The following is a 56040-nucleotide window of genomic DNA, read 5'->3' as shown; positions in this document are numbered from 1 at the left end:
CGAGGATGCGATCGCAGCCCTTCGCGATCAGCGCATCAATCCCCGCCTTGATCGAGGGATTGCCGTAGCGCATTGCCCAGTCCACTACGACATGCGCGCGGTCCGACAGCGCGGCGGCGAGCTTGTCGGCTTGCGACCGCGTGATGGTCTTCAGCGGCGACTCGTTCCGCTCGTTGTTCCAGATCTTGCGATAGTCGAGCGCCTTGGTGCGGGGACGGCTGCGCAGGATGATGCCGTTCAGCACCAGCTGCCAGATCACGCCCTGGTCCTCGATCACGCGGGCGTCCGAGAGAAATTCCTTGAGATAGAGCCGCACGCCCGGGGCGTCGGCGGTGTCGGGCGTGCCGAGATTGACCAGCAGCACGCCGACGCGCGGCTGGGCCGGCTGCGCGGCCGGTTTCGCGGTCTGGATAGAGGCAACGGTGGTCATGGTCCCGTGGGTCGCGCGTTGCACCGAGCTTGTCAAGTTTGGGCCGGTTTCGCTAGGCTTCGTCGCGCGGGGGGAGACGAAACCATGACGATCGCCGAGTGGTGTGTGTTCGGAGCGGTGTTGCTCTATCTGTTGACTCTTGCGGGCGGCAAATTGACGGCGATCCGCCGGTTCGACAACGCCAATCCGCGCGATCCCGCCTTCTTTCAGGATCCGATCCGGGCCCGCGCGCTAGGGGCCCATCAGAACGGCATCGAGACCCTTCCGTTCTTCGCCTTTGCCGTGCTGCTCGCGGAATTCCGCGATTCACCGCAACGCCTGATCGACGAGCTCGCGGTGCTGTTCCTGATCGTCCGGATCGCCTATGTGCTGACCTATCTCGGCAATCGCCCGACGCTGCGCTCCATCCTCTGGAACATCGGTTTTGCGATCAATCTCGGGATCTTCTTCATGCCGGCGTTGAAGCGGTTGCTGCCGGTGTGAGCTGCGGTAGCCCGGATGGAGCGAAGCTCCATCCGGGCTACATCTTCTCAAAAACACGTCGTCCGCTCGGCCGCGATGTAGCCGAACAACAGCCCCGCCCCGAACAGCAGCACAAGGGCAGCGGCGCCGAATTCGATGCCGCGCATGAACAGCGCGCCGCCGCCGACGCGGGCTCCGCTCAGGCGGCCGGCGATGTCCTTGGCCGAGACGGCAATCACGGCGATGGTCGCGACCGTGATCGCGGTGCCTAGTCCCATCAGGAACGTCGCGGCGATTCCGGCCCAGAACAGGCCCTGCGCCAGCGCGAACACCAGCACCAGGATCGCACCCGAACAGGGGCGGATGCCGACGGTCAGGATCGCAGCAAGCCCGCGCCGCCAGCCACCGGGGCCGGCGAGCTCGCTCGGGGTGGGGCCATGGGAATGGCCGCAGTGCTCGTCGTCGACGTGGTCATGCCCGTGGTGATCATGGGCGTGCGAATGGTGATGACCGTGATCATGATGGTCATGCGGTAGGCCCGCGATCGCCGGCACCGGCTGCGCCGCCTGGAGCGCGCGAATGAAAGTGCGGCCCTTGACCCAGACCAGCCGCAGGCCGAACAGCGCGATCAGGCCATAGCTCGCGATCTCGATCGCGCCTTCCGCCTTGCACATGGTCTTGGCGGTGGCGTTCAGGATCCATGCCGAGATGCCGACGATCAGGATCGCGACCAGCGACTGCATCAGCGCCGAGGCAAAGGACAGCGTGATGCCACGCCGCGCTGTCTCACGATTGGCGACGAGATAGGAGGCAATCACCGCCTTGCCGTGGCCGGGCCCGGCGGCATGGAAGATGCCGTAGGCAAACGAGATAAAGAGCAGCGTCCACACCGCCGAGCCGTCGGACTTCGCAGCGCGGATGGTCGACGACATCTGGCGATAGAATTCCGACTGCTTTGCCAGCAGCCAGCCGATGAGGCCGCTGGCCTCGGGCTCGGCTGCCTGCGCCGATTTCGGCGCCCCGAACGGATTTTGCGCCAGGACATCATGGAGCGCGGCATCGACCACGCCCATGATGAGGAGAACAGCAGCGCAGGCGATGAGCCCACGCGCGAGCGGCGAAAGCTGCGGCTTCAAGGGCAATCCACCGTGATCTTGTTGGCGAACATCATGCCGAAATTGGCGTTCGGACCGTCCATGAAGGTCTGCTCGTTGAGCTTCTGCGCGGTCGCGGTGCCGTCGCTGGGACGATCGAGCTTCATCTGGCAGCTGGCGGGCGCGCCGACCAGCTTGACCGGGTTATCCTTGGCCATCTGGAAGTCGATGAAGAAGGAGCGGTCGAACACTTCGAGCACCAGTTGCTTCGGCTTGATCGGATTCTTCAGCAGTAGCGTGAAGTGCAGGGTCAACTCGGTATCCTTGTAGTCGAGGAAGTAGTCGACCGGCTCGTTAAAACGCTCCTTCTTGCCGTCGGCTCGCGCGAAGGTGAAGTAGGCATATTCCTTCAGCGACTCGACATTGGTCTGCGCCAGCGGCCCCAGCTCCTCGCGCGTATAGGCGCCTTTCTTCTTGGCCTCGAGCCCCTGCACTGCATAGGACGAGAACATGTCGTCAAAGGTCCAGGCGTGGCGCACGCCAGTGATCGAGCCGTCCTCGGCGTAGAGCAACTCGCTGGTCGCCGTGATCCAGACATGCGGATGCGCGCGCGCCGCGCCTGATGCGAGCATCATCGCGGCGGCGAGCAGCAGTCCCAACAGCGCGCGCATGCCGATCAGGCCGCCTTGGCGTCGTCGAGCAGGCCGCGACGACGCAGCAGCGCGTCGGGCTCGGGCGGGCGGCCGCGGAAGGCCTCGTAGGCGGCTTCCGGATCGACCGATCCGCCGCTCGAATAGATGTCGTCATGCAGGCGCTTGGCGACATCAGGATCGAAGATGTTGCCGGCCTCCTCGAAGGCGCCGAAGGCGTCGGCGTCCATTACCTCCGACCACATGTAGCTGTAATAGCCGGCGGCATAGTGATCGCCGGAGAAGATGTGACCGAACTGGGTCGGCCGGTGCCGCATCGCGATTTCCTCGGGCATGCCGATCTTCTCCAGCTCGCGTCTCTCGAAGGCGCGGACGTCCTGCGCGGCGGCGGCCGGCTGGGAGTGGAATTCGAGGTCGACCAGCGCCGAGGAGACGAACTCGACGGTGGCAAAGCCCTGGTTGAATTTTCGCGCGGCGAGGAAGCGCTTGAGCAGATCGTCCGGCAACGGCTCGCCGGTCTGGTAGTGGCGGGCGAACTGCTGCAGCACTTCGGGCCGCTCCTGCCAGTGCTCGTAGAGCTGCGAGGGCAGCTCGACGAAGTCGGTGAAAACCGAGGTGCCCGACAGCGACGGATAGGTCACGTTGGAGAGCATGCCGTGCAGGCCGTGGCCGAACTCGTGGAACAGTGTGCGGGCATCGTCGGGCGACAGCAGCGAGGGCTCAGCTCCGGTGCCCTTGGCAAAATTGCAGACATTGATGACGAGCGGCGCGATCTCGCCGTCGAGCTTCTGCTGGTCGCGCAACGAGGTCATCCAGGCGCCGGAGCGCTTTGACGGCCGGGCGTAGTAGTCGCCGTAGAACAGCGCCTTGTGCTTGCCGTCCGGGTCCTTCACCTCCCAGACCCGCACGTCGGGGTGCCAGACCGGCACGTCCTTGCGCTCTTCGAACGTGACGCCGAACAGGCGCGTGGCGCAGTCGAAGGCGGCGGCGATCATGTGGTCGAGCGTCAAATAGGGCTTGATCGCAGCGTCGTCGAAATTGGCGCGTTGGAGACGGAGCTTTTCGGCGTAGAAGCGCCAGTCCCAGGGCGCGAGCTTGAAATTGCCGCCCTCCTCCGTGATCAGCGTCTGCATCTCGTCGCGGTCGGCGAGCGCCCGGGCCCGCGCCGGCTTCCAGACCCGATCGAGCAGGCCGCGCACCGCATCCGGCGTCTTGGCCATGGAGTCCTCGAGCCGGTAGGCGGCGAAGGTCGGGTAGCCCAAAAGCTTGGCGCTCTCCTCGCGCAGCTTCAGGATCTCGCCGATGGTGGCGTTGTTGTCGTTGGGATTGCCGTTGTCCCCGCGCGCGGTGAAGGCCTTGTAGACCTTCTCACGCAGGTCACGCCTCGCCGAACTCTTCAGGAACGGTTCGGCGGAGGAGCGCGACAGCGTCACGATGGCCTTGCCTTCCATGCCGCGATCTTCTGCAGCAGCCTTGGCGGCGGCCACAAAACTCTCCGGCAGACCCTGGCGGTCGGCCTCACCTAGCTCCATGAACCAATCCTGCTCATCGCCGAGCAGATGATGGCTGAAGCCGGTCGCGAGCTGGGCCAGCTTCTCGTTGATCTCGGCCATGCGCGTCTTGGCCTCATCGGAGAGGCCGGCGCCGGCGCGGTGGAAGCGGGTGTAGGTGCGCTCCAGCAGGCGGAGCTGCTCCGAGTCGAGGCCGAGATTGGCGCGATTCTCGTGCAGCTGGGCGATACGGCCAAACAGCACGGCGTTCATCATGATCGGATTCCAGTGCCGCGCCATCCGCAAGGAGACCTCCTTGTCGATGTCCAGGATGGCCGGGTTGGAATGCGCCGAGACCAGGTCGTAAAAGACAGCCGCGACCTTGTTCAAAAGCTTGCCGGAGCGCTCCAGCGCCGTGACGGTGTTGGCGAAGTCGGCCGCGGCCGGATCGTTGGTGATCGCCGCGATCTCGGCGGAGTGATCGGCAAAGGCCCGCTCGAAGGCGGGCAGGAAGTGCTCCGGCGTGATCTCGTCGAAGGGCGGGGTCGCAAACGGCGTCACCCAGGCCTTGAGCAGCGGGTTGGTCTCGGAGTCCGTGGTTTGGCGGGGTTCTGACATCGCAAGTCCCGATTTTTGAGCCGATTTGTTGGATCCAGCTATAGCACGCGATGGGGCTTTTTTGGGCCATTTGGCCTTGCTCCCGCCCGCCTTTTCGGGGAGATTGCGGCCCTCGAAGCCACGGACCCAAATGCCCATGAACGCGCCCTCCTCGTCCTCCCGTCAGATCGTCTGGCCGAGCGTCATCACCGTCGTCAGCGCCGCCATCCTGATCGGCGCCGAGGTGTTTGGCGCAGCGTTTGCCGGCGGCTGGGCGCTCGCAATTCTGTTCGGGCTCGGCGACCAAGGCGCGCACATCCTCCAGGCCGTGCTGTTCGCACTCGGCGTGCTGGTGATGACCGCCTTTCTCCGCGCAGCTCAGCGCGTCGAGCCGTTCTTCAAGCGCCGCTGACGCTACGCTCGCGATAGAGTCACGCGCACGACACAGAAAACTTAACGCGCGTTCATCTTCAGCGTCGCTCGCGCAACACTGCGCAAGCAGATGTTAGGCAATTCTCTTCTCAGCCTAAAAAAATTCTTGCGAAGCCGAGTCAAAACTATTATGTGCGGACTTGCCCAATTTCGCACGTGCCTGTGGTCGTGTGTCAGTCGGTAGGTATCCGGACAAGAGGCCGGACAGCCGCCAAGGGGTGAAGAAGCCGAGGGGCTCTTCGGAAGTGCGGAAGTTGAAAGACCAAGGTCTAAAGAAGACGTGGGTCTGGAGACGAAGCAAACCCGGAGCGTCCAGCATCTCTCTCAAGAGATGCCTTGTCGAAGGTGACTTCACTTTTTGCAACCGTGACTGGCAGCCGGAGGCGAACCGGCGCACCCCGCTCTCAACGGGGGACGCGACTTAAAGCAACGACGGATCGGGCTTTTTTGGTCTCTACCGGCAGTCCAACGCCGGCGCGGGCTACTGAAAAGGCTTGTCCTTCATTGCCAGGTGTGCGGGCGGGAAATTCCCAACCAATCCACGGCAGCACAGTCTGATCTGAGTCTTTGGCTCGTCGCGCCTCCATCGCGCGATCTGGCCGGAGCGCTCTTATCCGACGACATTTTTTGAACGGATCCCCGTCGCTGGGCCGTTTGGGAGAGTGCTATGACCGAACGTATTCAGGAATTCCTGCGCAACCGCCGCAGCGAGGGCCGGGACACCGAGCCTTGCCTCGTGGTCGACCTCGAGGTCGTGCGCGACAATTACCAGACCTTCGCCAGGGCGTTGCCCGACAGCCGCGTGTTCTATGCCGTCAAGGCGAACCCGGCGCCGGAAGTGCTGGCGCTGCTGGCGACCATGGGCTCCTGCTTCGACACCGCGACGGTCGCCGAGATCGAGATGGCGCTGGCTGCGGGTGCGACGCCCGACCGCATCTCCTTCGGCAATACGATCAAGAAGGAGCGCGACATCGCGCGCGCCTTCGCGCTCGGCATCCGGCTGTTCGCCGTGGACTGCGTTCCAGAGGTCGAGAAGGTCGCCCGTGCCGCTCCCGGCGCGAAGGTGTTCTGCCGCATCCTCTATGACTGCGCCGGCGCCGAATGGCCGCTGTCGCGCAAGTTCGGCTGCGACCCGGAAATGGCCGTCGAGGTGCTCGACGTCGCCAAGCGTCTGGGCCTGGAGCCGTGCGGCATCTCCTTCCATGTCGGCTCGCAGCAGCGCAAGGTGAAGGCGTGGGACCGTGCGCTGGCGATGGCCTCGCAGGTGTTCCGCGACTGCGCCGAGCGCGGCATCAACCTGACCATGGTCAACATGGGCGGCGGCTTCCCGACCAAGTACCTGAAGGACGTGCCGCCGGTCGTGACCTACGGCCGCTCGATCTTCCGCGCGCTGCGCAAGCACTTCGGCAACCAGATCCCGGAGACCATCATCGAGCCGGGCCGCGGCATGGTGGGCAACGCCGGAATCATCGAGTCCGAGGTCGTGCTCATCTCGAAGAAGAGCGACGAGGACGAGGTGCGCTGGGTGTACCTGGACATCGGCAAGTTCGGCGGGCTCGCCGAGACCATGGACGAGTCGATCCGCTACGCCATCCGCACCCCGCATGACGGCGCGGACATGACGCCGTGCGTGCTCGCCGGCCCGACCTGCGACAGCGCCGACGTGCTGTACGAGAAGAGCCCGTATCCGCTTCCCGTCACGCTTGAGATCGGCGACAAGCTGCTGATCGAAGGCACCGGGGCCTATACGTCGACCTACTCGGCGGTGGCGTTCAACGGCATCCCGCCGCTGAAGACGTATCACATCTGATTGCCACATCTGATCCGCCTCTCTCGTTCCGAGGCCTGACGAACCCGGGAGCCGGCTTGCCGGCTCCTCCCTGACATTTCGATTTCTGACGACGTCTTGAACAGGCGTGCCGTGCGCACGTCGGCTCAAGCGGGGACTGATGCGCCATGACTGCTTTTCGGAAGCCACAAGTCGCCCTCACTTCGAAAGCCGCTCCGTTCGCGATCCGTGCGGAACGTGCTGCCGACGTCGCCGCCCGTGAAGCGCTGCTCGATGCCTGCTTTGGCGAAAACCGCCATGGCCGCACCTGCCAGCGCCTGCGCGACGGACGTGCGCCCGCCACAGGCCTTGCCCTGTCGGCGATGCGCGATGGGACACTCGTGGGAACCGTGCGGCTGTGGCACGTCAGCGCCGGAGGCAGGCCCGCTCTGGTCCTCGGACCGTTGGCGGTGGACCCTGCCTGCCGCGAGCTCGGGATCGGCGCCGCGCTGATGCAACAAGCGCTGGCCGCCGCCCGGGCGCGTGGGCATGCCGCCGTGATCCTGCTCGGCGATGCCCCCTATTATGCTCGCTTCGGCTTCTCGCCCGAGAAGACCGCCGAGCTGTCGCTGCCCGGCCCGTTCGAGCGCGACCGCCTGCTGGCGATCGAATTCACCGACGGTGCGCTCGATGGCGCCGCGGGGATGATCGTCCCCACCGGCGCGGCTCTGGCCAAACGGAGGGTCCTTCGCGCCCTCCAAGCGCACGCGGCGTAAGGGATTGCCATGATGGCGACGACCGAAGCCGCGTTGAGCGGCAACGCCCGGCCGCGCCTGCGCAAAGCTCGCTTCCTTTGGGGTTGCGCGGGCCCCGGAAACGCCCTTTAACCCACGAAATCCCCCTCACTCGAGGCCGACCCCATGACCCGTCGCCTGATTTCCACCGGCTCCCCCTTCGAGAAGACTGCGGGCTACAGCCGCGCCGTGATCGACGGCGAGTTCGCCTTCGTTGCGGGAACCACGGGCTACGATTACACGACGATGACCATGCCGGCCGATGTCACGAGCCAGTCACGCAACTGCTTCAAGACCATCGAAGCCGCCCTGAAGGAAGGTGGTTTCGAGATGGCCGACATCGTCCGCGTGACCTACTACCTCACCGACATCAAAGATGCTGATGCCCATTTCGCGGTCTGCGGCGAGGTCCTCGGCGACATCCGGCCGGCAGCGACGCTTCTCGCCGTCTCGGCGCTCTACAAGCCCGAGATGAAGGTCGAGATCGAAGCGACCGCCAAGCGCCGCAACGCCTGAACCACCCCTCACCTTTTGGTCCGCCAGCACGTTCCGGAGAAACCATCCCATGAGCCCTCCCTCGCAGATCTACGCCAAGATCGCCGGTCCCATCGTCATGGTCGGCTTCGGCTCCATCGGCAAAGGCACGTTGCCGATGATCGAGCGGCATCTCGATTACGACAAGTCGCGCGTCACCGTGATCGATCCCAAGGATGAGGGCCGCAAGGCGCATTGCGAGAAGCAGAATGTACGCTTCATCCAGAAGGCCGTGACCAGGGACAATTATCGGGAGTTGCTGACCCCGCTGCTCACCGAAGGCGGTGGCCAGGGCTTTTGCGTCAACCTCTCGGTCGACACGGGCTCGACCGACATCATGGAGCTCTGCAACGAGCTCGGCGCCCTCTATATCGACACCGTCAACGAGCCCTGGCTCGGCTTCTATTTCGACGCGTCGAAGGGCCCGGAAGCGCGCTCCAACTACGCCCTGCGCGAAGTGACGCTGGCCGCCAAGAAGGCGCGCCCGGCGAGCTCGACCACGGCCGTCTCCTGCTGTGGCGCCAATCCGGGCATGGTCTCGTTTTTCGTCAAGCAGGCGCTGCTCAACGTCGCCGCCGATCTGAAGCTCAATGCCCCCAAGCCGAAGACCAAGGCCGAATGGGCGGATCTGATGCGGCAGGCCGGCATCAAGGGCATCCACATCGCCGAACGCGATACCCAGCGCTCCAAGACGCCGAAGGAGCCGGATGTCTTCGTCAACACCTGGTCGGTGGAAGGCTTCCTGTCGGAAGGCGTGCAGCCGTCTGAGCTCGGCTGGGGCACCCACGAAAAATGGATGCCCGAGAATGCGCGCACCCACGAAGCCGGCTGCGGCGCTGCCATCTATCTGATGCAGCCCGGCGCCAACACGCGCGTGCGCACCTGGTGCCCGACCCGCGGCGCGCAGTATGGCTTCCTCGTCACCCACAATGAGTCGATCTCGATCTCCGATTACTTCACGGTGCGTGACGCATCGGGCAAGGCGGTCTATCGGCCGACCTGCCACTATGCCTATCATCCGGCTGACGATGCCGTGCTGTCGCTGCACGAAATGTTCGGCCGCGCCGCGAAGATGCAGGAAAAGCACCACATCCTCGATGAGAACGAGATCGTCGATGGCATCGACGAGCTCGGCGTGCTGCTGTTCGGCCATGACAACAACGCCTACTGGTACGGCTCGCAGCTCTCCATCGAAGAGACACGCAGGCTCGCGCCCTATCAAAATGCCACCGGCCTGCAAGTGACCTCCGCCGTGCTCGGCGGCATGGTGTGGGCGCTGGAAAACCCGAAGGAAGGCATCGTCGAAGCCGACGAGATGGATTTCGATCGCCTGCTGGAAATCCAGCTGCCGTATCTCGGCCCGGTGAAGGGTTTCTACACCGACTGGACGCCGCTGACGGATCGTCCGGGACTGTTCCCGGAAGACATCGACACCAGCGATCCCTGGCAGTTCCGGAATATCTTGGTGCGGTAATCCGTCATTCCGGGCGACGCGTAGTGTCTCACCCACTGCTGTCATGCCCCGCGAAGGCGGGGCATCCAGTACGCCGAGGCCTCTCGGTCTATCACAACCGCCTCGGAATACTGGATCACCCGCTTTCGCGGGCGATGACACTGAGAACGTGGGTGCAGCCTCCTACTTCTTCTCGATCGGCGGTGCGACCTTCTCGGCCGGCGCCGGCGGCAATGCTGGCTTGGCTGCGCCCGCCGCGCCCTGCGTCTGCGGATCGGGGCGCGCGGGCTCCGGCGCCGGCGTGGTCGGGCGCTCACCGCCGGGCTTGGCTTCCGCGGGCGTCTTGCCCTGATCGTCGGACGGCGTGCCCTGAAGCGGCTGCGTTGCCTGCGCCAGCTCCGTCCGGCTCTCGGCTCGGATTTGCGCCAGCGACATCACCGACACAGCGATACCTGCCGCAAACAGCGAGCAAGCGATGGTCAGGTCGAGCTTCAGTCTGCGCTTGTCATCTTGGCCGGGCATGTCGATCACCGCCTTTGTCCGCGGGATCAACGAATTTGCCCCACTGCGGTTCCGTCGCAGGAAAAGCGGGAACCGCAGGCTCGCGCGCCAAAAGGCCGCGCTCAATCCGTGGTGCTGACTTCCCAAGTGGCGTGACGTACGCCCGGCAGGCGTTGCAGGTCCACGGTCACGGCGTTCAGCTCGTTCGGATCGACCGCGGTCGCGACCAGTTTTGCGACGATCTCGATCAGGTCGTCGCCGGTCTCGACCACGTCGATATCGGCCACCAGATATTTCGCGCCTTCGAGCTTGTCGACCAGCCGGTCGCGCATGTCAGGCAAGGCGTCCGGCGTTACCGCGAGCTTGAAGTAATAAGTTGCCTCCGACGCCTTCTCATTCAGCGGAATGCGGTTGATGGCATTGACCAGCGGCCGCAGCATCGTATTGCCGGCGATGACGAACACGGTGAGCGCTGCAGCCTGCGCGACCATGTCGGCGCCGGCGCAGGAGCCGACCGCAGCCGAGGCCCACAGCGTCGCCGCGGTGTTGAGCCCGCGCACGTCCATACCCTGCTTCATGATGACGCCGGCGCCGAGGAAGCCGATGCCGGAAACAACATAGGAGATCACGCGTACCGCACCGTCGGCGCCGGTCAGATGCATGGCGAGATCGACGAACGCGGCAGCGCCGACCGCGACCAGCACGTTGGTGCGCAGGCCCGCGGTGCGCTGTCTATATTGCCGCTCAGCGCCGATCAGCGTGCCCAGCACGAAGGCCGTGAACAGGCTGACCAGCGTATCGGCGAAGTCAGCGAGCTGGAAGGTCGTCAGAAACCGCATGGTCCCTCGCACAGTCGCCACACGATCTATGCGAGAGTACCGCTGAGGTCAATTTGAACGGGCACCGGCTGTGGAAGCCGATGCCCGTCCGTCCTGGTTTTTCTTGCTTGGTCTGTTCTGCCTCAGTGAGCGACCGCGAGTTGCCCCTGCTGGGGCGGCACATAGTTCAGCGCCGTTCCGCCGTTGCCGTCTGAGGTGAGCACGAAGGACGAGGCCGCGTACTGCGCGAGCAGAGCCCAGGAGTAGCTCTGGCCGCCCTCGGTCGTGACCGTCAGATTGTTCGCGCCGTCGACATCGACGCTGCTGATCACGGTGTTGCGGAAGTCGATGTGGTCATCGGCGCCGAAATTGGCGATCGAGCCGGACAGGCCGGTAGGCGCGTCCAGTACCAGCGTTGCGCCGCTGGAGCCGCCGAAATCGACGTTCTGGAGCAGGCCGCCGGCGTAGACATGCTCGCTGCCGCCGTCGAGATGCGCGTCCGAGACGTTGCCGCCCACCCCCACTTCCTGCTCGCCGCCGCCGCTGACGGTCGTGGCGGTCGCAGCACCCGCGACGAACTGATAGCCGCCAGTGATCGTCGCGCTACCGTCGGTCGCGCCAGCATCCACGTACTGGAAGCCGCCGGCTCCGATCGTCGTGCCCGTCGTCGCGCCACCGGAACCGACATATTGCCGCCCGCCGGCATTGATGACGGTGCCGGCAGCGTGGCCATTGCCGAGCACCTGCTGGTTGCCGTCAAGCACGGTGTTGATGACAGAGGCCTGGTAAACGTCTTGGTAGCCACCCGCGGCGACGGTCGCGCCATCGGCAGTGCCGCCTTGATAGACGTGTTGGGAGCCGCCGCTCGCGACGAGGACACCGGTCGCCGTACCGTAGTCGTATTGATTGCCGCCGGCGCCCACCGTCGTGCCCGTCGCCATTCCACTCAGAAATTGCGTTCCGCCGTCGATCGTCGTGTTGACGTCGTGGCCGCCCGCGGCAACGGATTGCTGCCCGCCGGCCTTGATCGTGGTGTGATCCGAGGTGCCGTTAGCGTAGACCTGCCCGAAACCGTACAACGCCGTATTGGTGGCGAGCCCACCAGCGCGGATGTCCTGGTAGCCGCCGGCTTCGATCGTCGCGCCGGTCGTGCCGGTCCTCAAAACGTGCTGCGCACCGCCGCTCTTGACCACCGATCCGGTCGAGGTGCCGCGGTCCTCTTCGATTCCGTTGCGCAAGACGGTCGCCCCGACAGAGGTCCCGACGACGACAAGGCTCGGGTTGAACGACGAGGAGGCCGCCGCAACGATCGCGTTCTCAAGCGAGGTGCCGCTCGCGATCGTGTAGCCACGGGCGAGAGGGATCGATTGCGACACGCCGGTGTTGCCGGCGGCGTCGCGCAGACGGGCCGTTACATAGGAAAGTCCGGTTGCTGGAAACAGATTGTCCAGTCGCCAGGTGCCGTCGGTGCTGGTGATGGGAATATCGGTAGCGCCGAACGACAGCGTCAGCTCGGCCGGTGCATCGGCGAGGTCGAGCGTGCCCCGGACGGTGATCAAGTTGGACGTTGCATCGGAGTTTTCGATGCTCGTGATCGCGAGGACGGGGGCGGTCGCATCAACCGTAAAGGTGAACGCGGGCCCGGGATTGCTATGGTTGCCCAAGGTATCCGTGGCAGTCGCGACGTAGCTGTAGGTCGACCCGTCCTGCAGGCCGGACACGCCGAGGCTCCAGCTGCCGTTGCTGCCGACCGTGGTGACGCCAACGACGGAATTGTCGCCGGCATTGGTTACCGTGACGGTGTCTCCGGCATTGCCGGAACCGGACAGGGTCGTCGTCCCGCCATGGAAGTGCGCCGCGTTGATGTAATTGTTGCCGTCGGCACCCGGCGTCACGTCCGCATCGACAATCGTCAGGGCCGGCGGGGTACGGCTGATCGTATATTGCGACGTGGTCGAATTCGGCGCGGTGAGGAAAACATCCTCACCGGTCGAGGAGTTGCTCGTTGACCACTCCACCACCACGTCGGCTTTTCCGTCTCCGTTGAGGTCGCCGACGGTTATTCCGTTGGCGCTGGAGTCGAGCGGCAACGTCACCGCCGGGCCGAACGTGCCGTCACCGCGGCTGTAGAAGGTCGAAAGTGTATTGTTACTGGTAGCGACCATGGCGAGGTCCGTTTTGCCGTCGCCATTGAAGTCCGCGGCCGCCAGGTTCCAGATGTTTGCCGGCGTCAGGAAGGTCTGTGGCGATGCGAAAGTGCCGTCGCCGTTGCCGAGCAGGATTGCAATCGAGTTGTTGGTTCCGAGCGCAAGATCAAGCTTGCCGTCGCCGTTGAAGTCTCCGCTGATCGTTCTCGATGAGGTGCCGGCCGTGATCGGGGATTGGAACGTGCCGTCCCCGTTGCCAAGGCGCACGCTTACGGGCGCGCTTGACGAGTTCTGCACCAGCAGGTCGATCTTTCCGTCGCCGTTGAAATCTCCGCTCGCGAAGGCGCCGGAGGCATCCGTGGCAACGGGCGATCCGAAAGAGCCGTCGCCGTTACCGAGCAGCAGCGACGTGCCAACGTTGTTCGACATGAGCACGTCGGCCTTGCCGTCGCCATTGAAGTCGGCGAGCGCCAGGACATTGCCGCCATTGCTGCCACCAGTCGCATACTTCGTCGTCGCCGCGAACGTGCCGTTGCCATTGCCCAGCCTGACGTCCAGGGTCCCGGTGGTGAGGTTACCCATCAGGACGTCCAGCTTGCCGTCACCGTTAAGGTCGGCGAGTCGAATCGACCCTTCCAGCTCCGAGGCACCGGTCAGCGAGGTCTGCGTGAACTGGCCCGTGCCGTTATTGGTCCTGACATCGAGAAAGTAAGCGGAAGCACTGACGGATCGGATGTAAACCATATCCTGCTTGCCGTCGCCATTGACGTCGCCGACCGCCGCCGTGTTGATGATGCTGAAGCGCGGGCCGCCCATCCCCGATTCGGACTGGAACGGTCCCACATAGTAGCCGCTGGAATCGTGCACATTGGTGCCAGTCAGTTGCAGCCCCAGCGTACCGCTCCCCGAACCGGTGCTCACCGTGACCGTGTAGCTCGCGCCGTTGCTGCCGGCCACCGACGTGATGTCCGCGATGCCTGCACCGCTGATGCCTCCTGTCGTCGCGAGGGTGAACTGGTCGACCGTGACGCCGGACACCGGCTTTGAAAAGGTGACGGTGTAGTGCACGACGGAAGCATCGGTCGACGACGGATCTGTGCCCGTGATGCTGACGAGCGTCGGAAGAACGGGGATGCTTGGCATGGGGTTTCCCTGGCGTGGCGCTTTGATGTGAGTATTTGAATTGCACGCCGGCGCAGGACAGGCCGGCGCCGGCCGCAATCGATCGCGCGGCGGCAATTCAAAATTGCACGCCGCGCTCTCTACATCTGCGACCCTACAGGGTTTGCTTGTCGTTTATGTTACACGTTAACAAAAATAACATAACGGGGGAAGCTGTGGATAGCCGGCTTCACAACTCCAGCAATCCGCCGTCCCCATTTTCGTCGGCGAACGCCAGCAGCGTGCCCTTGGCGTTCCAGGCGATCGCGGCCACGGGCGGCGTGCCGTTGCGACGGACCAGGATCTCCGCGCCGTCCTCCATCCGCACTATCAGCACGGTGCCGTCGCTGTAGCCGGCGGCGAGGATGTCGTTCTTCGGGTGGCAGGCAACCATCGAAACGCGCGCCTGCAGCGGCGCGAGCATCGCGGGCTCCTTGCCCATCGGTCCGTCCTTGCTGGCGAACGGCCACAGGATCACCGCGTCGGCGCCCGAGGTTGCCAGCGCCTTGCCGCCCGCGCTCCAGGACATCGAGCGCACGCGGCCGGGATAACCGGTCATGCGCATGTGCCTGTTGTCGGCCAGGCGCCAGCCGTGCAGCGCCGCCTCATGCATCGTGGTGACCAGGAACTTGTTGTCCGGGCTGAAGGTGACGCCGAGATGCGAGCCGGCCCAGGGCAGGAATTCAGCCGATCCTTCCATGTTCGGAAACCACAGCGTCGCGCCGTTGTAATGGGCGATTGCGAGCCGCAGGCCCTTCGGCGCGAATGCAAGCCCGCCGACGGTCGAGGGCACCTCGATCGATTTCTCGTCTTGCTTGCCGCTCTTGACGAAAGCCGTCTTGCCAGCCGACCAGGCGCAGGCGCCGTCCGCGTGCAGCGCCAGCGCATCGATCCAGCGCCGCTTCGGATCGGTGGCGAGCAGCGTCACCTCGCCCTTGGCGTCGAGCGAGACGACTTTGCCGTCGTCGCCGCCCATCAAGAGGCGCTTGCCGTCGGTGGCGGTCGAGAGAATGCCGCCGCTATGGACGGCGACGGTACTGACCTCGCCCTGGCTGTCTACGAACGCGACATTCTCCTCACCACCGACGAAGACGGCGCGGGGGCCAAGGAAATGCACCGAGGTCACGCCCATGCCGAGCGTTACAGGCTTGACGCGATCGGTGACGGAAACGATCGAGGCGGAATCGGGAGCGGGCGTAAACTCTTTCATCACGAGACGATGCAGCTCTCGAAGCCCGTGCGAATGAGCTCTTCAGGCAGTTCGCGGCCGATGAAGACGAGGCGGCTTTCGCGCGGCTCGCCGTCCTTCCATTTCCGCTGGTGGTTGCCCTCCAGCATCATGTGGACGCCCTGGAACACGTAACGGTCGTCATCGTCGTGGAAGGCGAGGATGCCCTTGGAGCGCAGGATCTTGCCACCCTCGACCTGCACCAGGTTCTGGAGCCAAGGCATGAACACGTTCGGATCGAGCGGCTTGTCGGTCTTGAGCGACAGCGACTGCATGTCCTCGTCGTGATAGTGCTTCAGGCCGTGGCCGTGATCATGGTGGTGATGATCGTGGCTATGATGGTGGTCATGGTCGTGATCATGATCATGATCATCGACCTCCAGAAAGTCCGGCTCGATGTCGAGGATGCGGTCGAGGTCGAACGCGCCGCGGTCAAGAACGTCGGCTAAAGCGACCGAGCAGCGTTCGGTGCGATGCAGCTTGGCATAGGGGTTGATGCCGCGGATGCGGGCCTCGACCTCGGCAAGCTCGGGCTTGGTGACGAGATCGGTCTTGTTCAGCACGATGACGTCGGCGAAGGCGATCTGGTTCTTGGCCTCGGGTGCGTCCTTGAGCCGGTCGGACAGCCATTTGGCGTCGGCGACCGTGACAACCGCATCGAGCCGGGCGTTCTTCTGCACGTCCTCGTCGACGAAGAAGGTCTGGGCGACCGGCGCCGGATCGGCAAGGCCGGTGGTCTCGACGATGATGGCGTCGAACTTGCCCTTGCGCTTCATCAGGCCGTCCATGATGCGGACGAGGTCGCCACGCACGGTGCAGCAGATGCAGCCATTGTTCATCTCGAACACTTCCTCATCGGCGCCGATGATGAGGTCGTTGTCGATGCCGATCTCGCCGAATTCGTTGACGATGACGGCGTATTTCTTGCCGTGGTTTTCCGATAGGATGCGGTTCAACAGCGTGGTCTTGCCGGCACCGAGATAGCCAGTCAAGACGGTCACAGGAATTTTGGAGGCGGTCGCTTCAGACATAACAACTCCGGCTTCGGGCTTTCCGCGCGACGCACGGCGGGGTGGCCCCCTGCCCTAATGGTCAAGCGCGCTGGTCAGGGCCTTTATATTGTGCCTGACCATGTCAATGTAAGTGGGTGCAGCCCCCTTTTCGCCGGACAAACCGTCCGAAATCAGGGTCCCGCCGACCTTGGCGCCGGTCTCGGCCGCGATCCGCCGTATCAGGCGGTCATCGCTGATATTTTCCAGAAATACCGCCGGGATTTGTTGAGCCTTGATCTGGCCGATGATGGTTGCGATGTCCCGCGCGCTGGGCTCGGTTTCGGTGGAGACGCCCAGGGGGGCGACGAACTGGACGCCATATTCGGCGGCGAAATAACCGAAGGCATTGTGGGTCGAGATCACCTTGCGCCGGTCCGGCGGAATTTTGGCGATGGCCTCTCGGACCTCGCGGTCCAGAGCTTCGAGCTTTTCCAGATAGGCTTTTGCCTGGGTGTGGAAAAGCTCGGCGTCGTCGGGGGCGGCTGCGGCCAGCGCGTTGGCGATATCGGCCACATAGATCTTGGCGTTGGGCACGGACTGCCAGGCATGGGGATCCGCGGCCGGGCCGAGCTTCCGGGGCGCGATGCCGGCGCTTGCGGTCACGATTGTCGCCTTGCTGCCGGAAGACTGCACCAGCCGCGGCAGCCAGCCCTCGAGGCCGAGACCGTTGACGATTACGAGTTTTGCATCCGCGATCCGCTTCGCATCGCTCGGCGCCGGCGTGTAGACATGGACGTCGCTGTCGGGGCCGACCAGCGTCGTGACGTTGACGCGATCGCCTCCAATGGTGCGGACGAAATCACCGAGAATCGAGAAGCTCGCGACCACATTGAGCCGCTCCGCGGCGTGCAGCGGCGAAGCGATCAGCAGAAGTACGCAAAGCAGAAGGCGCCGCATCGTCATGCTTCCAGATGCCGGCCGGGAAACAGCTGCCGGACGATGCCGCCGACGCGGCCGAACAGGACGGAGGCTATGTAGAGCACCGTCGCGATGAGAATGATTGCAGGGCCCGACGGCACGCGGGTCTGGAACGATAGCACGAGGCCGGCATAGCCCGAGACGGCGGCAACGACGACCGCAATGCAGATCATCACCGTGAGATCGCGCGACCAGAATCGCGCGATGCCCGCCGGCAGGATCATCAAGCCGACTGCCAGCAAGGTGCCGAGCGCCTGAAAGCCGTTGACGAGGTTGATCACGACCAGCGCAAGGAAGGCGAGATGCGCGGGGCCGCCGGCGCGGCTGACCGTGCGCAAGAAAAGTGGATCGACGCTCTCGATCACCAGCGGACGGTAGATCACGGCCAGCACCAGCAGCGTCACCGTGGCGTTGAAGGCGACAACCAGCAGGGTCTGATCGTCCATCGCGAGGATGTTGCCGAACAGCACGTGCAGCAGGTCGATATTGGTGCCCTTGATCGAGACGATGGTGACACCGAGCGCCAGCGACGCCAGATAGAAGGTCGCAAGCGACGCATCCTCCTTCAGCCCGGTCGAGCGCGCGACCACGCCGGCGAGGATCGCGACGGCAAAGCCCGCGATCAAGCCGCCGGCTGTCATCGCGAACAGGTTGAGGCCGGAGAGCAGGAAGCCGACGGCGGCACCGGGGAGGATCGCATGCGCCATGGCATCGCCGACGAGGCTCATCCGCCGCAGCATCAGGAACACGCCGATCGGTGCGCCCGCCAGCGACAGCGCGATCACCGCGGCAAGCGCCCGCCGCATGAACTCGAATTCGGTGAACGGACCGATCAGCGCGTCATAGACCATCTGGGATCACGCCGCCCGCGAGCGGGCATCGTCGGCCGCGCAGGCCGCCGCGCTGTCGTCAAAGGCCTCGCACATCCGCATCGCGACCAGCAGATTTTCCGGCGTCAGCACCTCTTCCGTCGGTCCCCAGGCCACAGGGCCGCGGGCCAGCACCAGCGTCTCACTGAAATGGGTGCGCACCATCTCCATGTCGTGCAGCGCGGCGAGCACGGTGCGGCCCTCGCTATGCCAGTGCTTCACCAGCGCAAGCAGGTCGGTCGTGGTCTTGCTGTCGATGGCGTTGAAGGGCTCGTCGAGCACGATCAGGCGCGCCTCCTGGAGCAGTACGCGCGCGAACAGCACGCGCTGCATCTGCCCGCCCGAGAGCGTGCCGATCGGGCGGTTCTCGAAGCCGTTGAGACCCACGGAGGCGATCGCGCGAAGGATCTTCTCGCGCGCGGCCTTGCCGATGCCGCCGAACAGGCCAGTCCCGCGCCACAGCCCGGTGCCGACGAAATCGAACACCGAGATCGGAAAGCTGCGGTCGATGTCGGTGCTCTGCGGCAGATAGGCGATGTCGCGGCTATCGAGCCCGCCGAGATGGATGCTGCCGTCAAGCGGCCGGAGGATGCCGACGATGCCGCGCAGCAGCGTCGACTTGCCGGCGCCGTTGGGACCGATCACGGCGACCAGCGCGCCGGACGCGACCTCGCCCTTGAGATGGTGCACTGCCGGATGGCGGTCATAGCCGAGCGTGACGTTGTGAAAGTGAAGCGCTGCCATGGTCACCTCATCGCGATCCAGACGACGCCCCAGAGCACGGCGCAGACGGCGACTGCCGCCGCGAGGCGGCCGGCCATGGTCATGCGCAGGATCGACCAGGGCGCGTCCTGGGCCGGGTGCGGAGAAGCCGCGTCGTGGACATGGGCGTGGGTGTGATCGTGCCCGTGCGAATGCCCGTGGTCATGGGTGTGACCATGAGCATGGTCGTGGTGATGGGCGGGGGACGCGGCAGGAACCATGCCAAAGACGTTATATTATAACATTACGCTTGTCCACGGCCGGGTCAGGGGATGACAGACATGTGCGCACCGGACAGGGCTGGCTCAGTGAGTTCCTTAAGCAAAAAGGCGGCCGCATGAGCGGCCGCCTCTTTTATTTTCGTCATTCCGGGGCGGCAAAGCCGAACCCGGAATCTCGAGATCCGGGTCTGGTGCTAACGCACCATCCCGGAATGACCGAGTCAAATCTCAAGCCTTGTCGAACAGGGACTCGACGTAGTCCCAGTTCACGAGGTTCTCGACGAACGCCTTGAGATAGTCGGGACGACGGTTGCGATAGTCGATGTAGTAGGAGTGCTCCCAGACGTCGCAGCCGAGGATCGGGGTGGCGCCATGCACCAGCGGATTCTCGCCGTTTGGGGTCTTGGAGATCTCGAGCTTGCCGTTCTTGACCTGGAGCCAGCACCAGCCGGAGCCGAACTGGCCGACGCCGGCCGCCTGGAAGTCGGTCTTGAACTTCTCAAAGCCGCCGAGGTCCTCGTTGATCTTCTTCTCGAGCTTGCCGGGCAGCTTGGTGCCGCCGCCGTTGGGTTTCATCCAGCTCCAGAAGTGGATGTGGTTGTAGTGCTGGCCGGCATTGTTGAACACCGCGGGGTTCTTGCCGAACGAGCCCTTGACGATCTCTTCAAGGGACTTGCCTTCCCATTCGGTGCCCTTGAGCGCGTTGTTGCCGTTGGTGACGTAGGCCTGATGATGCTTGTCGTGGTGGAATTCCAGCGTCTCCTTCGACATGAACTGGCCGAGGGCGTCATAGGCGTAAGGGAGTGGGGGCAGCGTGAATGTCATGGGTTCTTGTCCGCAACTGGTGGGGAACGTTCTAACGGTCATCCCTTATAGAAGGTTCCTGCGCCGTTAAATACCGCCAATTTGCGAAAAGGCGCGATTGCGACGGCATGGCTTGATTGCACAACTTTCAAGTCCTCGAAAAATATCGTTGCCTTTGAAGCGCTTATGGCAGAACGAATGCGCCACGGAGCGGAGCTGCTAAAGCCATGAGCATCGAAATCGACATTTTGAACGGCGACGCCTCGTGGCCGATCGCACAACCGCTGCTCAGCGCTGTCTGGGGACGCGATGCCGCCGAGAAGCCGTCCTGGAGCCACGTCAAATGGGCCCATGCCGATCTGCGCGTGCTGATCGAGACGCCTGAGGACGGCCTCGTCTGCCACGTCGGCATTTATTTCCGCACCATCACCTGGAATGGACAGAAGGCGCATGTCGGCGGCATCGGCGGCGTCTGCACGCGCGAGGATCGCCGCGGCCGCGGCTATGCCACCATGGCGATCGACGCGGCGGTGCATACCATGCGCGCCAACGAGGCGGTTCGCTTTGCGATCCTGTTCTGCGAGCCGCATAATGTCGCGTTCTACGAGGCCCGCAAGTGGCGCGCCTTTACCGGCGAGGTCTATTGCGAGCAGCCGGAGGGCCGTGTCCGCTTCACGCACATGGCGCCCTACGTGCTCGACATCGTCCGTGCGCCGACGCTCGGCACGATCGACCTCTGCGGCCTGCCGTGGTGAAGCATTCACTGGGCAAATGAGCGCAGGAATGTGATTCCATCAGGCGTTGCAGGATTCTGATTTGCTGCTATGGAGACGCCTCCATTCCGAGGCCCTTCCATGTCCCGCAGATTCGCCGTCCTCTCCGTCCTCCTGGCTGCGCTGTCCGGTGCGACGGCCGCGCATGCGCAAAGTGCTGACGCGAGCGGGACCTGGCTGACCCAGGCTGGCGATGCCCGCGTGAAGATCAGCAAATGCGGCGGCGGCATCTGCGGCGTCATCGTCTGGCTGCGCGCGCCCACCGACACCGCGACCGGTCAGCCCGCGACCGACAGCAAGAATCCCAATCCCGCGCTCGCCAGGCGCCCGATGATCGGCCTGCCGCTGTTCTCCGGCATGCAGCTATCAGGGCCAAACAAATGGTCGGGCCAGATCTACAATGCCGATGACGGTAGCACCTATGCAAGCAGTGTCACCGTAACAAGCGCAGAAGCGTTGCGGGTCGAAGGCTGCGTCGGCGCGCTCTGCGGCGGCGAGACCTGGACGCGGGCGGGACGTTAGCTCGCGGCCGCCACCATGGCCTTGAGAGCCGTCGCCGCCGAGGCGTAGCCGCCCCGCGCGCCGTCGATGAAGTGGACGTGGTCGCTCCGCAGCGCCGAGGGCGTGAAGCAGGTCATCATCGCGGCATCCTGCTGATAAAGTCCGTAGCGCACGACGCCATCGCGCGCAGCGGTCGCGAGACGATCACTCAAGGCGCGCTCGAGCTCTACCGTGCAGTCGAGAATCATGCGCAGGCCGTCGTCATATTTACGGAAGTCGGAATTCTCGACCACCTGGCGCTTGTAGACCTTCGGTACGAAGCCGCCGACCTTGATGTCGAAGCGCATCAGGACATAGGCAAAAAACGTAAAGGCGAGCAGGCCGGCCCGACGCTTGAGCAACGACCCGCCACGGATCGCCCGCGCCTCGTAGTCCAGGCCCTGCGGCGGCCATTTCAGCGGCGGCCCCTGCGGTGGCACGGGGCGGCCGGACTCCGGACTGCGCTCGACGAGATGGATGATGTCCTCGATCACCTTGCGGAAGGCCTGCGGGTCGGCGCCGCTTGCCGGCATCACCAGCACCGACAGGATCAATCCGCGCGAGGCCGGTATCACCTCGAAGCGGCAGGACAGGCCGGAGAGATCGGGCTGCGTGCCCGAGGGCGCCTCAGCGACGGCGAACTCGCCGCGCTTCATCGCGGCGTCAGCCCAGGCGAGCCCGCCGCCGGAGAACATCGCATAAGACAGATTAGCTGAGGGACCGAAGCGCGCCACGCGCACGTCGAGACCTTTCGCACGGATAGCGCTCACCGGCACCAGCGCGACGCGCATTTTGAGATCGAGGTCTTCCCGCACCCACGTCGCCGTCGCAGCCAAAGCTTCGCGCGCCGCATCGAGATCGGCCGGCGCGACCGCAAAACTGGCGCCGTCGCCGCCGAACACGAAGGGAAATTCGCGTCCTGCCAGCGCATTCGTCACCGCGGCGATGACCGCGGCCCCGGCCATGTTCACCGCCTTGTAGCGCTGCGCCGCAATCGCCTTGGTGGAATCGACGATGTCGGCGACGCCGACGCTCCAGTCCTCCGGCAGCGGCGAATAGAGTTTTGGCTCCATCAGGCTGGTGAAGCCGCGGAAGACAGGGATGCTGCCGTAAAAGGATTCGCCTGAGATCATCGGTGATGCCGAATGGTTGGGAAGCGTCCGAACGAGATACGTGGCAGGATCGATCGGGGTTCGCCGCGGCGTCCCTTTCGAGGTCCCGATCATTGGCCGAAATGGCTCCGAACAACAAGGTCACGCCGCGCCGCAATGCCGTATGTCGTTATTGATCGGCGTCAAACAGCCGGCCGGGGATCACGGTACGATCGGATCACCTCAGAGGCTTGCACGGGATAATCGAGGTGTTTGAAATCATCAGTGCCGTAAAACTGCCGGAAGGGCTGACCGCGGCCGTGGATGCCTGGGCTCGGACGCATCACCTGTCGCGCTCGGAAGCGATCTGCAAGCTGATCAACCTCGGCCTCAAGATTGCACCCACGGCGCCGGCATCAGCGCACATGGTCACGTCAGACGCGACGAGACTTGAGGAAATCGCGGTGCACGAGATCGAGGCCCTGCTCGATCCCGCTCTGCCCGCAGATGAACGCGAGCGCCGCATTCGCCGTCTGACCGAAGGGCCGCCGGAATTCTCGCACGAGCGGATTGATCTGCCGAAACATCAGACATGAGCGCCGACGCGCCGCTAATGCAGCTTTTCGTCCTGGCGCTTGCGCAGAGCATCCAGAGAGGTGTCATGACAGCCGATCAGCCGTACGAATTGCTGTGGATAGATTTCGTGGCCGTGGCTGCCGGAGTTTTGATGCGACATCGGCGGGCAACGGGCATCGTCCAGTTTGGCGGGCGAAGGCTCCACAGCCGTTGAGCCGTGGCTCACAATAGTGACGTTTGTCATTGCCATATTTTGAGAGGCCATGGACTGCTCCCTGTCGTTTAGGGCAGTTCGATTGACGTAACCCAATCGAGTACAAGGCATCTTACGACCAAATCCGGCTCAATGTCATTGCGCCGGATCAACCGGGATTGTGATGGCAGAGTTCCGTCTTAGGCCGTGTTCCCGGCGTCGATCGTGAACACGGTGCCGGTCACGTTGCGGCCGCCCTCGCCGAGCAGATATTCCACCATGTGCGCGACGTCGTCGGTCTCCGGCAGGCGGCGTAGCGCGCTGCGGCCGGCGATGCGCTTGCGGGCGTCGTCGGAGAGACTGTGCGTCAGCTCGGTGTCGATAAAGCCGGGCGCGATCGCGTTCACGGTGATGCCGAGCTTGCCGACCTCGCGTGCGAGCGAGCGAGTGAATCCGGTGGCGGCGGCCTTGGTCGCACCGTAGACCGAAAGGCCGTTATAGCCTGTGGTGGCGATGATCGATGAGATGTTGATGATGCGGCCGGCGCCATCCGCCATCATCTGGCGCGCGACATATTTGGTGAGAATGATCGGCGAGAGCACGTTGAGCTGCACCAGCGCCTCGATCTCGGAATTGTGCATGGTGGCGAGCAGGCCTTCGGTGCCGAGGCCGGCATTGTTGATGAGGCCATAGGTCGGACCGAACTCATCACGCACGAGCTTTGCGAAAGCCGGAATCGCATCGATCACGGCAAGGTCGCAGGCGCGGAAATGCAGGCGGCCCTCAGACCCGGCGATCGCGGCCTTGAGCTCATCGGTCTCGCGTCGCGCGGCCGCGATCACGTTGTAGCCGGCGCTGACCAGACGCTTGCCGATCGCAAGGCCAATGCCGCGGCTGCCGCCGGTGACGAGAACATTATGCATCGGTGCGCGCCAGTTTGCCGGCCGGGGTGACGTCGAGCGCCTCGACGAAGCGGATCACCGCCGGAACCTTGTGGGACGCCAGTTGCGCGCGGCACTGATCCAGGATCTGGTCGCGAATTTCCTTTGCGCGTGGCTGGTCGGTGCCGTCGGCGAGGATCACGTCGGCGACGACGATGCCGCCCGTGATCGGGCTGCGCCGCGATTTCGCCCGCGACATCCGCACGTCGGGATGACGGTTGATCGCCGCCTCGATCTCTTCCGGGTGAACTTTCAGCCCACCGATGTTGATGATGCCGCCGCGGCGGCCAACGAAATAATAGCGGTCACCGCGCAGTTCGACGATATCGCCACTGTCGACGAAACCGTCACCATCGGTGAGCGCAGGCGCATTGCGGCCGATATAGGCGTGCGCCGTCCGCGTCGAGCGGATCCGCAGCGACCCATCGACGACCTTCATCTCGACGCCGTTACGGTTGCCGAGATAGTTCGCCGGAAAACCTTCGAGCCCGTCATTGACGGCGAAGCCCACGCCGGCCTCGGTCGAGGCATAGGCATGGCCGACAGATGAGTTGGGGAATGCCGCCTTGAGACCGTCGAGCACGGCCTGATCGGCGATCTCGCCGGAAAGGCGGACGTAGCCGGGCGCGAACTGCGCGGCCGAGCCGCTCATCAGGAGCTTGCGCCAGTGCGAGGGCGTACCTGAGATGTGGGAGACCCCGCGCGCGTTCAGCCGCGTGACGTGATCGGCGAGCGCCTCGTGCGGCTCCGACAGCACCATCGAGCCACCGGAGAGGACGGCGCGAAGGAAGATCTGCAGGCCGCCATAGCGGCGAATGTCGTAGAACGTGGCCCAGACCGGCGCCGGGCCCTTCGCAAGGCCTTCGGCAACGATGGCGCCGGTGAGTGCTTCCAGGGTATGGCCGACGATTTTCGGCACGCCTGATGTGCCCGAGGTCAGCATCAACCATTCGGTCGCGCGCTCGGTCTGCGCAGGCGCCGTGGCTTGAAGCGGCAATTGTGCCGTAACGACCAGCGGCACGCCGCTCGCAGCCCAGCGATCAGGCTCGTCGGTGACGACGGCGTCGACCCCGGCATCGGCGATCAGCGCGTCCAGATGCGCCGGGTTGATATCCGGCGGACACAGCAACATGCGACGGGCGATACCGTCGAGTTCGATCATGGCGAGGCCCGACCGAAGCTGGTCGGACAGATTTAGCAAGACCGCGCGGCCGGACAGCTCGCGCAGGCGGCCACCCAAGACCGTCTGCGACAGGATGTCAGTCAGCGACACCACATGGTGCGCATCCGACAGGGTACGGCCGGTCAGCTCCACGCCAAGGTGGTCGCGGAGCGCAAAGATTTCACGCGGGGACATTTTCGTAGGCCCGCACGAAATCACCCACGGTGGCGGGGAACGCTGCGTCCTCGGAAATAGTGAAGGGATCGACGCCGGTCTCGTCCTCGAGACGCGCGACCAGGATCGCGAAAGCGAGCGAGTCGAAGCCCGTCTCGTGCAGCGACAGATCGTCCGAGAGGGCGGGAAGCGCAACGTGCTGCTCTTTGGCGATCTGCTGGATCGCTTCGATAACCTTGGACCGTACCGACATGGCTGGCTCGCCCTTTACTTAGTTAATCGATCGTATGTCTTGCGGCGGCTCTTGATGACCGCCTCCCACGGCCGCTTGTTTACCCGACAGAAGTAAATGGCCCCTTGGACAATTCAGATAAAATTGGACCTATCTCCGGATTTTGCTGCGCTACAGCCTGACCATCCCGTCGACGATCTGCGCAAACGCCCCGGAATCGAGCGCAACATAGGCACCGGATTTCGGTTCGAGCATGAACATCGGGTCTTCTATCGCGCTCGGGTCAAAGCCCTCACGCGCGAGCTCACCCTTCTTCTGCTTGAATGTCTCGGTCGCATCGAGCTCGCGCGAGATGCGGATGAAGACGGGACGGGCGTAGACCGGCAGGCGCTGCGCGAGGTGCGCGGGCAACGCTTCGATATCAAATCCCTCGTTCACGACGATCGCGCTCATGCCGGCGCGGCCATCAGTGCCGGGGATGCTGACGCCATAGGTTGTGGCATCGACCACGCCGGTAAAATCGCGCACGGCGTCGTTGACCTCGGAGGTCGCGACGTTCTCGCCTTTCCAGCGGAAGGTATCGCCGATGCGATCGACGAAATGGAAGAAGCCCTTGTCGTCGAGCCGCATCAGATCACCGGTGCGGAACCAGGCGTCGCCCTTGGCGAAGACGTCGCGAAGAATCTTCTTCTCGGTCTCGCCCGCGTCGGTATAACCCTCGAAGCGGCCACCGCCCTCGTCCGCTTTGCCGATACGGCCGATGGCCTCGCCCGCCTCGCCGCGGGCGCAGGCGATGCAAAAGCCCTCGTCATTGCGCAGCGGCGCGCCGCTGTCGGGATCGAGCTTGACGAGGCCTGCGGGAAAGCGATGCGCCAGCAGCGGCGGGATGCGGCCGATCGTGCCCGGCTGGCCCTCGACGTTGAACAGCGAGAAATTGCCTTCGGTCGCGGCATAGAATTCAAGAATGCGGGGAATGGCGAAGCGGCTCTGGAAATCGTCCCAGATATCACCACGCAGGCCGTTGCCACAGACGAGCCGCAAACGGTGACGGTTTTCGTATTCCGACGGCGGCGCCTTGAGCAGATAGCGACAGAGCTCGCCGATATACTGAAACAGCGTGCAGTCGTGCCGCACGATATCGGGCCAAAAATTGGAGGCCGAAAACTTTCCAGCGATCACCACCGAGCCGCCGGCGGCGAGCATGCTGCACGGCGCGACGATGCCGCCGACCGAGTGGAACAGCGGCAGGCAATCATAGAGCCGATCCTGCGGCGTGGCGCCGGCGAGGCCGGCGAACCAGAAACCCCAATTGAGGATGCGGCGATGGCTGATGCTGGCAGCCTTCGGCAGGCCGGTGGTACCGGAGGTGTAGATCAGCAGCGCGCGATCATCGATGGTGACGCCGCCGCGCTCCTCCGGCGACAGCGGCACGTCATCGAGCACGGCAAGCGCGACATCAATCGCGCGCTCGCCGCGGGCATCGCCGTGGGTCCAAACCTTGGCGTCGGTCTTCAGATGCGGCGTTGCGCTCTCCAGCGTCTCCGAGAGCTCATGTGCGACGATGATATGCGAGGGCTTTGCCACATCGAGGCAATGCGCGAGAGACTGCCCGACCAGCTTCGTATTGATCAGCGCCACCACGCCGCCAACACGGCTGATGCCGAGCCAGGCCGCGACATAATCGATGCCGTTCGGCATGATCAGGCCGACAGTATCCCCCTTGGCGACGCCGACCGAGAGTGCCCAGCGCGCATAGCGATTGATGCGCTTCGACAGGCCGTCATAGTCGAGGCTTGCGTCGTCCGTGACCAGCGCAACGCGATCGGGCTGGCGACGAGCCCAATCGTCGACGAGGTCGGCGAAGAGGCGGCCCGGCAGCGTCTCGATCCGCGCGGTCAGCTCGATCGCCTTCAGCCAGATCTTTGAAGCCGAGGGCGCGCGCGCGGCTTTCGTTTGCTCGATGACGCCGGTGGTCATGCCGTTCATTCTTTCGGGCGGTATCTGCTTGTTCCCGGCAGCTTAGCTCGCGCGCCCTGCCCAGGTGTTAAGAGACACGGTAAAACTCGGTTAGCTCTCGATTAACTGCGATCATCCTTTACCAAGCCGACGGGAACGTCGTGCGGCCTGGCGCGATTCTTGCGATAGCAGATCCAGTCATTCGAGCGCGTCGCGCGCGCCCTCTCGCGCGCGAGAGATGAACTGGAGGCCACGATGATCAGCAAGAGACGTTTCCTTCAGAGCGCCGCCTGTGCCGCGGCCACGCTCATCGCTCCGCGCGCCTTCGCGATCGGCAACCCGTCTTATCCGTCGCGCAGCGTGAAATGGGTAGTGCCCTATGCACCCGGCGGCGCCACCGACGTGCTGTCGCGGCTGATCTGCCAGCGCCTGTCCGACAGGCTCGGCCAGACCTTCGTGGTCGAGAACAAGCCCGGCGCCGGCAGCAATATCGGCACGCAGGCGGTGATCACCTCCGCGCCGGACGGATACACGCTGCTGCTGACCTCGACTGCGAATGCGATCAATGCCTCGTTCGATCCGGCGCTGCCCTACGATTTCGCCAAGGACATCACGCCGGTCGCCGGCGTCGCGCGGATTCCGCTGGTGCTGGTCGTCAACAACGATCTGCCGGTGAAGAGCGTCGCCGACTTCATCGCTTACGCCAAGGCCAATCCCGGCAAGATGTCGCTCGCCTCGTCGGGCATCGGCACGTCGCTGCATCTCTCCGGCGAGCTGTTCAAGTCGATGGCCGGCGTGCAGTTCACCCACGTGCCCTATCGCGGCTCCGCACCGGGCCTGACTGACGTGATGAGCGGCCAGATCCAGGGCATGTTCGACAACGTCACCTCGTCCTTCGAGCTGGTGCGCGCCGGCAAACTTCGCGCGCTCGGTATCACCACGCGCGAGCGCTCGGAGATTCTGCCTGATGTGCCGGCGATCGCAGACACGCTACCCGGCTACGAGACGTCCTCGTTCTATGGCGTCGGCGCGCCCTACGACACGCCGCGCGAAATCGTCGACCTGCTCAATCGCGAGGTCGACTCGGCTTTGTCCGACGCCGAGATCAAGGCCCGCATCGCCGAGCTCGGCGCGATCCCGCTGCACGGCAATGCAGGCGAGTTCGGCAGCATGCTTGCGGCCGAGACCGACCGCTGGCGCAAGGTCGTGGAGCTGTCGGGGATCAAGAAAGAATAAACGCGCCCGCGGGAGGCCCGATCATAAGAAGCTAGCGGGCGTTCTGCCTTGGCTGATGAAGCGGCGGCGCTACGTTCGCACGATAATGCGGATTGGGGTCACAGGTCGCGGCCCGGCCGGACGCCGTCGCACGGCATTGCGGCAGCGACGTGAAGGAGCAATCAAACCATCCCCCACCGCCGCCGTCGCTCGCGCCGGTAAAGACGTGCATGCAGACGGGAAAACCGGGGTCGTAGGTCTGGGCTTGCGACGGCGCAGCCGCGAGCAATGCACCGACCGTCGAGATGAAGCCGAACCATCGGCGCGCCGGGATGTCCGCTGAAAACCGCATCGCAGTCCGTCAATGCACCTTCTTGTGACGCTTGCGTGGCGAGGGCGACGGCTCATCGAAAGCGTAGTAGGGATTGACATCGCAGCTGGCCGCGCGGCCCGATGCCGTGGCGCGGCACTGCTCCAGCGACGTGAAGGAGCAGTCGAAATAGCTTCCGCCGCCACCGCCGAAGCCACCGCCACCACCCGTGTAGACGTGCATGCACACCGGGTATTTCGGATCATAGGTCTGGGCGCCGGCATCTGCCGCGACGAACAGCGTGGCAATGGCGGTGAGGGTCAGGAGAGGCAGGCGCATCGGGCATTTCCTCGAATCGGTGGTAACGGCACGCGTTATGCCATTTCGATATGGCACAACAACGCGGTAGAAGCGATCGGTCCTGCTTATACCTCTCTCGCTTGTGACAGGCACCAAAAACGATCCGACACGGCGCCGTAACGATCTGAAACCGAGAAGGCGCTCGGTGCCCGGCCTGCACTGAACGCATATCTCGCTATAACCATCCTTCGACAAAGGTCGCACGCCACCGGCGCAAGAAACCGTTCGCAGGCCTGAGCGAACGGACTAGTCTTTCGATCACAACGCCGGCCCCGGACCGATGACGTTCCAGGGCGACCAACAAACATATGGGCTGAAGGAAACGCACATTCGCGCTCGGGCTCCCGAGCACGGCTCCGCCATGCGCGGAGAGAAGATGCGCTGGCCGGTCTGTGGGCTCAGGGCATGCAAGAGAGCTTCTCGTCTCCGTTCATCCGCTATCCAATCGGCACTTCGCTGCTGATGGCGGGCATTCTGTTCGTAGGTCTCGTGGCCTACCCGCTGCTTCCGGTTGCGCCGCTACCGCAGGTCGACTTTCCGACCATCCAGGTTTCCGCATCGCTTCCAGGCGGCAGCCCCGAAACGATGGCCTCCTCCGTGGCGCAGCCGCTCGAGCGCCAACTCGCGCAGATCCCCGGTATCGCGCAGATGACCTCGACGAGCTCGCTCGGCTCGGCATCGATCACCATCCAGTTCGATCTCAACCGGCTGATCGACGCTGCCGCCAACGACGTGCAGGCTGCGATCAATGCCGCCGGCGGCCAATTGCCGAAGAACCTACCCTCGCCGCCGACTTACAGGAAGGTCAACCCGGCGGACTCGCCGATCATGATCCTGTCGGCAACCTCGGACACGTTGCCGCTGACCACCGTCAGTGACCGCACCGATGCCCAGCTTGCGCAGCAGATCAGCCAGATTCCCGGTGTCGCCCAGGTGTTCGTCGGCGGGCAGCAGAAGCCCTCGGTGCGCATCCAGGTCGATCCGGCCAAGCTGGTCGCCAAGGGATTGTCGCTGGAGGACGTGCGCAGCCAGATCGCGATCGCGACCACGGACAGCCCGAAAGGCAACATCGACGGCACGCGGCGCGCCTATACCGTCTACGCCAACGACCAGCTGCTCGAGCCTGCGCAGTGGCAGGATGTGATTGTCGCCTATCGTAACGGGGCGCCGTTGCGGATTCGCGACATCGGCGAGGCGGTGTCGGGACCGGAGGACATGAAGACCGCGGCCTGGGCCGACGGCAAGCGCGGCGTGTTCCTGGTGATCTTCAAGCAACCCGGCGCCAACGTCATCGACACGGTCAACCGCATCAAGGAGAAGCTGCCGCGGCTGATCGCCGCGATCCCGTCCGCGATCAGCATCAAGACCATCAGCGACCGCACCATCACCATCCGCGCTGCGGTCGAGGAAGTGCAGATCACGCTCATGATCACCATCGTGCTGGTGGTGATGGTGATCTTCATCTTCCTGCGCAGTTTCTGGGCCACGATCATCCCGAGCATCACCGTGCCGCTGGCCCTGCTCGGCGCCTGCTCGCTGATGTGGGTGTTCGGCTACTCGCTGGACAATCTCTCGCTGATGGCGCTGACCATCGCGGTCGGCTTCGTGGTCGACGACGCCATCGTGATGCTGGAGAACATCACGCGCTATGTCGAGCGGGGCGAGAACCCGGTCACCGCCGCCTACAAGGGCGCGGCCGAGATCGGCTTCACCATCGTCTCCATCAGCATCTCGCTGGTCGCCGTGCTGATCCCGCTGCTGCTGATGGGCGGCATCATCGGCCGGCTGTTCCGCGAATTTGCGGTGACGCTGGCGATGGCGATCTTCGTCTCGCTCGTGGTGTCGCTGACACTGACGCCAATGATGGCTTCGCGCTTCCTGCGTTCCGACCACGAGGCCCGCAGCGGCCGCGTCTACCAATGGAGCGAGCGGCTGTTCGAGCGGCTGCTCGGCGCCTATGAACGCGGGCTCGGCCACGCGCTGAGGCATAGCCTCATCACGCTTTGCATTTTCTTCGCCACCGTCGCGCTATCGGCGCTGCTGTTCATCCTGATCCCGAAAGGCTTCTTCCCGCAGCAGGACAACGGCTTCCTCACCGCAGTGTCGGAAATGCCGCAGGACATCTCCTTCGCCGAGATGAAGCGGCGGCAGGAGGAGCTCAACGCCATCGTGCAGGCTGACCCTGCCGTCGATTCCATCGCGATGTTCATCGGCGGGGGCGGCACGGCGCTGAATTCGGGGCGCATGTATGTCACGCTGAAGCCGATCGGGGAGCGCGACGCCAATGCGCAACAGATCATCGCGCGGCTGCGGCCGAAGCTCGCCAAGGTCGAGGGCGCGCGCCTCTATATGCAGGCCTCGCAAGACGTGCGGCTCGGCGGCCGCGCCACCCGCACCCAGTTCGAGTTCACGCTGCAGGACGCCAATCTTTCCGAGCTGAATGCCTGGGCGCCAAAGATCCTGACGGAGATGAGAGGCCTGCCGGAGCTGCGCGACGTCGCCACCGACCAGCAGACCGAGGGCACGACAGTGCAGCTCACGATCAATCGGGACACCGCCGCACGCTATGGCATCCAGCCGCAGTTGATCGACGACACGCTCTACGACGCCTTCGGCCAGCGCCAGGTGGCGCAATATTTCACGCAGACCAACAGCTATCACGTCGTGCTCGAAATCACACCGGCGCTGCAAGGCAGGCTCGACACGCTCGACAAGCTCTACATCAAGTCGCCGCTGACCGGCGACGAAGTTCCGCTCTCGGTCATCTGCAGATGGAACAGCGAGCCGGTGCGGCCGCTCGCAATTGCGCATCAGAGCCAGTTTCCGGCGGTGACGATCAGCTTCAACCTTGCCGAGGGCGTGGCGCTCGGACAGGCCACCGCCGCCGTGATGCGCGCGGTCGGCGAGATGGGCGCGCCGCCGACGCTGTCAATGAGCTTCCAGGGGACCGCACAGGCGTTTCAGCAATCGCTCGGCACCGTACCGATGCTGATCCTCGCCGCACTCGTCGTGGTCTATCTGGTGCTCGGGGTGCTCTACGAGAGCTATATCCACCCGCTGACCATCCTGTCCACGCTGCCGTCGGCCGGCGTCGGCGCAATCGCGATCCTGATGATCTTCGGCTTTGATTTCAGCCTGATCGCCCTCATCGGGGTTATTCTCCTGATCGGCATCGTCAAGAAGAACGGCATCATGATGGTGGACTTCGCCATCGCAGCCGAGCGCGAGCAGCATCTGACGCCGGAGCAATCGATCCGCCAAGCCGCACTGCTGCGCTTCCGGCCGATCATGATGACGACGATGGCGGCGCTGCTCGGCGGCGTTCCCCTGATGCTCGGCACCGGCACCGGCGCCGAGATCCGCCAACCGCTCGGCTACGCCATGGTCGGCGGCCTCATGGTCAGCCAGGCGCTGACATTGTTCACGACCCCCGTCGTCTACCTTTACCTCGACCGCTTCTCCAACACGCTGTCACGCTGGATGGAAAGGAGGCCGGAGGCAGAGGAAGAGAGTGACGAGCAGAAGGATGCGGCGGAGTGAGCCGGTCTCGCGTCAGCCCAGCCCCTGCAGCACCAGCCGGTTCAGCCTTGCGGCAAAAGCGGCCGGATCTTCCGGCAGCTCGCCATCCAGAATCTGTGCCTGTTCGAGCAGGAGCAGGCTGAGATCGTCAACCGTCTTCGAGCCGGCCTGCGCCCTGGTGATCGCCGTGACCATGGGGTGGCGCAAATTGATCTCCAGGATCGGCTTGGTGCGCATGCCGCGGTTCTGCTGCGCCAGGATGCGCTCGAGCTCGCGGCTCGGACCCTGACTGTCGGCGACGAGGCAAGAGGCTGAGCTGGTCAGGCGGGTCGAGGCCTTGACGTGGCTGACGCGCTCGCCGAGCGCCGCCTTGATCACCGCGATGGTAGCGGCCTCGTCTGCCTCGGGCTCGTCCTTCGCCTCGTCCTTGTCGTCGACGCGCGGGATCAGGTCGAGATTGAGATCGCCCTGGCTCAGCGACTTCAGCGGCTTGCCCTCGAACTCCATCGGCATCGAGGTCCAGAACGCATCGACCGGATCGGACAGCAGCAGCACCTCGATGCCTCGCGCGGTCGCAGCTTCCAGCCGCGGACTGGACTTCAGCCGCTCGATGCTGTCGCCGACGAGATAATAGATCTCGGTCTGGTTCGGCTTGAAATCGGCGACGACGTCCTCGAGCGCGCGCTTCTCACCGGTCGTGGTGGTGAAACGCGACAGCGCGAGCAGCTTCTCGCGGCGCTCGAAATCCTCGTAGATGCCCTCTTTCAGCACTGCGCCGAAGGCGTCCCAGATCTTTGCGAAATTCTCCGCATCCTTTTCGGCGAGGATTTCGAGCTCGTTGACAACGCGGGTCGCGACGGCTTTGCGGATCTGCGCCAGTTGCGGATTGTTCTGCAGCATCTCGCGCGAGATGTTGAGCGGGAGATCCTCGCTATCGACGACGCCGCGGATGAAGCGGAGATAGCCCGGCAGGAGATCCGCATCGTCGGTGATGAAGACGCGGCGGACATAGAGCTTGACGCGGCCCTTGCGGTTCGGCTCGAACAGATCGAACGGCTTTGTCGACGGCGCGAACAGCAGCACGGCGTAGGAGTAGCGGCCCTCGGCGCGATAGTGCAGCGTCATCGCGGGATCATCGAAGGCAGACGCGATCTGCTGATAGGCCTTCTTGTAGTCCTCCGTCGAAAGCTCGGATTTCGAGCGCTGCCACAGTGCGCTCGCCGAGTTGATCTGGCGCGGCTCGCCTTCTTCCGGCACCAGCTCGATGGGGAAGAGGATGTTGTCGGAATAGGCACCGACGATGCGCTCGATCTCGAATGCCTCGAGATATTTCTTCGCATCGTCCTTCAGGTGCAGGACGATCTCGGTGCCGCGCGCCACGCGGGCCGCCTCCTCGTCGCTTGCACGCGCGATCTCGAAGCCGGAGCCGCCTGACGACGTCCAGGTCCAGACGTCGCTCTCGCCGGCGCGGCGGCTGACGACGACGATCTTCTCGGCAACCATGAAGGCGGAATAGAAGCCGACACCGAACTGGCCGATCAGGCCGAGGCCGTCCTTGGCCTCCTTCAGCTTCGATACAAAGGCCTTGGTGCCGGAGCGGGCGATGGTGCCGAGATGATCGATCAGCTCCTGACGCTCCATGCCGATGCCGTTGTCGGCAATCGTCAGCGTCCCAGCCGTCTTGGTCGGGATGATCCGGATCTTGAGCGCGTCGCCCTCGCCCAGCAGGGCCGGACTGGCGATCGCCTCATAGCGCAACTTGTCGCAGGCATCCGAGGCGTTGGAGACCAGCTCGCGCAGGAAAATATCGGTCTCCGAATAGACGGAATGCACCATGAGGTGCAGCAGCTCGGAAACCTCGGCCTGGAAAGGCTGCGTATGCGTGGCCGTATCGGACGTCGTCATGCGTTTACCCGGTCAATCAAAAGTGGAGAAAACCGGGATATAACGCGATGGGATAGGGGATCAAGTGGACATACAAAATCATCCTCCCAGCGGGAGGGCGATTTTTGCGGAAGGGGCGAGGCCAATCAGGTCACACAGCGGCCGGGCTGCAGCAGTTTTGCGACCTCGGTCAGGGAGCTGACCATCGGCTCGCACGCGATCGTGGGCTTGCGGCCCGGCTTCAACAGCGTGGGGGCCGGCTTGGCGTTGCCGGTCTCGATGACCGCGGGGACGCGGAGCAACACGGATGTCTCGGCCAGATCGTTCAGCCGCATCGAGACGGTGCGGGTGGGAACCGCCGCCGGCTTCAGGTCCGCGAGCCGATCGGACTTACTGGCGCGATTGACGTCGTGAGTTGCGACATTGCGACCTTGGCCCGGCTGGTCGGCGAGCGCCTGCCAGCGGTCGGCCAGATCATGGCCGGAGGTGAGTTGCACGGCGCCAACCTGGACGGCGCCCAGCGTCGCGGCGATGGCAACGGCACCAAAAAATACCTTTTGAATCTGTGACATGACTATCTGTCCCTCGCCCCATGGCGATCGCGGGAACAACGCGAGGGAAGGACCGGAGTTTCCCAGAGGTTAAGATCACTTAACCGTGTGCGGAAATGGCAGGTACCTGCGAAAAAATTTGCAGCCCGTCTGGAACGACTCTCGCGCCTGGGAGTCGTCACAACAGCCGGCTATTCCCCCCTGCCCCATAAAGCCGGCGACGTAGGGCGCGACTGTGGTGATGCCAGTCGCGCCTTACTTTTGTCTGCGGCTCACTTTCGCTGGCAGACTATTTGGCCTTCCCCGCCAGCCAGTCCCGCCCCTCGCCATAGAGCTTCTCGACCTCGGGGCCGATCAGGGCCGGCATGTCGCGCTTGACCTTGTAGCCGATCAGCTCCTGCATGTAGGCGAGATGGCGGTAGCCCTCGGGTAGCGCAGCCAGCACCTGCTGGTCGAGGCGAAGCGCTGCTGCGGGATCGACCGGGTCGATCCGATCTTTCTCATAGATCGGCTGGCGGCGGACGATGCCCCATTTGCCCTGCCGCTTTTCCAGGAAATCGTAGAAGCGCCCGGTGCAGACGACGTCGCAGAGCACGTCGTGCACCAGCGCGCGCTGCGAGATCGTCATCTTGGTTTGCGCGATGGCCCGATCACCCGCCAGATCGATGCTGGTGCCGCCGAGGAAGTGCAGGATGCGCACGCCCTTGGCAAAGCCCTCCTGGCTGACGCGCATGAAGTCCCGCGCCGGCCCCTGAAACCAGGTCGCGGACATCCAGCCTTCGTCGTGCCAGACGGTCGCAAAGCGCTCCCAGTCACCGGCGTCACGCCAGACCGCCCAGTTCTCGACGAGATCGCGGATGGCGAGGCGGTCGAGGAGTTGCTGGTCCATGGGCACGTCTCCAGTTCGGGGCGATGCGCGAGGTATGAGCGGCGAACGCGATGGTCGTCAAGCGCGCACAAAAAATCCGGCGTGCCTTGCAACACGCCGGATTAAATCATTTCGCTTGGTGTCAGACCGTCAGGGCCTTACGCCGCAGGCGCTTTCGGTGTGCGGTTGCGGGAGTTGCGCTGGAAGAACAGCGCCTGGCTCGCCACCGCCGACACCATGGCGGGCTGGAATGGCTTTGAGATCAGGAACGCCGGCTCCGGACGCTCGCCGGTGAGGAAGCGCTCCGGATAGGCCGTGATGAACACCACCGGCACCTCGAAGGTGCGCAGCAGCTCGTTGACGGCATCCAGGCCCGACGAGCCGTCGGCGAGCTGGATGTCGGCGAGGATGAGGCCCGGCCGCTTGTTCTTGGCAAGCGCGACCGCATCGGCGTGGGTGCGCGCGACACCGACGACATTGTGGCCGAGATTCTTCACGAGACTCTCGAGGTCCATGGCGATGAAGGTCTCGTCCTCGATGATCAGGACGTCGGTCGCGATCTCGGCCGCCATCTCGCGGCCGGCGGTATCAGCGAGCCGCCGCGTCTCGGCGACATCGGTCGCGAGAATATAGGCGACTTCCTCTTCCGAAAATCCTTCGAGCGAGAGCAGCAGGAAGGCCTGCCGCGGCAGCGGCGTGATGTTCGACAGCCGCCGCTCCGGCGGCATCGGCAGCGTCGTCACCTCGGCGTCGTCATTGACCGAGACGGAATTCCAGATCTGGGTGAACAGCCGGAACAGGCCAGCGCGCGGCCCATGGCTCTCGTCGAGCACCGACGGATCCCCCAGCATGGCTTCCAACATGGCTGCGACATAGGCGTCACCGGAGGCCTGGCTGCCCGTCAGGGCGCGTGCATACCGGCGCAACAATGGCAGGTGCTCAGCAACAAGCTGCGAACGGGACATCCCCACTCCATTCATTTCGGGCCAGCCTCAAAAATAGGGAACTGCGAGGGGGAGACCCGGGTTCCCCCCTGCTGGGGTTGATTACGCGTCAGGATGAGAAAAGTTCCCCGGGGCTTGGGAACTTTTTGTCGAAACTGGAATTGAACTCATCCAGGGAACGGCTCCCGGTTGAGAAAACTTCTCGATTTTGCAGTTACTTAACTCGGGGAAACGTGGAACAGGTCATGAAAGATCTCAAGTCTCAAGCCAGCAAAAGCACGACCCCCGGCAAGGGAGGCCTAACTCCGGAGATCCAATCCCGGATCGGGCATCAGTTGCGCGCCATGTACGACGACGTCGTGCGGCAGGGGGTGCCGGACCGGTTCGCGGAGCTTATCAAAAAGCTTGATGCGCCGGGTGGATCTCAGAACGAGAATGGGGCTGGGGGCTCCAACGACAACAATGGGAGGGATTAATGCCTCTCACGAACTCCCTGCGTGACGACATCCTCGCGGCCGTGCCGAGCCTTCGCGCGTTCGCGATCTCGCTCAGCGGCAATGCCGACCGCGCCGACGATCTGGTTCAGGAGACGCTGTTGCGCGCCCTCGCCAACATCGACTCGTTCCAGCCCGGCTCGAATCTGCCGGCGTGGCTGTTCACGATCCTGCGCAACCTGTTTCGCTCCGACTATCGCAAGCGGCGGCGCGAGGTCGAGGACGCCGAGGGCAACTATGCCAAGACGCTGAAGACGCAGCCCTCGCAGAACGCCCACCTTGAGTTCGAGGAGTTTCGTGGTGCGCTCGAGAAGCTGCCGCAGGACCAGCGTGAAGCGCTGATTCTGGTCGGCGCCTCCGGCTTCTCCTATGAAGATGCGGCCTCGATCTGCGGCTGTGCGGTCGGCACCATCAAGAGCCGCGTCAACCGCGCGCGCTCGAAGCTCGCCGCGCTGCTCTATGTCGACGGCGCCGAGGACTTCGGGCCCGACGAGACCGTGCGTGCCGTGATCGGCGGCAGCGGCGGATAGCGCGTCAATCGTTCAAGGCGACAGCTGTGAAGGCGGCCGTTTGCGCGGCCGTCTTTGCATGCGCGTGCGCAGCTTCCGCTCGGTCACGTCTCGACGAACGTCACGGTGTCGGCGACGGTTGCCCGCGAGGTCCGGTAGCTGTTGACCTTGTGCGCATGGTCGGCATAGCCGAACGAGATGCCGCAGACGACACGGCGGTCATTGGCCAGGTTGAAGTGGCGGCGGATCAGACCGGAATGGCGCGCAAGTGCTGCCTGCGGAATCGTACCGAGTCCGAGCGCCTGGGCCGCGAGCGTGAAATTCGAGACGTAAGCACCGCAATCGATTGCGCCGTAGATGCCGAGCGGCTCGTTGGTGTGAATGATCGCGACATGCGGCGCGCCGAAGAAATTGTAATTCTCCAGTGCCTGTTTCGCATACGCCATCTTGTCGCCGCGCGGGATGCCGAGCGTGTTGTAGAGCTGAAAGCCGCTCTCACGCCGGCGTTCGAGATAGACGCCGGCATATTCACGTGGCGGCGTGAAATCATAATCGTCGCCGAGGCCGCCTGACGCTTCCTTATAAATCAGCTGGCGGAAGCGTTCCTTGGCCTCGCCGCTGGCGATGATGACCTGCCAGGGCTGGCTGTTGCACCAGGACGCGGTGCGCTGCGCGGTGGTCAGCACATGCTCGATGGTCGCGCGATCGACTTCCTTGGGGAGAAAGGCGCGAACGGAGTAGCGCTCGTTGAGGAGCTCTTCGAGCACGCCGATGCGGTCGTTCTGTTTCACTTTTGCGTCCATCTAACCCACCCTACAATGCCACATCACCGCCCCTTGGTCGGGATCTTGTTATACGGCACGTCCTTGTCGACGCGGATGTCGCCGGGCAATCCCAGCACCCGCTCGGCGATGATGTTGCGCAAAATCTCGTCGGTGCCGCCGGCGATGCGCATCGAGGGCGAGGACAGCAGCATCTGCTGGAACTGGCCGTGCACCGTCTCCTCGTCGCTGCCTGTGAGAACGCCGGCTGCGCCCTGCAGGTCCATCGCATAAGTTGCGATGTCCTGGAGCATCATGCCCGACACCAGCTTGCCGATCGAATTCTCCGGCCCCGGCCGCTCGCCCTTCGACAACGCCGAGATCGCGCGGTAACTGGTGTATTTCAGCCCGCTCGACTTCACGGCCCAGCTCGCAAGCTTGGAGCGCACGGCGGGATCGTCGATGGCGAGCCCGTCCTCCAGCATCAGGTTGGAGCAGAACTCGAACAATTCAGGGACGCCGGTCGCAAGCCGCGAACCGATCGACATGCGCTCGTTCATCAGCGTGGTCAGCGACACGCTCCAACCCTCGCCGACGGCGCCGAGCCGCTGGCTATCGGGAATCACGACGTCGGTGAAATAGACCTCGTTGAACTCCTGCATGCCGTTGGCCTGCTTGATCGGCCGCACCTCGACGCCCGGGCTCTTCATGTCCAGGAAGAACATGGTGAGGCCCTTGTGCTTGGGCACATCAGGATCGGTGCGCGCGATCAGAAGGCCGAAGTCGGAATAATGCGCGCCCGAGGTCCAGATCTTCTGGCCGTTGACGACCCAATTGTCACCCTTTTTCTCCGCGCGCGTGCGCAAACCCGCAACGTCGGAGCCGGCCGATGGCTCGGAGAACAACTGGCACCAGATCTCCTCGCCCGAGGCGAGCTTCGGCAGATAACGGCGCTTGGCGTCTTCGCTGCCCCAGGCCATCACGGTCGGGCCGCACATGCCCTCGCCGATCTGGAATGGCTGCGTCAGCTTGCCGTAGATGCCCTCTTCCTGCTGCCAGATCACGCGCTCAATCGGGCTGGCGCCGCGGCCGCCATATTCCTTCGGCCAGTGCAGGCAGGCCCAGCCGCCCTCCGCCTTCTTCTTCTGCCAGGCCTTGCCGACCTCGACCATGTCGTGCTTCGCAAGCCTGATGCGGCCGAGCGAGGATTTCGACAGCTCCTGCTCGAACTCCTTCGGTGCGTTGGCGGCGATCCATTTGCGCGCGGTCTCGCGGAATGTGGCTTCCTGCGGGGTGTCGTCGAAATTCATGGCGGACCTCTAACCTCTTCCCTTCGTCGGGATCTTGTTGAACGGCATGTCCTTGTCGACACGGATATCACCGGGCAGGCCCAGCACCCGCTCAGCGATGATGTTGCGCATGATCTCGTCGGTGCCGCCTTCCACGCGTGTACCCGGTGCACGCAGCAGCATGGCCTGGAAACGGCCGGCAAGTTCAGCATCATCGGGATCGCTGACGAAGCCAGCAGCTGCCTGCAGATCCAGCGCGTAGGTCGCGACGTCCTGGATCATCGAGCCCGCGACCAGCTTGCCGATCGAATTTTCCGGTCCCGGCCGCTCGCCCTTCGACAGCGCCGATATCGCGCGCATGCTGGTGTAGCGCAAGCCACTCGCCTTCACTGCCCAGTTCGCCAGCTTCGAACGCACCGCGCGGTCCTCGATCGCCGGACCGTCGTCGAGCATCAGGCTCGCGCAATACTCGAACAGCTCCGGAAAGCCGGTCGAGACGCCCGCTCCGATCGACATGCGTTCGTTCATCAGCGTGGTCAGCGAGACGTTCCAGCCGTCGCCGACCTCGCCGAGGCGTTGGTGGTCGGGGATGCGGACATCAGTGAAATAGACCTCGTTGAAGTCGGAGGCGCCGCTCGCCTGCTTGATCGGCCGCACCTCGACACCCGGGCTCGTCATGTCCAGGAAGAACATGGTGAGGCCCTTGTGCTTGGGCACATCAGGATCGGTGCGGGTGAGCAAGATGCCATAATCGGAATAATGCGCGCCCGAGGTCCAGGTCTTCTGGCCGTTGATGACCCAGTCGTCGCCGTCCTTCTCCGCGCGCGTGCGGAGCCCTGCGACGTCCGAGCCACCGGCGGGCTCGGAGAACAGCTGGCACCAGACCTTTTCGCCGGAGGCGAGCGGCGGCAGATAGGTGCGCTTATGCTCCTCGCGCGCGAACGCCATCATGGTCGGCCCGCACATGCCGTGGCCGATGATGAACATGTGGGAGAGCTTGCCGAACGCGCCCTCCTCCTGCTGCCAGATCACGCGCTCGATCGGCGACGAACCGCGGCCGCCATACTCCTTCGGCCAATGCAGGCAGGCCCAGCCGGCATCGGCCTTCTTCTTCTGCCAGGTCTTTGCCACTTCGAGAATGTTGGCGTTCTTGAGCTGGGTGCGGCCGAGCGAGGATTTGCGCAGCTCGTCCTCATATTGCTTGGGCGCGTTCGCACCGATCCAGGCCCGAGCGGTGGCGCGAAATTCGGCTTCCTGCGGGGTGTCGTCGAAGTTCATGGTCTTTTCTCTCGGTCCTTTCCCCGGACGCTGCGCAGCACGAAGTGGTGCGCTGCAGATCCGGGGCCCATTGCGGCCCCTGGGTCCCGGCTCTGCGAAGCGGCACTACGCGCCGCATCGCGTCCGGGACACGTGCGGCGACTTACGCCGCGTTCTTCTTGCGCATGCGGTCGATCAGCTGGTCTTCCCAATAGGCCAGGCTGCCGAGCCCGAGCGCCATGGCGTTGGCGCGGCGGTAGTACATGTGGCAGTCGAACTCCCAGGTAAAACCCATGCCACCGTGAACCTGAATGTTGTTCTTGGCACAGTGCTGGAACGCCTGCGTCGCGCTGATGCGCGCGGCGGCCGCTGCTTCCGGCAATTCGGATGCGTTGGTCGAGAGCGCCCAGGCGCCGTAATAGCTGTTGGAACGCGCCAGCGTCGCCGAGACGTACATGTCGGCCAGCATATGCTTGACCGCCTGGAACGAGCCGATCTGACGGCCGAAAGCGATACGATCGAGCGCGTAGTCGCGGCCCATCTCCAGCGCGCGGTCGGAACCACCGACTTGCTCGAACGCGCAGAGCACCGCGGCGCGGTCGAGCACCTGGGTCAGAATGCTCCAGCCTTCTCCGGCGGCGCCGAGCGACTCAGCCTTGCAGTCCTTGAAAATGATCTCGGCCTGACCACGGGTCGGATCGAGATTGGTGAGGCTTTTCACCTCGACGCCACCGGCTTTGAGGTCGACGAGGAACAGCGAGATGTCGCCATCGCGGCCGCTCGACCCCGTGCGGGCGGCAACCACCGCGAAGTCGGCGATCGCACCGTCGGCCACCGGCTTCTTGACGCCATTGAGCACGCCATTCGCGGCCGTCAGCTTGACGTTCTTCGGCGACGGATTGCCCTTGCCCTCGAACAACGCCAGCGTGCCGATCGCCTCGCCCGAGGCAATCGCCGGCAGCCACTTCTTCTTTTGCGCGTCGCTGCCGGCGATCAGCAGCGCTTCGGCCGCGAGATAGACCGTCGAGGAGAACGGCACCGGCGCATTGGCCCGGCCCATCTCTTCCGCGATCACGCAAAGCTCGAGATGACCCGCGCCAGCGCCACCGAACTCTTCGGGGATCGCGACGCCGAGGAAGCCCATCTCGGCGAGGCCCATCCACAGCTCCTTGTCGTAGGGCGCCTTGCCGTCGAGCACGACGCGCACCGCCTTGGGCGAGCATTTCTCAGTGAGGAACTTGCACGCCTGGTCGCGCAGCTGCTTCTGGTCGTCGGAGAAATCAAAGTTCATGGCGGCCTGCCCTTTCACTTGCTGTCATTCCGTGGCGGCGCGGAGCGCCGAACCCGGAATCTCGATCTAGTCATCTCTGGATTCCGGGTTCGCGCTACGCGCGCCCCGGAATGACGGATTCACTCGCATCGCAGCACGATGACGTCTTGATCCGGCTTGTCGGCATAAAGCCGCTCCACCAGCGTGGCGCGGCGTTCCAGGCCGGCGCGCTGGTTGATGTAGCCCTTGTCGGTGAGCTCGTTGCCATCGATCGAGGGCGGCTCGGCCATCAGCATCGCGCGCGCGATGATGCGACTACTGGCGCCTTCGCACTCCTTGTTGTGCGCCTTGAGCCCACGCCTGAAGCAGGCGATCACCTCGGGATGTCTAACGGCATCCTCGAAGCTGAGATCGGCATTGCCGACGAGCTGGCGGCAGGCATGCAGGTTCGGCCAGGCCAGCAGCCCAATGAAGGCGCGGTCCTGTCCCGCGACCAGCGCGTCATGCACGACCGGCGTCGCGGCCGCGATCGCATCGGTGCGGAGCGAACCGACATGCACAAAGGTGCCGGTAGTCAGCTTGAAGTCTTCGACCACGCGCCCGGCGAAGATGATGCCCTTCACCGGATCGGCATCGTCGACGAAAATGCCGGCATCGCCGATGCAGTAAAAACCTTCCTCGTCGAACATCTTCCTGGTGAGATCGGGCTGACCAAAGTAGCCGGGCGTGACGTTGACGCCACGCAGGCGCAACTCGTACTTCGAGCCGCACGGCACCATCTTCAATTCAACGCCGGGGAACGGCAGGCCGATCAGGCCGACGCGCTCGGTGTCCCAATAGGTGCCGGTCGAGGTCGGCGCGGTCTCGGTCGAGCCCCAGCCGGTGTAGAACACGATGCGCTCGCCGGTGGTCTTCACGGCGAGCGCCTGCATGCGGTCGTAGAGATCGTCAGGCAGCCGCGCGCCGCCATAGGCCATGATCGAGAGGTTCTTGAAGAACGAGTGGCAGAGCGCGTCGTCCTTCTCCATGGCTGCGGCGAGCGCAGCATAACCGGCCGGCACGTTGGCGTAATAGGTCGGCGAGATCTCGCGCAGGTTCTTGATGGTCTCTTCCAACTGCCCCGGCATCGGCCGGCCATCGTCGATATAAAGCGTGCCGCCATCCACCAGCACTGGGTGGAATGCGGCATTGCCGCCCATGGTGTGATTCCACGGCATCCAGTCCAGCACCGTGGCGATCGGACCGCCCGGCGTGCGCGGCCGCACCTGCATCATCATCGCTGCATTGGCGCACATCATCTCTTGCGTGTTGATGACGGCCTTGGGCATCCCGGTCGAGCCTGACGTGAACAGCAGCTTGCCGACGGTGTCGGGCGTGATTTTTGCGATCGATGCGTCGACATCGGGCGTCACCGGGGTTGCGGCGAGCTCGGCAAAGCTGACGCTCTTGATGCCGTCGCATGGCCGCACGACGTGAACGACGGTTACGCCGGTGAGATCGAGCGCTTTCAGCGCCTTCTCGAAGGTCGGGCCATCCTGCACCATCACCACGGCCGGCTTGATCAGGTCGAACAGGTACTTCAACTTGACGTGATCGTGGCTCATCAAGGAGTAGGCCGGCGATACCGGCGCCGCCGGCGAGCGCGCCTGCATCGCGGCCTGCGTCATCAGCGCGTGCTCGATCGAATTGCCGGAGAGAATCGTGACTGGGCGGCCCTCGATGCCGAGATTGAGTAGCGCCTGCGTCAGCGCATCGACGGTGCGCTTCGCTTCACCATACGACACCTTGCGCCATTCGCGGTTCGGACCACCGCGCTGCGCCAGCCAGATGCGCTCCGGCGCTTGCCTGGCCCATTTCGCCAGCGAGGCCGGAAGATGTTTTTCGTAAGCCTGCAAGGGAATGCGCGACTTCAGCACCACCGCGCCGTCGGCGCGGCGTTCGACATCGATGTCACGCGCAAGCCACTCGACCTTGCGAAAGGCGGGCTTCGCCATCACCGCCGCCGCGCTTCCACTCATTTTGCGTCTCCCGGAATTATTGTCCTTTGCGGATCTTTGTCGTTCAGCGCTTGATATAGACAGGCTTTCGCTTCTCAAGGAAGGCCCTGATGCCTTCTGAGAATTCCTCGGAGCGGCTGCACAGGACCTGGTTGCGGTCCTCCATCGCGATAACAGGCGCCTCGATCAGCGCAGGATCAAGCGCGTTGAGACTGTCAGGACGATTGAGCGTCACCCGGTCGACGCCATCGTCATGCTCGATCAGCAGCGGTTGGGACATGGACAGCTCCGCTTCCGGGCTTGAGGTGGCGATTATTGGGCCCTCTCCCCTTGTGGGAGAGGGCATGCACGTTGCTAGCCAGGAACTCGCTTGGGTGAGGGGTCTGTCTCCGCGGAGAGAACCACTCATCCGGCGCTTCGCGCCACCTTTTCCCACAAGGGGAAAAGGGACAGCAGCCGAGTATGCCTACGTTACCGCGGGGCCATACGGATGGCGCCGTCGAGACGAATGGTCTCGCCGTTGAGCATGGCGTTCTCGACAATGTGCACGGCGAGCGAACCGTATTCGTTGGCGTCGCCGAGACGCGAGGGATGCGGCACCTGGGCGCCGAGGCTCTTGCGGGCCTCTTCGTTCAGACCCATCAGCAGCGGCGTGAAGAACAGGCCGGGTGCGATGGTGTTGACGCGGATTTTTTGGCTCGCGAGGTCGCGCGCGGCTGGCAGGGTGAGGCCCACAACGCCGCCCTTCGAGGCGGAGTAAGCAATCTGGCCGATCTGGCCTTCGTAAGCGGCAACCGAGGCGGTGTTGATGATGACGCCGCGCTCTTCACCGACCGGCTCGATCGTGACGAGGCGCTCGGCGAACAGGCGCAAGCAGTTGAAGGTGCCGATCAGGTTGACGTTGATGATGCGCGCGAACTTCTCCAAGGGATAGACGCCGTCGCGGCCGACGATGCGCTGCGAACCGCCGATGCCGGCGCAGTTCATCAGCACGCGGGCAACGCCGTGCGCGGCTTCCGCCTTCGCGATCGCCGCCTTGATCTGCTCCTCGCTGGTGACGTCGGCATGAAGGGCTACGCCCTTCACCTCGGCGGCGACCTTCTCGGCGCTGTCCTTGTTCTGGTCGATCACGCCGATCTTGGCGCCCTTGGCGGCCATGGCGCGCGCGGTCGCTTCACCAAGACCCGAACCACCACCGGTGATGAGAACGGCTACGTCTTTCAACTGCATGTTCGAGCTCTCCTTGGTTGTTGTTGTTGGCGAATAGCGAGTGGCGATTCGAAGGGGATCCAATTCGCTATTCGCTATTCGCCATTCGCCCATTCAAAATGCCGCCGCAGATCAGCGCTTCCATGTGCTTGATGTATTGCCGGCAAACGTCATCGGTGACCGGGCCGACGCCGGTCGCACGAGACATCGCGTGCCGGCCGAAGAACAGGTGATCGCAGGCACCGATCAGGCTGGTGTAGAACAGCACCGGATCGGTTTGCCGGAACTCGCCGCGGCTGACGCCCTCTGCGAGCAGGCGGCGATGAAAGTCGAGCAGCGGCGCCACGAAGAACTTTGAGACCTCATCGGCAGAGCCCGCGACGCTCTCGTGCAGGAGATAATGGATCAGCCGGTTCATGTAGGGGAACCGGTGATAGGCGCGGATGATGCCGGCGATATGCAGCTTCAGCTTCGCGGTCGACGTGATTGGCTGTGCCAGCAGATATTCGAGATTGGACATTTCGGTCGCAGCATCTCGCGCGAGCAGTGCCAGCAGCAGGCCGTCCTTGTTGCCGAAATGGTATTTGACCAGCGCGGCATTGGCGCCCGACTTCTGGGCGATGTCGGAAAGCGAGATCTCGATCGAGGAGCGTTCGATCATCAGCTCGCTGGCGGCCACGAGCAATTTCTCTGCCGTGGAATTCTTTCCGCTGGGGAGCCTGTTCGGTACGCTGGTAGTCACGGAGATCCCTGTTTTCGCCGCCTGGAGCGGGGCGCAGATAAGCCGAAGCAGCGCCTCATCACAAGAGTTAATTGATCGATTGACTAAATGAGATCGCACCCCTTAAATCCGCCCCGACGACCCAACCCTATCAAGAACAATCATGGGAGAGACCGAAATGGCCGAGGCTTATATCGTCGCCGCTGCGCGTACTGCCGGCGGGCGCAAGGGGGGCCGCCTCGCCGGCTGGCATCCGGCCGATCTCGCCGCGAAGGTGCTAGACGAGTTGGTCGATCGCACCAAGGTCGACCCTGCGCTGGTCGAGGACGTGATCATGGGCTGCGTCATGCAGGTCGGCGAACAGTCGAACAACGTTGCGCGCAACGCCATCATGGCCTCGAAACTGCCGGAGAGCGTGCCGGGCACCTCGATCGACCGTCAGTGCGGCTCCTCGCAGCAGGCGCTGCACTTCGCGGCGCAAGCCGTCATGTCCGGCACGATGGATATGGTGATCGCGGCCGGCGTGGAATCGATGACGCGCGTGCCGATGGGCCTGTCCTCGCAGCTTCCGGCCAAGAACGGCTTTGGCAATTACAAGAGCCCGGGCATTGAGGCGAAGTACCCGAACATCGTGTTCAGCCAGTTCACCGGCGCGGAGATGATGGCCGAGAAGTACGGCCTGTCGAAGGATGATCTCGACGAATATTCCTACAACAGCCATCAGCGCGCGATCGCGGCGACCCAGGCCGGTCATTTCAAGAAGGAAATCGTGCCGATCGAGATCACTCGCGCCGATGGTTCCAAGGACACCCACCATATCGACGAAGGCATCCGCTTCGACGCCACGCTCGACGGCATCAAGGGCGTCAAGCTGATCGCCGAGAACGGCAAGCTCACCGCGGCCAGCGCCAGCCAGATCTGCGATGGCGCCTCCGGCGTGATGGTCGTGAACGAGCGCGGCCTCAAGCAGCTCGGCGTGAAGCCGCTGGCGCGCATCCACCACATGACCATGACCGGCGGCGATCCCGTCATCATGCTCGACGCGCCGCTGCACGCCACCAAGCGCGCGCTGGAGAAGGCCGGCATGAAGATCGACGACATCGACCTGTTCGAGGTCAACGAGGCCTTCGCCTCGGTGCCGACCGGCTGGCTGAAGACCACCGGCGCCGATCCTAGCAGGCTCAACGTCAACGGCGGCGCCATCGCGCTCGGCCATCCGCTCGGCGGCTCCGGCACCAAGCTGATGACGACGCTGGTCCACGCCCTGCACCAACGCGGCAAGCGCTACGGCCTGCAGACCATGTGCGAAGGCGGCGGCATGGCCAACGTGACGATTGTCGAACGACTGTAAGAAATACAGGAGCGAGTAGTGAGTGGCGAGTGGCGAATGGTGAGTAGGCGAAGAACGGATTGTCCTTCTTCCCTATTCGCCACTCGCTACTCGCCATCCGCGTTTTGAGGAAACGCCATGACCCATCCGTCCGTCTACGCCAGGACCACGCCCGACAAGATCGCCTACCAGATGGCCGGGACCGGCAAGGCGATCACCTATCGCGAGCTCGACGAGCTCTCGAACCAAGGCGCAAACCTGTTCCGCTCGCTCGGGCTAAAGGCTGGCGACCACATCGCGCTGCTGATGGAAAACCGGCTTGCCTTCATGGAGTTCTGTTGGGCGGCGCAACGAAGCGGGCTCTATTACACCGCGATCAGCCGCTATCTGAAGCAGGACGAGATCGACTACATCATCGGCGATTGCGGCGCCAAGGTCGTGATCACGACGCCGAAATGCGCCGACCAGATCAAGGACCTGGTCAAGGGTGCGCCAGGCGAGCCCATGTTCTACATGGTCGACGAGCCCTTGCCCGGCTTCCGCTCCTATGACAAGGAAGCGGCCGCGCAGCCGACCACGCCGATTGCCGACGAGGTCGCCGGCTACGACATGCTGTATTCGTCGGGCACGACCGGCCGGCCGAAGGGAATCAAGAAGGCCTTTGAGGGCAACAAGATCGACGTGCCGAACACGTTTTTGCGCGTGCTCTGCGCCAACATGTGCGGCATGAATGCCGAGAGCACCTATCTCTCGCCGGCGCCGCTCTATCACGCAGCTCCACTGCGCTTCAACATGATGGCGATCGTGCTCGGCGGCAGCTCCATCATCATGGAGCATTTCGACGCCGAGGACTTCTTGATACTCGTCGAGAAATACAAGGTGACCCAGTCACAGCTCGTGCCGACCATGTTCGTGCGCATGCTGAAGCTGCCGGACGAGGTCCGCGCCAAGTACAACGTCTCGACACTGAAAGGCGCGATCCATGCCGCTGCGCCCTGCCCGGTCGACGTCAAAGCAAAGATGATCGAGTGGTGGGGACCGATCCTGATCGAGTATTACGCGGGCTCGGAAGGCAATGGCGTCACCGTCTGCAACTCGCAGCAATGGCTGCAGCACCGCGGCAGCGTCGGCCGCGCCGTGGTCGGCAAGGTCAAGATTCTGGACGAGAACGACGAGGAGCAGCCGACTGGCGAAATCGGCACGGTCTATTTCGCCGATGCGCCGGCCTTCGCCTATCACAACGATCCCGAGAAGACGAAGAAGGCCTATAATGCCAAGGGCTGGTCGACGCTCGGCGATGTCGGTTATCTCGACAAGGATGGCTTCCTGTTTCTCACCGATCGCAAGTCCTACATGATCATCTCAGGTGGCGTGAACATTTACCCGCAGGAGACCGAGGACGTGCTCATCACTCACCCCGAGATCGCCGACGTCGCGGTATTCGGCGTGCCGAATGAGGAGATGGGCGAAGAGGTCAAGGCGGTGGTGCAGGCGCACGACATGACACGCGCCGGCAAGGAGCTCGAGGCTGATCTGATCGCCTACTGCAAGATGCGCCTCTCGGCGATCAAGTGCCCGCGCTCGATCGATTTCGAGGCCGAGCTGCCGCGCACGCCGACCGGCAAGCTGGTGAAGCGGCATCTGCGCGACAAGTACTGGCCGAAGACGGCGGCGAAGATTTAGCGCCTCAATCGAACAAGCTCGGCGTGTGGTTCACCAGCGCGCCTTCGATCTCGAGCATCTTCAGCTTGGTCACCACGCCACCATTCGCCGAGAAGCCGCCGGGCTTGTTACCGGCAGCCAACACGCGGTGGCAGGGCACGACGATCGGGCATGGATTGTGGCCGAGCGCCTGGCCGACGTCACGCGACAGCTGGACACCGCCAAGACGCTTGGCGATATCGCCATAGGTCATCGTCTTGCCGGGCGGAATGGCGCGGGCGATCTCGTAGACTCCACGGTTGAAGTCTGGCACGCCATCGAGATCGAGCGGGATGTCCGTGAGGTCATCCGGTTCGCCTGCGAGCAGCTTGACGATGCGGTCGATCGCCTGCTGCACTTCGGCCGTCGGCTCGGCCTCGCTGGCGTCGGCATGGCGCTGGCTGATGCGGGTGCGGATCTTCTGCTCGCCGCCCATCGGCAGCTGCGTGCCGTTGATGCCGCGCGGGCCCCAGGCGATGGCACAGAGGCCGATCCTGGTATCGAACAGGGCGAAATGCTGGTCGGTCATGGCTAGGTTCCTGGCTTGCGTCCTCGTCGCATCCCCCCATTGTGATCTGGGTCTAAATCTAGGCTTGGAAATAGTTGCGATCCACCCGGTTTCCGGGAATCTTGCACAGGAGTTCCGCACACCTTTCCGCGAGCCTATAATGCAAAGCCTCTACGTCGACGGATACGACATGCCCTATCTCGACGTGGGCGAGGACAGAGACCGCCCGCCACTGATCTGCGTGCATGGATCGCTCAATGATTTCCGCGTCTGGGGCTGCGTGCTCGGACCGCTGACGCAGCGGCACCGGATGATCGCTGTCAGCCTGCGGCACTTCTTCCCGGCACAATGGGACGGCGTCGGCGACACCTATTCGATCGCGCAGCATGTCAGCGACGTCATCGCCTTTATCGAGAAGCTCGACCTCGGCGCGGTCGATTTGATGGGACATTCCCGCGGCGGCCACATCTGCTTCCGCGTGGCACAGCAGCGCCCCGACCTGCTGCGGCGGCTGATCCTCGCCGAGCCCGGCGGCGAGCTCGATGCGAGCCTCGATCCTGAGTATGCCGGCGGCCCCTCGCCGCTGCTGGCGCGGTTCACGGCCTCGGCCGAGAAGATCGCGGCCGGCGATGTCGATGGCGGCCTCGCCGTCTTCGTCGACAGGCTGGAAGGACCTGGCACCTGGCCGCGGCTGCCGGCGATGGTGAAGCAGAATTTGCGCGACAACGCCACGACCTTGATCGGCCAGGTCCGCGACAATCGCCCGCCCTTCTCCAAGGCGGATGCGGAGGCGGTCAAGATGCCAACGCTGTTCATCCTGGGCGCGCGAACCAGAGGTCTGCTGCCAAAAGTGCTGCATGCGCTCGCCGCGCACGTGCCCTACTCGAAGACGGCGATCATCCCGAACGCGACGCATCCGATGTTCGAGCAGGCGCCGCAGAAATATTCCGAAGTGGTTCTCGATTTCCTGGCGAGCTGATCATGCAAAGCTTTCGCGTCAACGGTTACGACATGGCTTATCTCGAGGTGGGACGAGGCCATCCGCTGGTCTGCGTGCACGGCACGCTCGGGGATTTCCGCACCTGGTATTCGGTGCTCGGCCCGCTGTCGAAGAACCATCGGGTGATCTCGGTCAGCCTGCGGCACTTCTTTCCCGAGCACTGGGACGCCGTCGGCGAGGACTACAAGATGGCGCAGCATGTTGCCGACACGATCGCGTTCATCGAGCAGATCAGGCCCGGCCCGGTCGATCTGATGGGCCATTCGCGCGGCGGGCACATCGCGTTTCGCGTGGCGCAGGCGCGGCCCGATCTGTTGCGAAAGCTGGTGCTGGCCGAGCCGGGCGGCGATCTCGATGCCAGCCTGCCGGTGCCCGAAGGCACACCTGCGCATCCGCCGCTCGCCGCGAAGACGATACGCTGCGTCGAGATGATCCGCGCCGGCGACATCGAGGGCGCGCTGCAGACCTTCTACGAAGGCATCGAGGGCGACGGCTCGTGGCGGCGCGTGCCGGCAGCCGCAAAACAGCAGCTGCGCGACAACGCGCTGACCTTCCTCGGCCAGATCAACGAGCAACGCAGGCCCTACACGCTCGCGGATGCGCAGGCGATCAGGACGCCGACGCTGCTGATCGGCGGTGGCGCCACCACCGGCAGCCTGTCGGTGATGTGGCGCGTGCTGGCCGCGCATATCGCCGGCGCGCAGACGGCAGTGATTGCGAATGCCGGGCACTGGATGTTCGAGCAAGCGCCGCTGGAATTCGGCGGGGTCGTGAGCTGGTTCTTGGCGGAGTAGCGGGGCAAGCTTTCCCAAAACAACCCCATGCACAGTAGCGGGCCCAAGCAATATCAATAGCTTAGCCGGGTCGAACCATGACGCCAATAACGGTATTTAGGTAGTGCTTGACGCCTCCGGCTCATAGCCGTAGTTTCGAATACGGAATTCCGTATTCCTTTTTCGGAGCCGCCGGCGTTATCCCTCTCGACCCGCTCCCGAACCTGATCGACCAGGTCTATGCAAGGATCCTGGAGGCGATCTCCGACCGCACGCTGCAACCCGGCCAGCGCATCCGCCAGAACGAGCTCGCCGACAAGCTCGGCGTGTCACGCCAGCCGGTGTCGCACGCGTTACATTTGTTGCATCGGCAGGGGCTCGTCGCCGAGAGCGGCCGGCGCGGTTTTGAAGTGACCCAGCTCGATCCCGCGCGCATTCGCCAGCTCTACGAGGTGCGCGGCGCGATCGACGCGCTCGCGGCCCGGCTTGCAGCTCAGCGCGCCGCAACCGACGCGGCGGGACGCGCGCGCCTCGATTTGGCGCTCGCCGCCGGACGCCGCATCGATCGCAAGACGACGCTCGCCGAGCTGATCGCGCTCGACGTCGAATTTCATCGCGCCATCTACCAGCTCGCCGGCAATCCCGTGATCGAGGAGACGATCACGCCGCAATGGCCGCATATGCGCCGCTCGATGGCGACCGTGCTGTCGGAGCTCGATTATCGCGGCAGCGCCTGGGCCGAGCATGCCGATATCGCCAGGCACATTCTCGCAGGCGATGCGAACGCTGCGGAACACGCGGCGCTGGCACATGCGCAGACGGCGGGGCGGATGACTGAGGAGAGATTGAGGGCGACGGACGACGTGGCGGCGTAGCGCGCTGTCGTTCCGGACGCGCGAAGCGCGATCCGGAATCTCGAGGTTCTCAGGTGCGCAATTGCGCACCATAGTTCGGTCCTTCGGACCGCCCCGGAACGACGCACAACAAAAACAAGCAGGAGGACGACCCATGAAACTGTCCGAGGCGCAATTGGAGTTCTTCCACCGCGAGGGATGGCTGTTCCTGCCCGAATTGTTTGCCCAAGAGGAGGTCGAGTTCCTCGCGCGCGAGGCCGTCGGCATTTACGACGCCAACCGGCCCGAGGTCTGGCGCGAGAAGAGCGGCGCGCCGCGCACGGCCTTTGCCGCGCATCTCTACAACGACGCCTTCCGTGTGCTTGGCGCGCATCCGCGCATGATCGACCCCGTCGAGCAATTGTTCGGCGAGCCCGTCTACATGCACCAGTTCAAGATCAACGCGAAATCGGCCTTCACCGGCGATGTCTGGCAGTGGCATCAGGACTACGGCACCTGGAAGCGCGACGACGGCATGCCGGAGCCGCGGGCGATGAACATCGCGATCTTCCTCGACGAGGTGATGCCGATCAACGGTCCGCTGATGCTGGTGCCACGCAGCCAGAATGCCGGCGATCTCCAGGCCTCGCATGATCTTTCCACCACGTCGTATCCGTTGTGGACGCTGGACGAGGACACCGTGACGCGGCTGGTCAAACAGGGCGGCATCGTCGCGCCGACGGGCAAGCCCGGCGGCATGCTGATGTTCCACGGCAATCTCGTGCACGGCTCGAGCGGCAACATCACGCCCTACCCGCGCAAGATCGTGTACCTGACGCTGAACGCGGTCTCGAACTATATCCGCACCCCGACGCGCCCCGAGTACATCGCGCACCGCGATTTCGCGCCGATCAAGACGGTGGACGATGATGCGCTGGTGCGGCTCGCCCGTGCGCAGCGGCAGGCGGCGGAGTAAACAGGTCTCGTGCCCCGGACGCAGCGCAGCACGTCAGTGATGCGCTGCTGAGCCGGGGCCCATGCCACACGGATAGTTTCTCTCTGGGTCTCGGCTCTGCGGAGCAGCGCTGAAGAAGCGCTGCACCGCGTCCGGGACACAATACCTGCTCAGGACGTTCCCCATGAACCTCTTCCGCCTCCTCCAGGCCCGCGCATCCGCCGGCAAGCCTGTCCGTGTCGCGCTGATCGGCGCCGGCAAATTCGGCTCGATGTTTCTGGCGCAGGTGCCGCACACGCCGGGGCTGGAGGTGCCTGTTATCGTCGACATCGATCGCGAGCGCGCACGCGAAGCTTGCCGCACCGTCGGCTGGAGCGCCGAGCGGATCGCCGCGACCATGTTCACCGATGACGGCACACGCGCCATCGCGGGCGGCGCGATGGATGTGGTGGTGGAAGCGACCGGAAATCCGGCCGTCGGCATCCGCCACGCGCGCGCCGCGATTGCGGCGGGCAAGCACATCGTGATGGTGAACGTCGAGGCCGACGTGCTCGCCGGTCCTCTGCTCGCCGAGGAAGCGCGGAAGGCGGGTGTGGTCTATTCGCTCGCCTATGGCGACCAGCCGGCGCTGACGGCGGAGATGGTGGACTGGGCCCGCGCGACAGGTTTCCGCGTGGTGGCCGCCGGCAAAGGCACAAAATATCTACCGGCCTATCACGACGTGACGCCGGATGGAGTCTGGCAGCATTATGGTCTCACCGCGGACGAAGCGCAGTCAGCCGGCATGAATCCGCAGATGTTCAATTCCTTCCTCGACGGCACGAAATCGGCGATCGAGATGGCCGCGATCGCGAACGCCTGCGGATTGGACGTGCCGACGGACGGCCTGCTGTTTCCGCCCTGCGGCGTCGACGATCTCCCGCACATCATGCGTCCCCGCGACAAGGGCGGCGTGCTGGAGCGATCGGGTGTCGTGGAAGTCGTGTCGTCACTCGAGCGCGACGGCCGGCCGGTGTTTCGTGACCTGCGTTGGGGCGTCTATGTCGTGCTAGAGGCGCCGAACGACTACGCTGCCGATTGCTTCAAGCAGTACGGCCTGAAGACCGATTCCAGCGGACGGTTCGCCGCGATGTACAAGCCCTATCATCTGATCGGGCTGGAGCTGAACATCTCGGTGCTGTCAGCGGCGCTGCGGGGCGAGCCGACCGGGCAACCCTACGGCTTCCGCGGCGACGTCGCGTCCGTGGCCAAGCGGAATTTGCGCGCCGGCGAGATGCTGGACGGCGAAGGCGGCTACACCGTGTGGGGCAAGCTGGTGCCGGCGGCCGCAAGCCTGAAGGCCGGCGCCCTGCCGATTGGCCTAGCGCATCGCCTCAAGCTGAAGCACGACATCGCCCATGGCGAGGTCGTGCGCTGGAGTGATGTCGAGTTCGACGCGGGCAACGAGGCGATCCAGACACGAAAAGCGATGGAGGCGGCGTTCGCCGCGCAACATTGAACATCGGAGCTTTAACGTCGCGGCGTTGCGTACACGATCAAACGATGAAAGCCCCGGAGGCGTCTTCGAGGCTTTTGCTTTGTGAGTCGATCTCGGAATTTTACCGTCGTCGTCCTAGACAAGCGAGCATAGCGAGCGCCGACCATTACCCCGGGAGGGGTTTGGCGAAGACCCGTGGTTGCCGGCTCGCGCCGCAACTTCTCCCTGGGGTAATGGGTCCTGGCTTTCGCCAGGACGACGCAAGATTAATCAATGCGCGGCTCAGTAACGCGCACACTGCCAACTCAATTCTGATCATCCCCCAACGCAGCAACGAGCTTGTCGTAATACTTGCCGACGAGGTCGATATTGGCCTTGTTCTCGATCGCGGGCGCTGGGCTCTTCAGGGCCTGGTTGAGCTCGTCGAGCGCTTCCTTCTTGTCCTTGGCCGGCATCTTCTTGTCGGCATCGACCTGCGCGAT

55 protein-coding genes and 1 pseudogene (2 of these 56 only partly in view) are annotated in these 56040 nt (G+C 64.0%); 20 read left to right on the top strand and 36 right to left on the bottom strand.

Features of this window, described 5'->3' with window-relative positions; translation table 11 throughout:
* Positions 1 to 430: the 5' portion of a ferrochelatase gene (gene hemH / locus JJC00_RS05315; protein ID WP_200471682.1), read on the bottom strand. It extends 608 nt beyond the left edge of the window; 430 of the gene's 1038 nt are visible here — the first part of the coding sequence; the start codon lies at positions 428 to 430; its stop codon lies off the left edge, out of view.
* Positions 431 to 514: 84 nt separating this feature from the next.
* On the opposite strand from hemH, the gene JJC00_RS05310 reads away from it, so the two are divergent.
* A complete protein-coding gene (locus JJC00_RS05310) occupies positions 515 to 913 on the top strand; it encodes an MAPEG family protein (protein ID WP_200471681.1) in 399 nt (132 codons plus the stop codon).
* 47 nt (positions 914 to 960) lie between these two features.
* On the opposite strand, the gene JJC00_RS05305 is transcribed toward JJC00_RS05310, so the two are convergent.
* The 3 genes from JJC00_RS05305 to JJC00_RS05295 are packed head-to-tail and all read right to left on the bottom strand — an operon-like array spanning position 961 to position 4744.
* Positions 961 to 2028 (bottom strand): nickel/cobalt transporter, encoded by a 1068-nt coding sequence (locus JJC00_RS05305; RefSeq protein WP_200471680.1) that lies wholly within the window; start codon positions 2026 to 2028, stop codon positions 961 to 963.
* Entirely contained in the window at positions 2025 to 2663 is a 639-nt protein-coding gene (locus JJC00_RS05300; protein ID WP_200473983.1) for a DUF1007 family protein, read from the bottom strand. Before JJC00_RS05300 ends, JJC00_RS05305 begins: the two co-directional genes overlap by 4 nt.
* Positions 2663 to 4744: a M3 family metallopeptidase gene (locus JJC00_RS05295; RefSeq protein ID WP_200471679.1), complete on the bottom strand. Its 2082-nt coding sequence runs from the start codon at positions 4742 to 4744 to the stop codon at positions 2663 to 2665. The genes JJC00_RS05300 and JJC00_RS05295 overlap by 1 nt, the downstream gene beginning before the upstream one ends.
* A gap of 136 nt (positions 4745 to 4880) precedes the next feature.
* On the opposite strand from JJC00_RS05295, the gene JJC00_RS05290 reads away from it, so the two are divergent.
* From JJC00_RS05290 to JJC00_RS05270, 5 genes are all read left to right on the top strand, one after another.
* Positions 4881 to 5135 carry a hypothetical protein gene (locus JJC00_RS05290; protein ID WP_027530541.1) on the top strand — a complete coding sequence of 85 codons (255 nt, stop codon included), beginning with the start codon at positions 4881 to 4883 and terminating at the stop codon, positions 5133 to 5135.
* A 687-nt stretch (positions 5136 to 5822) separates the two neighbouring features.
* Positions 5823 to 6965 (top strand): type III PLP-dependent enzyme, encoded by a 1143-nt coding sequence (locus JJC00_RS05285; protein ID WP_200471678.1) that lies wholly within the window; start codon positions 5823 to 5825, stop codon positions 6963 to 6965.
* A 146-nt stretch (positions 6966 to 7111) separates the two neighbouring features.
* Positions 7112 to 7699 carry a GNAT family N-acetyltransferase gene (locus JJC00_RS05280; protein WP_200471677.1) on the top strand — a complete coding sequence of 196 codons (588 nt, stop codon included), beginning with the start codon at positions 7112 to 7114 and terminating at the stop codon, positions 7697 to 7699.
* Between the two features lie 144 nt (positions 7700 to 7843).
* Positions 7844 to 8233: a RidA family protein gene (locus JJC00_RS05275; RefSeq protein WP_200471676.1), complete on the top strand. Its 390-nt coding sequence runs from the start codon at positions 7844 to 7846 to the stop codon at positions 8231 to 8233.
* 49 nt (positions 8234 to 8282) lie between these two features.
* Positions 8283 to 9725, top strand: a complete 1443-nt coding sequence (locus tag JJC00_RS05270) for a homospermidine synthase (RefSeq protein WP_200471675.1) — start codon at positions 8283 to 8285, stop codon at positions 9723 to 9725.
* A 162-nt stretch (positions 9726 to 9887) separates the two neighbouring features.
* Here JJC00_RS05270 and JJC00_RS05265 read toward each other — a convergent pair whose 3' ends face one another.
* The 10 genes from JJC00_RS05265 to JJC00_RS05220 form a co-directional block, all read right to left on the bottom strand.
* Positions 9888 to 10226 (bottom strand): hypothetical protein, encoded by a 339-nt coding sequence (locus JJC00_RS05265; RefSeq protein ID WP_200471674.1) that lies wholly within the window; start codon positions 10224 to 10226, stop codon positions 9888 to 9890.
* Positions 10227 to 10327: 101 nt separating this feature from the next.
* On the bottom strand, positions 10328 to 11044 hold the full coding sequence (locus JJC00_RS05260; RefSeq protein WP_200471673.1) for an MgtC/SapB family protein: 717 nt from the start codon (positions 11042 to 11044) through the stop codon (positions 10328 to 10330).
* Between the two features lie 122 nt (positions 11045 to 11166).
* A complete protein-coding gene (locus tag JJC00_RS05255; protein ID WP_200471672.1) occupies positions 11167 to 14409 on the bottom strand; it encodes a beta strand repeat-containing protein in 3243 nt (1080 codons plus the stop codon).
* A 112-nt stretch (positions 14410 to 14521) separates the two neighbouring features.
* The gene (locus tag JJC00_RS05250) at positions 14522 to 15541 is read right to left on the bottom strand and encodes a WD40 repeat domain-containing protein (protein WP_200471671.1); all 1020 of its coding nucleotides are present in this window, start codon (positions 15539 to 15541) and stop codon (positions 14522 to 14524) included.
* The gene (locus JJC00_RS05245; RefSeq protein WP_200471670.1) at positions 15541 to 16590 is read right to left on the bottom strand and encodes a CobW family GTP-binding protein; all 1050 of its coding nucleotides are present in this window, start codon (positions 16588 to 16590) and stop codon (positions 15541 to 15543) included. Before JJC00_RS05245 ends, JJC00_RS05250 begins: the two co-directional genes overlap by 1 nt.
* Positions 16591 to 16644: 54 nt before the next feature.
* Positions 16645 to 17508 (bottom strand): metal ABC transporter solute-binding protein, Zn/Mn family, encoded by an 864-nt coding sequence (locus tag JJC00_RS05240; RefSeq protein ID WP_200471669.1) that lies wholly within the window; start codon positions 17506 to 17508, stop codon positions 16645 to 16647.
* A gap of 2 nt (positions 17509 to 17510) precedes the next feature.
* Positions 17511 to 18380 carry a metal ABC transporter permease gene (locus JJC00_RS05235; protein ID WP_200471668.1) on the bottom strand — a complete coding sequence of 290 codons (870 nt, stop codon included), beginning with the start codon at positions 18378 to 18380 and terminating at the stop codon, positions 17511 to 17513.
* A gap of 6 nt (positions 18381 to 18386) precedes the next feature.
* On the bottom strand, positions 18387 to 19142 hold the full coding sequence (locus JJC00_RS05230; protein ID WP_200471667.1) for a metal ABC transporter ATP-binding protein: 756 nt from the start codon (positions 19140 to 19142) through the stop codon (positions 18387 to 18389).
* A 2-nt stretch (positions 19143 to 19144) separates the two neighbouring features.
* The gene (locus JJC00_RS05225; protein ID WP_200471666.1) at positions 19145 to 19381 is read right to left on the bottom strand and encodes a hypothetical protein; all 237 of its coding nucleotides are present in this window, start codon (positions 19379 to 19381) and stop codon (positions 19145 to 19147) included.
* A gap of 228 nt (positions 19382 to 19609) precedes the next feature.
* Positions 19610 to 20206 (bottom strand): superoxide dismutase, encoded by a 597-nt coding sequence (locus tag JJC00_RS05220; RefSeq protein ID WP_200471665.1) that lies wholly within the window; start codon positions 20204 to 20206, stop codon positions 19610 to 19612.
* Positions 20207 to 20412: 206 nt separating this feature from the next.
* Between JJC00_RS05220 and JJC00_RS05215 the strand changes: the two genes are divergently transcribed.
* Positions 20413 to 20940 (top strand): GNAT family N-acetyltransferase, encoded by a 528-nt coding sequence (locus JJC00_RS05215; RefSeq protein WP_200471664.1) that lies wholly within the window; start codon positions 20413 to 20415, stop codon positions 20938 to 20940.
* 99 nt (positions 20941 to 21039) lie between these two features.
* The gene (locus JJC00_RS05210; RefSeq protein ID WP_200471663.1) at positions 21040 to 21480 is read left to right on the top strand and encodes a DUF2147 domain-containing protein; all 441 of its coding nucleotides are present in this window, start codon (positions 21040 to 21042) and stop codon (positions 21478 to 21480) included.
* Here JJC00_RS05210 and JJC00_RS05205 read toward each other — a convergent pair.
* The gene (locus tag JJC00_RS05205; RefSeq protein WP_200471662.1) at positions 21477 to 22631 is read right to left on the bottom strand and encodes a DUF3095 domain-containing protein; all 1155 of its coding nucleotides are present in this window, start codon (positions 22629 to 22631) and stop codon (positions 21477 to 21479) included. The genes JJC00_RS05210 and JJC00_RS05205 overlap by 4 nt on opposite strands.
* A 227-nt stretch (positions 22632 to 22858) precedes the next feature.
* Here JJC00_RS05205 and JJC00_RS05200 point away from each other — a divergent pair, with 227 nt between their 5' ends.
* The gene (locus tag JJC00_RS05200) at positions 22859 to 23185 is read left to right on the top strand and encodes a hypothetical protein (protein WP_349643530.1); all 327 of its coding nucleotides are present in this window, start codon (positions 22859 to 22861) and stop codon (positions 23183 to 23185) included.
* A gap of 14 nt (positions 23186 to 23199) precedes the next feature.
* Here JJC00_RS05200 and JJC00_RS05195 read toward each other — a convergent pair whose 3' ends face one another.
* From JJC00_RS05195 to JJC00_RS05175, 5 genes are all read right to left on the bottom strand, one after another.
* Positions 23200 to 23415: a hypothetical protein gene (locus tag JJC00_RS05195; protein ID WP_200473981.1), complete on the bottom strand. Its 216-nt coding sequence runs from the start codon at positions 23413 to 23415 to the stop codon at positions 23200 to 23202.
* Positions 23416 to 23558: 143 nt separating this feature from the next.
* Positions 23559 to 24281, bottom strand: coding sequence for an SDR family NAD(P)-dependent oxidoreductase (locus JJC00_RS05190; RefSeq protein WP_200471661.1), 723 nt, complete (start codon positions 24279 to 24281; stop codon positions 23559 to 23561).
* Positions 24274 to 25656 (bottom strand): class I adenylate-forming enzyme family protein, encoded by a 1383-nt coding sequence (locus JJC00_RS05185; protein ID WP_200471660.1) that lies wholly within the window; start codon positions 25654 to 25656, stop codon positions 24274 to 24276. The genes JJC00_RS05190 and JJC00_RS05185 overlap by 8 nt, the downstream gene beginning before the upstream one ends.
* Positions 25643 to 25888, bottom strand: a complete 246-nt coding sequence (locus JJC00_RS05180) for an acyl carrier protein (RefSeq protein ID WP_007597226.1) — start codon at positions 25886 to 25888, stop codon at positions 25643 to 25645. The genes JJC00_RS05185 and JJC00_RS05180 overlap by 14 nt, the downstream gene beginning before the upstream one ends.
* A gap of 150 nt (positions 25889 to 26038) precedes the next feature.
* Positions 26039 to 27853, bottom strand: coding sequence for a long-chain-acyl-CoA synthetase (locus JJC00_RS05175; RefSeq protein WP_200471659.1), 1815 nt, complete (start codon positions 27851 to 27853; stop codon positions 26039 to 26041).
* A 225-nt stretch (positions 27854 to 28078) separates the two neighbouring features.
* On the opposite strand from JJC00_RS05175, the gene JJC00_RS05170 reads away from it, so the two are divergent.
* Positions 28079 to 29059 carry a Bug family tripartite tricarboxylate transporter substrate binding protein gene (locus tag JJC00_RS05170; protein WP_200471658.1) on the top strand — a complete coding sequence of 327 codons (981 nt, stop codon included), beginning with the start codon at positions 28079 to 28081 and terminating at the stop codon, positions 29057 to 29059.
* Positions 29060 to 29090: 31 nt separating this feature from the next.
* Here the strand turns inward: JJC00_RS05170 and JJC00_RS05165 are convergent, their stop codons facing one another.
* Together JJC00_RS05165 and JJC00_RS05160 are read right to left on the bottom strand one after the other, a co-directional pair.
* A complete protein-coding gene (locus JJC00_RS05165; RefSeq protein WP_200471657.1) occupies positions 29091 to 29390 on the bottom strand; it encodes a DUF3551 domain-containing protein in 300 nt (99 codons plus the stop codon).
* Positions 29391 to 29399: 9 nt separating this feature from the next.
* Positions 29400 to 29687 (bottom strand): DUF3551 domain-containing protein, encoded by a 288-nt coding sequence (locus tag JJC00_RS05160; protein ID WP_200471656.1) that lies wholly within the window; start codon positions 29685 to 29687, stop codon positions 29400 to 29402.
* Positions 29688 to 30113: 426 nt separating this feature from the next.
* On the opposite strand from JJC00_RS05160, the gene JJC00_RS05155 reads away from it, so the two are divergent.
* Positions 30114 to 33248, top strand: coding sequence for an efflux RND transporter permease subunit (locus JJC00_RS05155; protein WP_200471655.1), 3135 nt, complete (start codon positions 30114 to 30116; stop codon positions 33246 to 33248).
* A gap of 12 nt (positions 33249 to 33260) precedes the next feature.
* Here the strand turns inward: JJC00_RS05155 and htpG are convergent, their stop codons facing one another.
* The 4 genes from htpG to JJC00_RS05135 all read right to left on the bottom strand — a co-directional run bounded on the left by htpG (position 33261) and on the right by JJC00_RS05135 (position 37495).
* Complete coding sequence (gene htpG / locus JJC00_RS05150; RefSeq protein WP_200471654.1) at positions 33261 to 35132, bottom strand: molecular chaperone HtpG; 1872 nt, start codon at positions 35130 to 35132, stop codon at positions 33261 to 33263.
* A 125-nt stretch (positions 35133 to 35257) separates the two neighbouring features.
* Positions 35258 to 35683 (bottom strand): hypothetical protein, encoded by a 426-nt coding sequence (locus JJC00_RS05145; protein ID WP_200471653.1) that lies wholly within the window; start codon positions 35681 to 35683, stop codon positions 35258 to 35260.
* Between the two features lie 268 nt (positions 35684 to 35951).
* Positions 35952 to 36551 carry a nuclear transport factor 2 family protein gene (locus JJC00_RS05140; protein ID WP_200471652.1) on the bottom strand — a complete coding sequence of 200 codons (600 nt, stop codon included), beginning with the start codon at positions 36549 to 36551 and terminating at the stop codon, positions 35952 to 35954.
* A 137-nt stretch (positions 36552 to 36688) separates the two neighbouring features.
* Complete coding sequence (locus JJC00_RS05135) at positions 36689 to 37495, bottom strand: response regulator (protein ID WP_200471651.1); 807 nt, start codon at positions 37493 to 37495, stop codon at positions 36689 to 36691.
* A 224-nt stretch (positions 37496 to 37719) separates the two neighbouring features.
* Here JJC00_RS05135 and JJC00_RS05130 point away from each other — a divergent pair, with 224 nt between their 5' ends.
* The gene (locus JJC00_RS05130) at positions 37720 to 37950 is read left to right on the top strand and encodes a NepR family anti-sigma factor (protein WP_200471650.1); all 231 of its coding nucleotides are present in this window, start codon (positions 37720 to 37722) and stop codon (positions 37948 to 37950) included.
* A complete protein-coding gene (locus JJC00_RS05125; RefSeq protein ID WP_084292346.1) occupies positions 37950 to 38498 on the top strand; it encodes a sigma-70 family RNA polymerase sigma factor in 549 nt (182 codons plus the stop codon). The genes JJC00_RS05130 and JJC00_RS05125 overlap by 1 nt, the downstream gene beginning before the upstream one ends.
* 83 nt (positions 38499 to 38581) lie before the next feature.
* Here JJC00_RS05125 and JJC00_RS05120 read toward each other — a convergent pair whose 3' ends face one another.
* The 8 genes and pseudogenes from JJC00_RS05120 to JJC00_RS05085 all read right to left on the bottom strand — a co-directional run bounded on the left by JJC00_RS05120 (position 38582) and on the right by JJC00_RS05085 (position 46945).
* Positions 38582 to 39280, bottom strand: coding sequence for a nitroreductase (locus tag JJC00_RS05120; protein ID WP_200471649.1), 699 nt, complete (start codon positions 39278 to 39280; stop codon positions 38582 to 38584).
* A 23-nt stretch (positions 39281 to 39303) separates the two neighbouring features.
* Positions 39304 to 40548: an acyl-CoA dehydrogenase gene (locus JJC00_RS05115; RefSeq protein WP_200471648.1), complete on the bottom strand. Its 1245-nt coding sequence runs from the start codon at positions 40546 to 40548 to the stop codon at positions 39304 to 39306.
* A gap of 9 nt (positions 40549 to 40557) precedes the next feature.
* A complete protein-coding gene (locus JJC00_RS05110) occupies positions 40558 to 41805 on the bottom strand; it encodes an acyl-CoA dehydrogenase (protein ID WP_200471647.1) in 1248 nt (415 codons plus the stop codon).
* A gap of 142 nt (positions 41806 to 41947) precedes the next feature.
* On the bottom strand, positions 41948 to 43075 hold the full coding sequence (locus tag JJC00_RS05105) for an acyl-CoA dehydrogenase family protein (protein ID WP_200471646.1): 1128 nt from the start codon (positions 43073 to 43075) through the stop codon (positions 41948 to 41950).
* Between the two features lie 119 nt (positions 43076 to 43194).
* Complete coding sequence (locus JJC00_RS05100) at positions 43195 to 45072, bottom strand: AMP-binding protein (RefSeq protein WP_200471645.1); 1878 nt, start codon at positions 45070 to 45072, stop codon at positions 43195 to 43197.
* Positions 45073 to 45115: 43 nt separating this feature from the next.
* Positions 45116 to 45226, bottom strand: a pseudogene (locus JJC00_RS05095) (enoyl-CoA hydratase/isomerase family protein); the annotation flags it as partial.
* 296 nt (positions 45227 to 45522) lie between these two features.
* Entirely contained in the window at positions 45523 to 46281 is a 759-nt protein-coding gene (locus JJC00_RS05090) for an SDR family NAD(P)-dependent oxidoreductase (protein ID WP_200471644.1), read from the bottom strand.
* 67 nt (positions 46282 to 46348) lie between these two features.
* On the bottom strand, positions 46349 to 46945 hold the full coding sequence (locus JJC00_RS05085) for a TetR family transcriptional regulator (RefSeq protein ID WP_246774089.1): 597 nt from the start codon (positions 46943 to 46945) through the stop codon (positions 46349 to 46351).
* Between the two features lie 214 nt (positions 46946 to 47159).
* Between JJC00_RS05085 and JJC00_RS05080 the strand changes: the two genes are divergently transcribed.
* Together JJC00_RS05080 and JJC00_RS05075 are read left to right on the top strand one after the other, a co-directional pair.
* Positions 47160 to 48332 (top strand): acetyl-CoA C-acetyltransferase, encoded by a 1173-nt coding sequence (locus JJC00_RS05080; RefSeq protein ID WP_200471642.1) that lies wholly within the window; start codon positions 47160 to 47162, stop codon positions 48330 to 48332.
* A gap of 117 nt (positions 48333 to 48449) precedes the next feature.
* Positions 48450 to 49994 carry an acyl-CoA synthetase gene (locus JJC00_RS05075; RefSeq protein WP_200471641.1) on the top strand — a complete coding sequence of 515 codons (1545 nt, stop codon included), beginning with the start codon at positions 48450 to 48452 and terminating at the stop codon, positions 49992 to 49994.
* Between the two features lie 4 nt (positions 49995 to 49998).
* Here the strand turns inward: JJC00_RS05075 and JJC00_RS05070 are convergent, their stop codons facing one another.
* The gene (locus JJC00_RS05070; RefSeq protein ID WP_200471640.1) at positions 49999 to 50541 is read right to left on the bottom strand and encodes a methylated-DNA--[protein]-cysteine S-methyltransferase; all 543 of its coding nucleotides are present in this window, start codon (positions 50539 to 50541) and stop codon (positions 49999 to 50001) included.
* Positions 50542 to 50680: 139 nt separating this feature from the next.
* Here JJC00_RS05070 and JJC00_RS05065 point away from each other — a divergent pair, with 139 nt between their 5' ends.
* From JJC00_RS05065 to JJC00_RS05045, 5 genes are all read left to right on the top strand, one after another.
* Positions 50681 to 51499, top strand: coding sequence for an alpha/beta fold hydrolase (locus JJC00_RS05065; RefSeq protein WP_200471639.1), 819 nt, complete (start codon positions 50681 to 50683; stop codon positions 51497 to 51499).
* Between the two features lie 2 nt (positions 51500 to 51501).
* Entirely contained in the window at positions 51502 to 52314 is an 813-nt protein-coding gene (locus JJC00_RS05060) for an alpha/beta fold hydrolase (protein ID WP_200471638.1), read from the top strand.
* A gap of 146 nt (positions 52315 to 52460) precedes the next feature.
* Complete coding sequence (locus JJC00_RS05055; protein WP_200473980.1) at positions 52461 to 53168, top strand: GntR family transcriptional regulator; 708 nt, start codon at positions 52461 to 52463, stop codon at positions 53166 to 53168.
* A 133-nt stretch (positions 53169 to 53301) separates the two neighbouring features.
* Positions 53302 to 54102: a phytanoyl-CoA dioxygenase family protein gene (locus tag JJC00_RS05050; protein WP_200471637.1), complete on the top strand. Its 801-nt coding sequence runs from the start codon at positions 53302 to 53304 to the stop codon at positions 54100 to 54102.
* Positions 54103 to 54265: 163 nt separating this feature from the next.
* Entirely contained in the window at positions 54266 to 55579 is a 1314-nt protein-coding gene (locus JJC00_RS05045) for an NAD(P)H-dependent oxidoreductase (RefSeq protein ID WP_200471636.1), read from the top strand.
* 284 nt (positions 55580 to 55863) lie between these two features.
* Here the strand turns inward: JJC00_RS05045 and JJC00_RS05040 are convergent, their stop codons facing one another.
* Positions 55864 to 56040, bottom strand: the final stretch of a protein-coding gene (locus JJC00_RS05040) for a hypothetical protein (RefSeq protein ID WP_200471635.1). 414 nt of this gene lie beyond the right edge of the window; 177 of the gene's 591 nt are visible here — the last part of the coding sequence; its start codon lies off the right edge, out of view; the stop codon is at positions 55864 to 55866.

This window comes from Bradyrhizobium diazoefficiens (assembly GCF_016616885.1).
Classification (GTDB): Bacteria; Pseudomonadota; Alphaproteobacteria; order Rhizobiales; family Xanthobacteraceae; genus Bradyrhizobium; species Bradyrhizobium diazoefficiens_F.
Note: the sequence above shows the minus strand (reverse complement) of the source record. Positions and strands in the feature narration are given on the sequence as shown.

Coding starts and splice junctions, on each gene's coding strand:
- JJC00_RS05310 (WP_200471681.1), top strand. CDS start 515: ATGACGATCGCCGAGTGGTGTGTGTTCGGAGCGGTGTTGCTCTATCTG.
- JJC00_RS05295 (WP_200471679.1), bottom strand. CDS start 4,744: ATGTCAGAACCCCGCCAAACCACGGACTCCGAGACCAACCCGCTGCTC.
- JJC00_RS05290 (WP_027530541.1), top strand. CDS start 4,881: ATGAACGCGCCCTCCTCGTCCTCCCGTCAGATCGTCTGGCCGAGCGTC.
- JJC00_RS05285 (WP_200471678.1), top strand. CDS start 5,823: ATGACCGAACGTATTCAGGAATTCCTGCGCAACCGCCGCAGCGAGGGC.
- JJC00_RS05280 (WP_200471677.1), top strand. CDS start 7,112: ATGACTGCTTTTCGGAAGCCACAAGTCGCCCTCACTTCGAAAGCCGCT.
- JJC00_RS05275 (WP_200471676.1), top strand. CDS start 7,844: ATGACCCGTCGCCTGATTTCCACCGGCTCCCCCTTCGAGAAGACTGCG.
- JJC00_RS05270 (WP_200471675.1), top strand. CDS start 8,283: ATGAGCCCTCCCTCGCAGATCTACGCCAAGATCGCCGGTCCCATCGTC.
- JJC00_RS05265 (WP_200471674.1), bottom strand. CDS start 10,226: ATGCCCGGCCAAGATGACAAGCGCAGACTGAAGCTCGACCTGACCATC.
- JJC00_RS05260 (WP_200471673.1), bottom strand. CDS start 11,044: ATGCGGTTTCTGACGACCTTCCAGCTCGCTGACTTCGCCGATACGCTG.
- JJC00_RS05250 (WP_200471671.1), bottom strand. CDS start 15,541: ATGAAAGAGTTTACGCCCGCTCCCGATTCCGCCTCGATCGTTTCCGTC.
- JJC00_RS05245 (WP_200471670.1), bottom strand. CDS start 16,590: ATGTCTGAAGCGACCGCCTCCAAAATTCCTGTGACCGTCTTGACTGGC.
- JJC00_RS05240 (WP_200471669.1), bottom strand. CDS start 17,508: ATGCGGCGCCTTCTGCTTTGCGTACTTCTGCTGATCGCTTCGCCGCTG.
- JJC00_RS05235 (WP_200471668.1), bottom strand. CDS start 18,380: ATGGTCTATGACGCGCTGATCGGTCCGTTCACCGAATTCGAGTTCATG.
- JJC00_RS05230 (WP_200471667.1), bottom strand. CDS start 19,142: ATGGCAGCGCTTCACTTTCACAACGTCACGCTCGGCTATGACCGCCAT.
- JJC00_RS05225 (WP_200471666.1), bottom strand. CDS start 19,381: ATGGTTCCTGCCGCGTCCCCCGCCCATCACCACGACCATGCTCATGGT.
- JJC00_RS05220 (WP_200471665.1), bottom strand. CDS start 20,206: ATGACATTCACGCTGCCCCCACTCCCTTACGCCTATGACGCCCTCGGC.
- JJC00_RS05215 (WP_200471664.1), top strand. CDS start 20,413: ATGAGCATCGAAATCGACATTTTGAACGGCGACGCCTCGTGGCCGATC.
- JJC00_RS05210 (WP_200471663.1), top strand. CDS start 21,040: ATGTCCCGCAGATTCGCCGTCCTCTCCGTCCTCCTGGCTGCGCTGTCC.
- JJC00_RS05205 (WP_200471662.1), bottom strand. CDS start 22,631: ATGATCTCAGGCGAATCCTTTTACGGCAGCATCCCTGTCTTCCGCGGC.
- JJC00_RS05195 (WP_200473981.1), bottom strand. CDS start 23,415: ATGGCAATGACAAACGTCACTATTGTGAGCCACGGCTCAACGGCTGTG.
- JJC00_RS05190 (WP_200471661.1), bottom strand. CDS start 24,281: ATGCATAATGTTCTCGTCACCGGCGGCAGCCGCGGCATTGGCCTTGCG.
- JJC00_RS05185 (WP_200471660.1), bottom strand. CDS start 25,656: ATGTCCCCGCGTGAAATCTTTGCGCTCCGCGACCACCTTGGCGTGGAG.
- JJC00_RS05180 (WP_007597226.1), bottom strand. CDS start 25,888: ATGTCGGTACGGTCCAAGGTTATCGAAGCGATCCAGCAGATCGCCAAA.
- JJC00_RS05175 (WP_200471659.1), bottom strand. CDS start 27,853: ATGAACGGCATGACCACCGGCGTCATCGAGCAAACGAAAGCCGCGCGC.
- JJC00_RS05170 (WP_200471658.1), top strand. CDS start 28,079: ATGATCAGCAAGAGACGTTTCCTTCAGAGCGCCGCCTGTGCCGCGGCC.
- JJC00_RS05165 (WP_200471657.1), bottom strand. CDS start 29,390: ATGCGGTTTTCAGCGGACATCCCGGCGCGCCGATGGTTCGGCTTCATC.
- JJC00_RS05160 (WP_200471656.1), bottom strand. CDS start 29,687: ATGCGCCTGCCTCTCCTGACCCTCACCGCCATTGCCACGCTGTTCGTC.
- JJC00_RS05155 (WP_200471655.1), top strand. CDS start 30,114: ATGCAAGAGAGCTTCTCGTCTCCGTTCATCCGCTATCCAATCGGCACT.
- htpG (WP_200471654.1), bottom strand. CDS start 35,132: ATGACGACGTCCGATACGGCCACGCATACGCAGCCTTTCCAGGCCGAG.
- JJC00_RS05145 (WP_200471653.1), bottom strand. CDS start 35,683: ATGTCACAGATTCAAAAGGTATTTTTTGGTGCCGTTGCCATCGCCGCG.
- JJC00_RS05140 (WP_200471652.1), bottom strand. CDS start 36,551: ATGGACCAGCAACTCCTCGACCGCCTCGCCATCCGCGATCTCGTCGAG.
- JJC00_RS05135 (WP_200471651.1), bottom strand. CDS start 37,495: ATGTCCCGTTCGCAGCTTGTTGCTGAGCACCTGCCATTGTTGCGCCGG.
- JJC00_RS05130 (WP_200471650.1), top strand. CDS start 37,720: ATGAAAGATCTCAAGTCTCAAGCCAGCAAAAGCACGACCCCCGGCAAG.
- JJC00_RS05125 (WP_084292346.1), top strand. CDS start 37,950: ATGCCTCTCACGAACTCCCTGCGTGACGACATCCTCGCGGCCGTGCCG.
- JJC00_RS05120 (WP_200471649.1), bottom strand. CDS start 39,280: ATGGACGCAAAAGTGAAACAGAACGACCGCATCGGCGTGCTCGAAGAG.
- JJC00_RS05115 (WP_200471648.1), bottom strand. CDS start 40,548: ATGAATTTCGACGACACCCCGCAGGAAGCCACATTCCGCGAGACCGCG.
- JJC00_RS05110 (WP_200471647.1), bottom strand. CDS start 41,805: ATGAACTTCGACGACACCCCGCAGGAAGCCGAATTTCGCGCCACCGCT.
- JJC00_RS05105 (WP_200471646.1), bottom strand. CDS start 43,075: ATGAACTTTGATTTCTCCGACGACCAGAAGCAGCTGCGCGACCAGGCG.
- JJC00_RS05100 (WP_200471645.1), bottom strand. CDS start 45,072: ATGAGTGGAAGCGCGGCGGCGGTGATGGCGAAGCCCGCCTTTCGCAAG.
- JJC00_RS05090 (WP_200471644.1), bottom strand. CDS start 46,281: ATGCAGTTGAAAGACGTAGCCGTTCTCATCACCGGTGGTGGTTCGGGT.
- JJC00_RS05080 (WP_200471642.1), top strand. CDS start 47,160: ATGGCCGAGGCTTATATCGTCGCCGCTGCGCGTACTGCCGGCGGGCGC.
- JJC00_RS05075 (WP_200471641.1), top strand. CDS start 48,450: ATGACCCATCCGTCCGTCTACGCCAGGACCACGCCCGACAAGATCGCC.
- JJC00_RS05070 (WP_200471640.1), bottom strand. CDS start 50,541: ATGACCGACCAGCATTTCGCCCTGTTCGATACCAGGATCGGCCTCTGT.
- JJC00_RS05065 (WP_200471639.1), top strand. CDS start 50,681: ATGCAAAGCCTCTACGTCGACGGATACGACATGCCCTATCTCGACGTG.
- JJC00_RS05060 (WP_200471638.1), top strand. CDS start 51,502: ATGCAAAGCTTTCGCGTCAACGGTTACGACATGGCTTATCTCGAGGTG.
- JJC00_RS05050 (WP_200471637.1), top strand. CDS start 53,302: ATGAAACTGTCCGAGGCGCAATTGGAGTTCTTCCACCGCGAGGGATGG.
- JJC00_RS05045 (WP_200471636.1), top strand. CDS start 54,266: ATGAACCTCTTCCGCCTCCTCCAGGCCCGCGCATCCGCCGGCAAGCCT.